The organism is Nitratireductor lacus (assembly GCF_056431025.1).
On record NZ_JBWKMB010000027.1, the window covers coordinates 1 to 50,942 of the forward strand.

The following is a 50,942-nucleotide window of genomic DNA, read 5'->3' on the forward strand; positions in this document are numbered from 1 at the left end:
AACTTCGACTTCTTCATGGAATTCTCCTTCTCCCATGGCAGGGATCATAATTGGAAAATTCCAGTTCAGAACGGTCCGAAATCCGGGTGGCACGTCAAGTGAGTTTGGCGTAAAAAAAAATACCGTTACAACCGCCGAATGGACTGACGGTATTCGGCAAAGCGCCCGAGTTCAAGCCTTCGGTATACCGTCAGACATACCGACAAAGCGGATTTTATGCTCAAATTGGCAAAGGCTGGCCAAAATTGGGCCAGGCTGGAAAATCTATCAATTTCAATAAATTAGGGCCGGCGGAAGTTTCCTCACGCCAGCCCCGATTGGAAAATGGCTATTCCCACTCGATTATCAACAAAAGAAATTAATCGTTTAAAAACAATTAATTATAATATCAACCTCGTACGATGCCATGAGAAATACCACATGCCACTCAATGACACGCAGGGAACCTCTTTCACCTCGTTAAGTCACGCATTGTCTCCCACTAGACCCTATAAGAAGTGCTGGAGCAGCTCAAAGCAACCGCGTTCCGATGCTTGCGCAAGCTTGAGACCGCCTGCATCTCGATGCGCTCCAGCCGGAGCCGGATATCATTCCGATCCCGCTTGATGGGGCAACGCGCCCAGCCTCAATTGGGCCTCGGTGATCTCCACCCGCACGGGAACTCCTAGAAGCCGCTCAGCTTCCTTCTGGTGTTCCATCACATCGCCTTCGACTGGCAGGCTGGTTAGAACCACCTCGCCGGTTCGTTCGTCCGCATGCGTACCCTGTAGGCCAGGAAAGAGGCCGGCCAGCTCAGCGGAGTTGTCTGTCAACGCCTGGCGCAGCTCGGCCTGGGTGTAGGGCACGCCGGTAATGAAGTTCACCACCAGGGTTTCTCCGCACACATCGTCGAAAACCTGCGATTCAACCGGGTCCACGCTGGTCAGCCGCACAACAATACGGTGTTCTGGGGTGTTGTCCCGATAGATGCCGGCGAGGTGCTCTCGGTGTGTGGTGCGCAGTTCCTCGATCAGGCCATCCGTGGCGAGCTGCACCCGGAGACGATCCCGCTCGGCCTCGGTGTCACCGTCCAGAAAATCGGCGCTGCAATCGAATGCCTGCCGGGCCTCGGCATGGGCCTCGATGGCCAGCGTTGAGAGAAGGGCGGTAAAAATAACGACGATTCTGCTTTTCATCATGTCTCCTCATCGGCAATGTATTGGCCAGAATTTTGACACCAAGGGCCCTTCTTTTGAGTGTTGTTGCCACATCCAGTTCGCCACGGCCAGGCTTCGGCCCGGTCCTCGTCGCTCTGGGGGCCATGCTGTGGGGCACGGTCGGCATCGCGTCCAAAACGCTCTACGGCATCGAGGACGTGCCGCCGCTGGTGGTTGGGTTCTTCCGCCTGGCTCTGGCCGTGCCGCTGCTGGCCGCCTGGTGCTGGTGGCGGCTCGGGCCGGCCACCTTCCATTTTCCCGGCCGCGATCTGTTCCGCATCGCCACCCTGGGTGTGGCCATGGCGCTCTACCAGGTGTTCTATTTCCAGGCCGTCGCCCTGATTGGCGTGGCCTTGGCCACCCTCATCACCATTTGCTCGGCCCCGGTCTTGGTCGGCGCGGCCGCCGTGATCCTCCTGGACGAGCCGGTGACACGCCGGATCGTGACGGCGTTGCTGATCGGTCTGGTAGGGGCGGGCCTCTTGGTGGGCGTGCCGTCGGACGCCGGCGACCCGGTCGGCGTGCTGCTGGCCCTGGGGTCGGCGCTCTCCTATGCGGTGTTCGTGCTGTGCAGCCGGTCCCTGGCACACCATGACCCTGGCAAGATCATCGTCGTGGGGTTCGGGGCGGGGGCTTTGTTCCTAGCTCCGTTCGCTCTCACTGCCGATGTCCAGTTCGGTACCTGGTCGGTGTCGGCATGGGCGGCGCTGCTGTATGTGGGCCTGGTGCCCACTGCCCTGGCGTACCTGCTGTATTTTCGAGGGATGCGGGACACGCCGGCAACGCCGGCCAGCATCCTGGCCCTGGCGGAACCGCTGACGGCCACCGTGCTGGCCTTCGTGCTGTTCGATGAACGTTTGAGCCTGCCGGCGATTATCGGGGCGGCGCTGCTCATGCTGACGATGGTTATCCTGCTGCGGGGATCTAGGCCGGGGAAGGGGACGCCAGAGGGGAATTGAAAAGGGCGGCTCTTGGCCGCCCTGGGTGTTACTGCTTTTCACGCTTCTCGCGCCTCCGAAGCCCTGCAAGGCGCTCTGCTTGAGATTGCCCCCACTTCCCGGCAGAAAAAAAATAGCGATCTCTGAAAGCGTCCAGACGCTCCCGCAGGCGTTCCATCTGAGGTCCGTAGCCTTTCGCGTCAAGCATTTGACCCAAGGCCCAGAACGCAAAAATTATGCAACACACCAAAGCCAGCACTAGCATCCATTCCGAGATGGTTTGCGGGGGAATGTTGAAGTCCATAACAACTCCTGGGTGATTAGTTTCGCAGTGCCCGCCGAATCTCGGCGCGGGCCTGTAGAAAATCCTCGCGGGTCGCGAGGCCCGTTTCGGCCTGGTAGAACAGGACCATGAACATGTTAGCCGTTGCCTCGGCCAGCGGCCCCAGCTCGCGGGCCGCGGCCTGGTCCAGCCAGTCGATGGTGTTCAGCCCCGCGGCCGCGTGCTGAATTGCTTGTGAAACATCGGTAGTATATTGCGTTGCCATGTCGATCACCTCTCGCACAGGTGGTCAATGGAAGTGCCGGCCGTGCACACCTGCCGCCGGCCGGCGCGTTTTCAGGTCCTAGAACCCTTCCTCACAAACTGAGCGACTTCGGATTTTGTATCGACGCTGGCGTCCGTGTTTTGCATCATGTCCATCGCCGCTTCTGCAAAGCCGGACTGTTCTTCCTGCATTCGCGTACCACTGCCCACTCCTCCCGTAAGGCTATTGCCATCAAACCTGGGCGCGTCGTTGGCTCCCATAGCATTATCGACCTTCGCCGCCAGGCCTTCGGGACTTCCTGGTGTTGGAATTGGAGCCTGCTTTGTTTTGCCCGTTGCTAAGTTCGCCATGGTGTCAGCACCGAACCGGGTCATCTTAGCCGCTGCACCTGCAATGCCTCCCTGAACGCCGCCGAGAGGGCGAGCAAGCAGATCGCTGCCAGCGTTGATGTTCTGACCTGCCATAGAGGCGGCGGCCACGATCTTTCCGGCACCGGCCGTGGCAAGGCTTCCGACAGTCATTGCAGCAGCACCCGCCGTGGTGGCCGCACCGAACATGGCGCCGGCACCAAAGCTGCCCGCAGCACCCACACTGCCAACGGCGCTGCCCGTGACAATGCCGGCGAGCATTGGGGGAATCTTGTTCACGAGGAACAGCAACATCACCCCAACCACTAGAATCACACTCAGATCGTGTTTCGACAAACCATCACTGATCTGCGCGTAATAGCCGTCGATAAAATCCTTGCCGATGGCGACGATAAGTACCATCCCCATTAACTGCGCCGCGATCCCGAGGATCGCGCGGTAGTAACCGATGGCCAGCTCGGAGGTCCAACGGCTGCCCCCCATACCCAAGAAGAACACTCCGCCATAGAGCAAAACCCAAGCGGACACCTGAACAATCAGCAGATTCACCGCGATAATGGCCATGATAATCAGCATCACGAGACCAAGAACTTGCATGATGAGCGAATCCGCCCAGCCACCCAATCCAATCCCCCTGACCGATTCGCGCGCCTTCTCATCCAGCTCGAAGCCCATATCCAGGATGGCGGAAGGGCCGAGTTTGGTGGACCCGAGACCTCCCGCCTCCCCGGCAAGCTGTTTCAACGAATCCACAATGGTGCCGGCGATGTTGTAGCCGGAAACCGCATTGGACAGGAAAAACCAAAAAATGCCGATGAACATGGTAAAGCGGAAGAACTCGGCGAAGAACTCGCCAATATCGGCCTTCCGCAAAATCATGGTTCCGGCAGTCCAGACTAAAGAGATCGTCGCTAGGGACCAAAATAGCCGGGTTGCCGCACTGACGATGGTGCTGCTCCATTGCGAGGACGCACTTTCGAACCGGCTCAGTGCATCATCCATGACGTTGGCACCTTGAACGTCAGCAAGCGCCGGTTCGGCAACGAGCAGGATCACCGCGAGAGTCAATAACCCTTTCCAAACGTTGGATTTCATCAGTTCCACCACTTAGCGATTAATATTTGGATGGAGCGCTTGGCTTGAAACCAGGCCTGTTCAAAGCCTCGATCCTCTTGATCGTTTCGCACTCGTCGAGGAACGCGATCCGATCCGCTTCCCGGCTCATTTGGTCCAAAGCCTTCTGGATGTAATCGTCCGCGCAGGTGCTTGCTGTCGCCTCTACCTTGGAGTCGCCGCAGCCGGCCAAGCCGACCGCGATGACCAGTGCCGCGATGAAACGCATCGTTTTCATACGCCCTCCTCAATATTTTGACGGAGCACTGGGCTTAAACCCGGGCTCGTTTAGTGACTCGATTATCGCGTCCGTCCTGGCTTTCTCGTTGGCCTCATCCTGCATTTTGGCGGTGACGGCCGCTTGTTGCGCTACCAGCGCCGTGCGCATCTGAAGGAGCTGATAGGCTTGTTGGCCTGCGAGCTGATTGGCGTAGCCGATGGCTTCCATCTGACCGCGCGCGCCCTTCGCGGCGCCCTGAAGCCGTTTGAGCTGCCGGGCGTCATCCTTTAGGTCTTCGAGCTGACCGGCGGCAATTTCCGCGCTAGCTTTGTTGGCCTCGGTGCGCGCTTCTGATGCCACCGCCTTCGCCTCGTCCAGCTTGGCGCGTTCCGCAGCAGTGCAGTTGCCGCCGTTGAAGCACGGACTGTTCCGGTAGAAATCCAGGTCCTGGAATTTCTCAAGGTAGCTATCCAGGCTGCCGAACTGGTTTTGCAGTTGGCTGAGCCGGTCGGTGGCGGCCAGCAGGCCGTCGATGGTGCCCTGGGCCTGGTCCCAAATCTGCTGGGCCGGGGCGAGCGAGTTTTGCAGTTGGTTTTCATACTGCTGCAACTGCGTCTGGTACTGCTCGATCTGCTTGAGCGTCTGAGACGCGCTCTCGATCGCGGTCATGATGTTTTGCGTCAGGTTGGTGCCGTCCATTACAGGGATGCCGGCATGAGCTGGCGAAAACGGAATGGCGACCAAGCTCAGAACGGCGGCCGCACTGATGGCGATGATGGTTTTACGCATCGTCGGATTCCTCCGGTTTGATTGAATTTTTAGCGGCTAAATTGGCCGGGCCAGGAACGGGCTGGCTTAGCAGGTTGCCAGCCAGGAGATCAGCGACAGCCTCGGTCGGGTAATAGAATTTGCGCCCGACTTTAACGCGTCGTGCATGAAGAACTTTGGCCCACTCTTCCACACGAATTGATAACGCCGCCTTGACCGTGGCAGGGCGCCTGTTCAGAACTTCGCCTAATTCGTCCGAGTCAAGCGTGGGGCCATATTTCTCCAGAAGAAACTCAAGTGTTCGGCTCACAAAAAAGCACCTCGTAGAAATGAATCACAAGGTGAATATTGCCGAAACTTCTGCCATTATTTAGTGTATGTTTTGGGATTTTTTTCTACACCATATAGAACCAGATATTATTTAGCTAAACACTTATGAAAAACCGCACTGAACTCGCACGGGAAATCACCCAATCAGTAGCCCTTTTGTATGAATTAGCACGACGGGTAGCGATTCCAGAAAAGCCGGAAACGGCTTATAGCTGCTACCATTTTTCCAGCGTTTACGATGGCTATTCGCAGGAGGCCACGCAAACGAACACAACAAAAAAATGGCACCCGTTTTTCCGGGGTGATCGACCGCTAACAAAGCGGGCGTTGGATATGCTGGAATCGGTTCCAATGTGGGCGGATGCACGACAGGTCTACCACAGCGGCCCCGCTGGCCTCTGGCGGGCGCTGTGGGGCGATATGTGCGATCAAGTTGCCTGTGTTCGGACTCATCCGAACTGCACTCCTAAAACCTCCTTGCACGATGCATGCCGTTTAGTTGAAATGTCAGTGCTGTGTGCCGGGAAAGGGGAGATCAGCCTCGTCGACCTTGTGCGGTCCGTGGCGCTCTACCGGTTGCGCTTGGAGATTGAACCAGCGGCTCGAATCGATGGCATCGGTTTGAACATGGCCGGTTGCGCATGGAGCCTGATACAAAGCTGTCTCGACGAAAGCGCCGTTTTGGGTGAGCTGGATGCACTCAGGGTCAAGGAACCGATCCACCGGGAGCTAGCCGCTCTTGAAACAACGCGGGCGGCCACCACCCCTCGATTAGCCCTTTGATTGAGGATGTCGTAGCTGGGGGTAAACAGAATCCATCGGAGTGTAGCTGGCAATCAATCAACAACATGCCACGCCGTGGCCGCGCTGAACGAGGTCGTTGATGAAGATGGCTTTTTCTCCACCTGATGAACGACAGGCACAGCATGACAATCATTCCCGTTGCGGGGAACGATACCAGTTGAGCGCCAGTCCATCTCGACAAGTAGGTGCTAGCAACCTAAGCACTGGTCAACCATTGGGCCTTGGCCGCTCCGCCACGCTGTGCGTAGTCCAATCCATAAACCATCAGGTCGGCGAGGTGCGCATCCACAGCCCCCCTCGATATACCCGGTTGCACACCAAAGATTTCAAACACCAGTCCCGTTGGCGGGGTGTTTTCAAGCGCCTGTTTCAGGATGTCGAGATTTCCTCGAATAAACTGCGACGGATTACGGTGACGACCTGGGTTGATCCGATGCTCAACGTGCTGAACAAGCACTGTAGCATCGCAATAGGCGATGGATTTCAACATTTGCCCCGACACTTCATAGACATCGCCTACGCGCCCACCTGAAGGTGCGCCACCTGCGCCTTTGCAGTGGTAAAGCCTGACCACGAGGGAGCCGTCCGGATTTTGTACAACTGCTATATAGTCGGCCGCCTCTCCGCTACGGTGGTCATAAACTAGCACAATAAGGTCAGCCAGTTCACACAGATGCTTCTCCAACCACCCATGAACACTGAGCCTTCCATCTGGTTGGTTAGGCCCGAATTCCAGGTCAATCTTGCAGTTATCCCAGGCAAGAACTTCGGCATCGCCATCACGAAGCTGCGTGACGACATTGGCTGCTGCGGCAGTAAGATTGACACCTATGAATGACGACTTGTCCGCTGCGTAAAAGACCGGAGGATGGTAGGATAGCCATGATGCCAGGTCCGTCCATTCATCATATCCTGAGACGATCTCTATGTCGTTTGCCCCGACCTTTGTGAACAAAGCTCCGCCCCCAAGGTCGAAGCAAAAGCTACTGCTGAAAGTATCGGAGACGACATCGAAGGCCATGGCCGAACGCGCTGCGTTTACCTGGAAATTGGCGAGATCGAGGTCGGTGATAATCCCATAGGTCCAAGGAGCTTCAAGTCCGGCCCGCCACCGGACGCGTAGCGCCAGGCGATAAGCTTGCTTGTGCCAGCCGGCGGCGATGATATGTTCCGGAATTTGGCGCAAGGTGCGCGCGTGCTGAATGATGTCGAGTTGCGATGCCGAAATCCCGCCGCCACCACCAAGTCTTCCGTTCAGCACAGTAATCCACTCGATGTATTCGGCGACCGTAAGACGTTGGTTAGACCAGATGCGCGAACTGCTGCTGGCACCTATCGTCTCACGTACCTCATCACCACCCACGCCGCTTCCGAAAAAGTGGCCCTGCGAATAGGCGCGGGCATCTCCAGTTGTAATTGCGCGCTCCGCCGCCGGACCTGTCATAACACGGTAAGACTCAGCCTGGGAATTCACTGCCGTGTTCCTCAAGCCGACATTGTAGAACCTAAGGCTGTTAAGCCCACTCAAGGCACGGCGCGTGCGCTCGTAGCTGATCGGTCTATGCTGATCAGGCAGCGACGCCTGTATGAGATCCTGATAGATGCGAGCGGTACGACGGGTCGAGCCGATATAGCACAAGTGCGATGCTTGATTGTAAGCCAGTAGAAATGCATCATGCCGCACGTTCAACAGCACATCGGAAGTCGCCCAGTTGGGTGGCGATGTGTCTACGGTCAGAAGCAACGTCACCAGCCCGTCTTCTGATGTCCACTGCTTAGCCACCCTCAAGTTGCGGCCAATAATGGCTCCAAATTGTGAGAAATCCGGCTGAGCTTGGCACTCGAATATTTGAGCGTGCGCGTAGAGCTCCAGTAAGAGAGGAGTCACGGAATCGTAGTCAGAGTCGGCCTGCTTGCTTATTTTGAGGAAATCCAGGACCTGACGGTCAGCTTCCGCCTCCGCAATCTGTGCACGCGCAACCTCGTCTATCATCTCTGCGATGTCGACGCCTTCCTTGAACAGCTTGACCGAAGCGTCTTTAAGTCGTGAGAGCGGTGCAACGAGCGTTGCATCGCCAGTCGCGGCATCGTTCGTACGTGCGAAGCGGCCAATGAACTGCAAAGTAGGGACTAGGGAGCGGTGCGGAGCGTGCAGCGCCGCGATCTTCAGCTTGGGGAAGTCATAGCCCTCACCGAACATGTCGACGCAGACGACACCATCGATCTCACCCGCGAGCAGTTCAGCTTCAGCCTTGTCCTGGGTGCGCTTCGATGCATGACTGTTGATAGTTCTCACACGTGCCCCCGCCTCTTCGTAGAGCCCTACCAGCTGCCGCGCTGACGCTATCGTCGCGGCACGGGCAAAAATGCGATGATCATAGCCGTTTGCTTGGTCAGCGCGCAGCCGCGCGACTGCCGTTCGCGCAACTGACCGGTCAATTTCGTCATCATCGTTGGCATTCCGCACTGGTGCCGGCGTGAACGTGACGCGCCCGAAAGCAGATTCTTTCGCAGCTTTTGAAACCGGATACCAATAGGCCATTCTGCCTGGGATTACCTTTCTATCCCGACGGAAGGGTGTAGCGGTCAAGAATACAAACTTTGCTCTGGGGTAATGTGCGAGGAAAGCTACCCATGTTTCTGCAGGGGCATGATGTGCCTCATCGAAGATGATCAGGTCAAAAAGGTTCTTTGCAGCCTCTGGCGCAACAACCGGAGAGAAACTCTGCGGTGTCGAGATAACGACGTCTTGTTCTTCAATTTTTGACCATGCCAAGGCGTCGGCGGGGGCACCCTTTTGACCGAGCACTGCGGGGTCAGGAGTAGTGGCGGCGATGACGCCGAGACGACGAAGGACAGAGAGCTCCTTAAAATGGCTAGTCGTTTGCTGCCGCAAAGCGTCAGATGGCTCTACGACCAGCATCCGACGAGCCCGCAACAAAAAGGGTAGGGCCATTAAGAGCGCCGTCTTCCCATAACCTGTCGGTAGGGACAGTATCGCTGGCTCATCATAAACCGAAAAATGCGCTAGCACGGAGTGCAATGCGCCCAATTGACCTGGACGAAAGCCCGTATTTGGCGCACCGATCAGATTTAATGCAAGATCATTGTCAGTAAAGTATGTCATATTGCCCCCCCTCCTTGACTGGACAAGATTCCGATACAATTCTCAAGTGCCGACAACCAGGTATCGTTTATGCTGTCGAGACAACCTTAGAGCAGCAAGGTTTTTCATTTAGGCTTGAGCTTGCTATCCAAGGAATTGATCGAAAATTTCAGCGACATCTTCCCGACGAAACGCCCACCATCGTGATCCAGACAGCCGAAATCAGCCGATCAACTCATGCCTCCACAGGAGAATCTCAGTGCAGCGATGGGTCGGTTTAAGCCATCTGGCCCGCTTCAGAACTTTACACTCTCTTCGGCTACCCTTGCAGAGCCCGGCTTTCTACAACACTGACCGCATCTAGGGACAACATGAGTTTCCGGCCGACCGCTCCTGTGTGCGCTTCGGCATCTCAAAAGATGCTTCGCTATTACTGGCACCACTCCGCAATTTTAGCCGCTAAAAAGGTTACTACTCAGCCCTCGGCCGAACCACGCCCATCATCACCTCGCCAAGCTCGTCTTGCGTTTCTTCAATCTTCGAGAGGAGGGCGTAGATCGTCCCTTCACCAAACCGGGCAGCCCGGATGTCATCTGTGAGCCACAGCTTGAGCAAGCCGCCGAGCCGCCCAAGGTCGCCATTGATGCGGGCCATCTCGCGGACGTGCTCGTAGTCCACGATGCCGGTGATTTTGTATCCCATACCGACCGTCAGCAGGAACGAAGACAGGCTCATTCCGGCCGCAGCAGCATTCTGCTCAATCGCAACCCGCTCGTTGGGCAGACAGTAGACCTTGATAGGCGTGCTGCCTTTTCTCGTGGGCTTTTCGTCGTCCATCATCAGCTGTCCTCATCTGATATGCCGGCGGTAGCCGGCCAGCCTCGCAGAGCAGGATTCTCGTTGAGCACCCCTGGTGCGAATAAGGGAAAGTGAAGATGGAACGCCCGCTTGCGGGTGGGCCTACTTCACCTATCCTGCCCGGCTTTCGCCGTTGAAAACTCCAAGGAAAGTCTATGCTAGAATCTCGGTAATTTCTTGCATCCCACTTGTAAAAACGGTGGCGCCCCAAGGGGCGCTAGGACCCGTGACAAATGCAGGTATTTCCCTGAGTTTTCATTGCCTAATACAGGCAAAAACAGAGAAATCCCAACTGGCAGATGATCGCCTTTCCTGGAGCGACTCCATGAAGTATTAGAGGCTGGAAGATGGTTTGCGGCCTATCCGGCCCTCATCTGTCACAACACGCCAAGATCGACACAAAAAAGCGAAAATCCGGAGCAGATCGGCGCATTTTCGCGGCTTATTTGACACTTGAAGGGCAGAATGGACGTTCTGATTGTTCTCTTTCTGGTTTTCGTGGCGGCGCCGTTCGCGCTGCTGATGTGGATGCCCGGCTGGAAGTCGTTCACGGTCGCGGCCGTGGTGATGCTCGGCTTGGTGGCCTGGTTCTGGATCAGCTTCGCCTTGATGCCGTCTCGAAGCGGATTCGGTATGGCCATGGTCAATATCCTTCGTCACGCCACGGTCGTGTCGGTCCTGGCCGGCATCGGGATCAAGGCCGCCCTACTTCGGAGAAAAGGAGGAAGTGCATGAGAATCCTGCCGCCTGCCCTGCTGCTGATCTTCGTTGTTGTCATGGTGATGTTGCGCCTGGTCGCACCTGGGCCGCTGTTGGTGCCTGCCCCCTCCCACTGGCTTGGCTTGGTGCCAATGGTGGGTGGCGCGGTGATGGCCATGGCCGGCTCTCGGCACTTCAGCCGCGTGGGTACCAACATTCGTACCTTCGATGATCCCGATAAACTGGTGACAGACGGCCTGTTTCGGTGGAGCCGCAATCCCATGTATCTGGGCTTTGCCCTGTTCCTAGTCGGCTTGGCGGTATTGCTGCAGAGCCTGGTTGCGTTCGTCCTGGCCGCCGTGTTCATTGCGATCACCGATCGGTGGTACATCCGCTTCGAGGAAGAGGCGATGCGGCGGAAGTTCGGGGCCGCCTACGCGGAATACGCGCACCAGACACGCCGTTGGCTGTAACCGGAGGTGCGGCACGTGACACTCAACATCGACAACGCCATCAAGCTGATCGGGCATTCGTCGGATCACCCCGGTCTGGACACGCTACTGAACGATGCCGGCATCGAGAAGCGGCCGGAGGACGACGACGACTTTACCTTGAGGCAGATCGAGGCGGGCAACGGGGCCGTGGTGCTCCAGTTCACCGCAGTTTACCAGGACAGCTATGGGCCACCCCGGAGTGAGGGGCCGCTGATCCTGGAAGACGTGACGGTTCAGAATCGGCGTTTTGAACAGGGGGTCGGGCCATTCACGGGCACCCTCCCCCTGGGACTCCGGCTGGACATGACGCAATCCGAGATTATTGAGCGGTTGGGCGAGCCGACATCAAGCATGGAATTCCTCGGCGGGTTCTTCCTGACCTATGACGGGCTGTTTCCGGAGCTGACGGTGAATATCCGGTTGGACCTGGCTACCCGGATCATGCATTTCGTCCGCTTCATGCCGGTGGAACTACAGGAGGCTTGACGATGGCGGCCATCATCGGATTCGGAGCAGGGTATCTGGTTCCCCTTGGCGTTTTGATCTGGGCAATCGCGCGGACCGTATTGACCAGGCCGAGGGCGCGCTATGCCTATTTAGTGGCGATCGTCGGGATGGTACTGCTCCTTCTGTTGCTGCTCGGGTTTGCCGGCGGCGGTGGATTGGTGGGATTGTTCGGCTTGGCCGCGACCATCATCGGCCTTGGCTTGGGTGGCTTGTGGGACCGGGCCGGCGCCCGGGTGGTAAGCTGGGGGTTTGTTCTATTGGTTGGAATGGTCGCTCTTGGCGGCATTGTCGCCTGAGTTGCCGGAGCGGTCCGGCCGCAATGCGGTCGCTCGCCGTTTGGCAAAATGAGTTTCTACTTGATCATGCGGAATGGCAGGGCGCGGATCGTCTAGCGCCTCCTGGACCTTGGAGCGAAACCAAGCGTCGTGTGTCAGTTTCTCAGCCATCGCCCTGCCCCAAGATTCGCAACGCAACACGCAGGCCGGCCGAGGCAGCCATGCTCACCAGCTCGTCGAGTTGAAAGCGGTCGATTTGATCGCGCAGCAGCTCGCGACCGCGAGGCAGTGTCACCCCGAATTGCCGGGCGGTTTCAGCCTCCGTCCAGCCCTTGCGGGCGGCATGGTCCTTTAGGGCCGCAACGAGCCGGCCGGCGTGCTGTTGCACTGCGGTGTCCATCACGAAGCGCCGCCCTCCCTGTTGAGCCTGTCCGCCAGTCGCGTCATGAGGTCCATGCGCTCATGCAGGATCGCCACGACCAACGCAGGTGCGCTCTCACGCGGCAGGCAAAAGACGTAATGATGTTCACAGCGCCCCATTCGCAGCGCCGGATAGAGTTCGCTCATATCCTTGAAAGAACCCCGGCCGGTCGCGAGGCTGGCAATCCCTTCCTCCAGCTTGGCGATATAGCGACGTACCTGCGCCGCGCCCCATTCCTTGCGCGTGTAACGGATGATGCCGCGCACATCGGCTTCTGCCTCCGCAGTGAGGACGAAAGCCGTCAAGCGCGGTCCCCGGCAAGTTCTTCATTCAGAATTTCGTTAATGCTCTTCGTGGACACCTTCCCCGCAAGCCCATCGTTGATGCGGTTTCCCAGCAGGGTTTTCAGTTCCTGCCATGCCTGGTCGGCATCAGCGTCGCCGGGGAACAAGCGTTCGAGGGCGTATTGCTTGATGGTCTTACCCTGCAAGGCGGCCAGCGCCTTCAGGCTTTGGTGCTGCTGGTCCGTTATATCGATTGTCAGGCGGCTCATTAGATAAGCTCCGTAGAATTACACAAACCCACATTAGCACATATGTAGGCGCTCGGTCACCTCCCTGCCGGCACCGTCGCAAAACTCCTACTTTGTGCAACATGGCTGGAAGCACCTGTTTCCTTAGCGTTCATACGTTGCAAAAGTTAGTCGCAATAGGTCTATAATCTGCGACGCAATTTGCAACATGATTGTGACGCCATGAGAGACAAACGCGACCCTGGCACGCTTGACCTAGAAACCAGCCGCTTGCTGATCGGCTATGCCAGGGTATCAACCGATGACCAGGATTTGAGAAATCAGCGCGACGAGCTGCAAGCGGCCGGCTGTTTGCGCATCTTTGCAGAGAAGATCACTGGCACCCATGCGAAGCGGCCGGAGTTGGCCCGGATGCTCGATCATCTGCGCGCGGGCGACGTGGTGATGGTCACGCGCCTGGACAGGTTGGCCCGGAGCACCCGCGATTTGCTGGATATAGCCGAGCAGTTGCAGGCCAAGGGCGCGGGCCTTCGCAGCCTGGCCGAACCGTGGGCGGACACAACCAGCCCCGCCGGCCGCATGGTGTTGACCGTGTTTGCCGGCATTGCCGAGTTCGAGCGGAGCTTGATCGTTGACCGCACCCGGCGTGGCCGTGAGGCGGCGCGAAAGCGCGGTGTGCAATTCGGCCGCCGCCCTGCCCTCACGCCCGGCCAGGTTAAACATGCCCGTGAATTGCTGTCCAATGGCCGCACGGCGAACGAAACGGCCGAACTGCTAGGCGTGCACCGGGCAACGCTTTATCGCGCCCTGCGCAGCCAGGAGATGAGCCAGAGGGCCGCAACCAAACACGGTGCTTTCCACGAGGACACCTTGACCGAAAGCGCCGCCCTAGCGGCAGCAGGACAGGAGCACGACCAGTGACGGAGAGCAGCGAACCCCGCGTGCGCGAGCTGACGTCGGCCGAGATCGAAGCGCTACGCAAGGAGATGCATGAGGCTATCGAGTGGGCGCAGGCCGAACTGGCCCGCCAGAGGCGGCATATGGAAAACAAAGTAGTGAAAGCCTGACGCTTGTGTCAAAACAGAAAGCCAAATGCAGTGCGGCACACCACCTTTTGAAATATTGTTTTCAATTTAGTTTTGAAAATTTGAATTAATTCCATCTCGGCCTATTTCTAATGAGTGCAGCGGGGGGTCAAATGAAAAACTATTTCAACGATAGTCCAATCGAAAGCAGTGACGACGACCAATACGGTGTTGCTCCGTTTGCCACTGCACTGGCAAAAAGCATCTTGAATATTGAAGAGCCGATCGGCACCACAATTGCCTTAAATGGACCGTGGGGCTCTGGGAAAAGTAGCGCGGTCAATCTGATACGATCAGCGCTGAACGATGCCAATGATCCTCGACTTGTTGTCGCCGAGTTCAAGTGTTGGTGGTACAGAGGCGAGGAGGCACTGGCCCTCGCATTCCTTCAAAACCTTAACGCCGTGTTGGGCTCAACGCTCAAAAACAAGGTCAAAGATCTAGTTCCGAGGCTGGGGCGTGGGATCTTGCAGGCAGGCCCCATAATCGGGCCAGCAATCGCTCTCACTCCAGCGGGACCGTTGGCCGGGTTGATCGGCGGCGCGTTCGATTTCGCAAAGCGTTTCTTTCCTGGGGGGGACACCTTAGAAACAACCTTTCAAAAGCTGGCCGAAGTGCTAGCTGAACAAGATCGGCGGTTTCTCGTCGTTATTGATGATTTGGATCGGTTGAGTCCGGACGAGGCCCTCGCAATTTTTCGACTGATCAAGTCGGTGGGTCGGTTACCCAACGTGATGTACCTTGTAGTGTTTGACAGGCAACTCGCCGAGAAGGCGGTTAGCGAGAGCTACCCGTCGGAAGGCCCTCACTTTCTCGAAAAGATCATACAAGCAGGATTTGAGCTTCCGGCCCCACTTCCTACGGACCTCAACAATGCCGTGCTGGCATCGATTTCCGAGATTTGTGGATCGCCCGACGAGGACCAGATCGTTCGCTTCATGAATGTCTTTTACGACGTCATTGCGCCGTTCGTCACTTCTCCTCGTCACGTAAGCCGCCTCCAAAATGCTATGAGCGTGACGTGGCCCGCAATTGCCGGCGATGTAAACTCGGCCGACTTTGTGGCTCTGGAAACTCTCAGACTTTATGAACCAGGTCTCTTCTCAGCTATAAAATCAAACAAGCAATTAGTATGCGGTACGCAAGGTCAGGGCGATGTAAACGGAAACGACCAAAGCCGATTTGATGTCTTCCTTAGGGTTGTGCCGGAAGATCGGCATGAGCTCGCAAGAACGGCTCTTCAGCGGCTTTTCCCTCGGCTAGAAAATATAGGCTACACCGGCGAATGGGTAAGCGAGTGGAGTTCAGAACGCCGAGTCTGCGTCGAAGCGCATTTCGATACCTACTTTCGTCTTTCCCTCAGTGATGAGGTTTTGTCGGCGGCACAAATTGATGAAATCATCGATAAGGCTGAGGATCAGAACTTCATACAGTCAGCGTTTAGAGAGGCATCCAAAGTTGAACGCCGGACAGGGCAGTCAATGGTCCCAGTGTATCTCGACGAACTTACGACGAATGGGAGGCGGGTCGAAAAGGCAAAGGTTGAGCCCCTACTGAGTGCCCTGTTTGAAATCCATGACGAAATTGATCAGCAAAAGGATGACGAAAGAGGCTTCATGGCGATGGTGAACACGAGCCTTCGTTACCATTGGCTCATAAGGCGTCTTACGCGAGATCGTTTTACGATCCAAGAGCGAACGGAAGTCTACTTGGAGGCAACCAAAAATGCGGCACTGGGGTGGCTCGTGGATTTTGTCTCTTCTGCCAGAGGGGATTACCAGGAACGTGAAGGCCGGCAGCCCACAAGGGAGGAAGATTGCCTCACAACGGAAGCCGCCTTGCCCGAGCTTTCAGATCGTGCATTGAACGCAATTCGTTCTGCAGCCGGTGAAGGAACGCTCCTAGGTCATCCAGATTTGCTTTACATCCTTCATCGGTGGGTGGATTTTCTGGACAATGACCCATCTGAAGTTCGAGCTTGGACGGATGCGTTGCTAGCCGAGCCCAAGGGCCTAGTCACGCTCGCGCAAGCGATGACAGGGGAGTCGTGGTCCATGGGCATGGGTGGCTTCGGTTCACTCGGTGATCGTGTGTCGAAGCGTTCCGTTACCGCACAAATCAGGGATGACACGGACATTATTGACACCACGTCTTTTCATGAAGCGCTTGAAGCTGTTCAAGACAATGAGGCGCTTAACGATGAAGAGAGAGAAATTGTACGTGTTTTTCTTGAAGCATGGGATCGTCAAAGACGTGGAGGTGACGATTAATTTTCACCACGAACCACTTGCACGGAATAACTTCTCTGTCCGTCTAATGGAGACATTCATTCAAATCGCCGCAAAGTCCGCCCTCCAGTCTTTACAGACCTTCGCACATCGCGCAGCCAACGACTGCTTTCAGGAACGGCTTGAGAGCCAACGAACGTCCGAAATGGAGCCACGTTGCTAGCCAGAGTGCGGTCTTGGCCTGAATGTAGTGGTCAGCCGAAACCTGTCTGCCCTCTTTCCACCCCGACCAAGACCTTCCCACGGCCTACACTATACTTGTCTTCTGAGCGCTGCACTTCTCTGCTGAAATTGGCCGCTTGGCTCTGTAATTCTCAATAACGGATTCCATAGCGCCCGTTTTCCTCCAAACTTCGCCAGAGGATTTTAGCCGCTAAAATTTGGGCTTCAGCTTTCTGGCAATGACCACGGCCACGTCGAGGGCTGACACCATCTTCCTCCTGGCGTTCAACCATCGGCCTATGGCCGATCGATGAAGCCCGACAGGGCCTTATCGACCAATGTGCAAGCGCCCGCCTCAAGCGGGCGGTTACACCGCCTGGATATCCTAAAATATCCTGGACATCCTGCCAAAACCGCAAAAATTCGGGCCGCTGTGAGTTGTCGCCGGGCCGGTGTGAGATGCCATCGGGCCGCTGTGAGTCGCTACCGGGCCGCTGTGAGACGTTTCACCCGGTTTTCGGTATCTATCTCAATGCCCATCTCGCGCAAACGCTCGGCATCCTCCTTGAGCCTGTAGCGACAATTGCACATCATCTTGCTGCTGGCAGCAGCGCCGCATACAGCACGAATCAATGTATCCAGATACCATCCGCCGGCCGGATCATGTTTGTGTGTGAGCACATGCCGGGCGACCGCTTGGCTGATCCCATGCTGCAACCTGGCTATGGGTGCAGGCGGGTAGTACAGGGACAAGTCCCTTTCCAGCAGCATCACCAGGGCGACGCCCAGCCGGACGCGCCACAAATGACGCACGCCGCCAGTGAGTGGGTCGTGGCGTGTCATAGGTGATGGGATAACGTGGTCGATCAGGCCACCGATGATGCAGTCACCACTCCTCTCCAGTTCTGGCGTCACGATCTCTACTGTGGCGGCTCGCAGGTCGATCAGCAGCTTCTTGATGCGGCCGTGGCTGTACTGATGATCCGATAGCGTCCGGCGCAGATTTGCCGGGTCAACTAGCAGTTCGACGCCACCGTCTGAGATTTCGCGGCGCCGTTCGGCCACGTACAGCATGGACTCCACGATATCGGCGTGACGCTGGCCAAGCCTGCCCGTTACTCGGCATCGACCAAATCCGGTTTCCATCCACTGTCCCATACGTTCTTGTGGACGCTGGCTAGGCTGATAGATCATCACTCGGGCCTGCAATGCCGTGCTGGTCGGGGCGACCTGGTTACCAGTTATCATTGCCGCCCCTCGCTACGGATTTCAGCTTGTTAGGCGACTGGCGTTTCTGCCGCTCAAGTACGGCCGGCTTGAGGACGCCGCCTTCGTGTCGCCTGAACCAACATTCCTGGAAAGGCGCACCGTAGTTTGCTTTGCTGACACCATAGCGAACGAAGTACCCACGCTGGCTTCCATCAACGCCCCACTCCTCGGCCTCGGCCTGCGTCATGCCGGACAGATACGATTGCCACCGGATATTGTCGACCAGTACGGATGACCCACGACTGGCCTGCTGTTGGTCGCCGCCTCCCATCATGCTCGCGCCCTTGTTGGCATGGTGCAAAAACACGATAGAGCAGCCAGTATCGGCAGCTATGGCCTCCATGCGGCCAACGACTTGCGCCATAGGCCCGCTGGCGTTCTCCTCCTCGATGTGGAAGCGGCGTAAGGTATCCAAGACCATCAGACGACGACCCTCAGCGACCCGCCTGAGAGCATCGAACCAGTCAAGGGCCATGAGGTTGGGGCATTTGCCAATCAGCGGTTCAATCAGCAGGCCATTAGCCACGGCTTGCCGCTGCTCAGCTGTGAGGTGTGCGCCAAGGGCATGCAATCGGTGATAGATAGCGATGGGAGGGTCTTCAGCAGGTAGGTAGACCACCGGGCCGGTGGGCAGCTCGCCGACTTCCAGCAGATCAGCGCCGCCCGCAATCTGTGCAGCCAATTGCAGGGCAAGCATGGATTTACCGGCCCCGCCGGGCGATACAAGCGCGCCTACAGTGCCCACAACCATATTGGGTAAAACGTAATCAAGCGGCGGCGGCAATTCAGTGAAGGCCGCCATAAGGTCAAGGGCCATGCTAGCCCCTCACGTCGCCGGGTCGAGTAGCTTGGACACCCGACGACTTACGCGCCTCAATCCATTCCTCGACCTCTGACAAATCCCACGCGATGTTCCTACTGGTGAGAGCAATACGGCGAGGGAATTCCCCCCGCTGTTCCAAGTTATAAATCGTTCGCGCCGAGAGCGGGATCATCTTCAGGAGTTTCTTCCTGTTGATTAACGTCTTGCTTTGCGTTGCTTGCATGTCCTGGTCTCCAATTACTAACGAATGCCTTATGATGCCCAGTAATGCCTCTTGATTAAGCTTATTAATTGTATAAAATAGTTGACATGAAAAATGAGCCAACCATCGTTATCTGGGAAGGCTGTGACCCGTCCGTCTCAAAAGCCATCCGGCAATTTGAGGAGCGCTGGCGGCCATACTCTGTGTCCTCGCGGCGCTACCCCATCATGCGATTGATACAGGAAGTGATTGATCCGGCCGTGGCCGCTTACATGGCGACCCTTCCAGAAAGCTATAGGGGCTATGTTCCTGGTGCTGGTCCAGGAGTGGGTTGCAGCGCTATCATTCGATTGGTGGGGCTTGAGGCGAGCGTTCGTATGCAGCGCCAGTTGCTACGCCAGTTCATCAAGACGGAGGACAGGCAGACCCCTAGAGACCAGAGTTTTGTCGCTACTCTGGAATCTTTAATCGGATTGGTTTGGGATTGCGCGTGCAAGCGCCCTAGAAGGTCAGCCCTCACAAAGGGTGTCAACCTAAACGCGCAACGCAAACATGGATTCTGCGAGCTATGCGGAGACCTGACGGAGTTCGCAGCCTTTATGGCGACGGTGACTGAAGAGCAGGTCAATAGTGTAGAGCTGGAAGATCATAAAAAACTCGAACTCAGTCACCAATACTGCACTCGGCATAGACCTAAACTGGCAAATGGCGAGTGGAACCCAGCATATAGGCAAGCAAAACATTCCCTCGCGCAATTCGATCTCGAACTTGCCAGGCTCAGCCGTCAATGCGCGAAGCGATCTGCGCCGCAGGCAGCGTCCGGCGACTCGCTGATAGATAGCTATTTCTATCACTACTTGCTGGACCGAACCGTACAGCCGGCGGATAAAGCGGAGTTGCGCCATCAAGCGCGCTTGATGGTGGACTCAAAGCTGTCAGACCGTAAAAAGCAGATGCTGATGCTCCAGTGCTCTGGATTCAATCAGTCAGAGATTGCGCGGAGGCTAGGCATTCGACGCCAAGCCGTATCGAAGGCGCTAGCGTCAATCCCCGAAATATTCCATTTGAAGAAGCGAAAGCGCCAAGGATAATTTTAGCGGCTAAAAAAATCAGCGGGCGTTTCCCGCAGTCCATTCGTCAATCATGTCCGCCCAGTCCTGCAACATCGCCGCCCGCTGCTCACGGTACTCAGCCTTGTTGTATACGGCCCTCACTCCCCTTTGCTCGTGCGCCAGGCACTTCTCAATCCAGTCGGTGTTATATCCAGCCTCATGCAGCAACGTGCTGGCTGTACGCCGCAAGTCGTGCGGCCCAAACTTGGCAAGTGACTTCCCATCTTTCTGCGCCGCTTTGTATGTCAGCGTTAGCACTTGGTTGATTGTGGCACTACTCATCGGCACGTCCGAGTCGTACCGCGAGGGCAGAATAAACTCAGAACCACCAGCAAAGGTTTTTAGCGCAATGAAAATATCTAGCGCCTGCCTGGACAGAAATACCAGGTGCGGATTGCGCCGCTTCATCCGCTCCTTCGGAATCGTCCAAAGCGCCTCACTGAAGTTGATCTCGCTCCAGGTCGCGTTGGTCAGTTCGCTTTTGCGTACCATCGTCAGAAGCAGCAGTTTGGCTGCCGCCCGATTTGTAGGGCTTGTACCAACCCTCTCCATGTACTGGTACATCAGCCCAATTTCTTCTGGCGTTAACGCTCGATCACGGGGCTCGAACCTCGCAATACTCGTTGGCCGCACCAGTTCCGCAGGATTCTCGACCTTCTGGCCACGCTCAGTTGCCCAGCGAAAAACCTGCAGCACGATTTCACGCACATGAACGGCGGTAGCCGGTGCGCCCCGTTCAACGATGGCATCAGTCAGTGCTCGCAAGTCCTCGTGGGTAATCTCTGTCAGCTTCCAAGTACCGAATTTTGGCTTCAGGTCGCGCTCGTAAACGGAACGGCGCATGTCGCGGGTTGAGTCCGCCATCTGATAGCCGCGCAACCATTTTTCAGCCCAAGCGCCAAAGGTCTCGGCGTCTTTGACCCGTGCCTTATCACGAGCCTTTTCCTTGGCGGGCGACTTGCCTGCCGCCACCATCTTCTTCGCTTCGTGAAGTCGCTCACGAGCTTCGGCCAGCGTGATACCACCAACGCCATAGCGGCCAAAGGTGATGGTCTCCTGCCGTCCGTTGATAGCGTAGTTGTAGCGGAATGAGATGGAACCGGCAGGTGTCACGGCCACATAGAGGCCATCTCGGTCATTCACCTTGTAGAGCTTGTCCCTGGGCTTGAGGTTGCGCAGCTTGGTATCGGTCAACACGAGTCTCGTCCTTCATCGGCCCTGATACCATACTGAAAATACAGGCGAAAATTGATAAATTAACCTTTGAAAACAATAGGTTAATAAAATCTGATACCATGAACATCAACGGTAGCGTTGCATGGTATCGGGCACCTGACATGGCATCGCTGATTGATAGTACCAACATTGATGCCACGAAAAAACCTTGCTTGGAACCCCCAGCAGTTGCCAGACAGTGCCAGACAGAAATACAAAAAAGCCCGCACTTACGCGGGCTTAGGTGTTTCTTCGTGCCAATTGGTGCCTGCCTATGCCGGACGCGGGATCATTCCCACTCGATCGTGCCGGGTGGCTTGGACGTTACGTCGTAGACAACGCGGTTGATGCCCTTCACCTCGTTGATGATGCGGGTCGCAGCACGGCCGAGGAACTCCATGTCGTAGTGGTAGAAATCAGCCGTCATGCCGTCGACGGACGTCACCGCCCGCAGCGCGCAGACGAATTCATAGGTGCGCCCGTCGCCCATCACCCCCACCGTCTGCACCGGCAGGAGAACCGCAAAGGCCTGCCAGATCGCATCGTAGAGGCCGGCCTTGCGGATCTCGTCGAGATAGATCGCATCGGCGGAACGCAGGATTTCCAACTTCTCGCGCGTCACGCCGCCGGGGCAGCGGATGGCGAGACCCGGTCCGGGGAAAGGGTGGCGACCGATGAAGCTTTCGGGCAGGCCAAGCTCCCTGCCGAGCACGCGTACCTCGTCCTTGAAGAGCTCGCGCAGCGGCTCGACCAGGCTCATGTTCATGCGTTCAGGCAGGCCGCCCACATTGTGGTGCGACTTGATGGTAACGGAGGGGCCGCCGGTGAAGGAGACACTCTCGATGACATCGGGATAGAGGGTGCCCTGCACCAGGAAATCGGCGCCGCCGAGCTTTTTCGCCTCCTCCTCGAACACTTCGATGAACAGGCGACCGATGGTCTTGCGTTTCTTTTCCGGGTCGCTTTCGCCTTCCAGCGCGCCGATGAAGCGGTCGGAGGCATCCACCAGGATCAGCGGCAGATTGTAGTGCTCGCGGAACATGGCGACCACTTCGGACGCCTCGTTCTTCCGCATCAGCCCGTGGTCGACCAGAATACAAGTGAGCTGATCGCCAACGGCCTCGTGCGTCAAAAGTGCCGCCACGGAAGAATCGACACCACCCGAAAGCGCGCAGATCACCTTGCCGTCGCCGACCTGTTTGCGGATGGCTTCAATCGCCTGCTCGCGATAGGCCGCCATCGTCCAGTCGCCCGAAAGACCGGCGATCTTGTGCACGAAATTGGAAAGGAGCTTTGCACCGTCGGGCGTGTGGACCACTTCGGGGTGGAACTGAACGCCGTAATATTTGCGCTCCTCATCGGCGATGGCTGCAAAGGGCGCGCCCGTCGACGTGCCGACAACGCGGAAGCCGGGCGGAATGGCCGTCACCCGGTCACCATGGCTCATCCAAACCTGATGGCGGGTGCCTTTCGCCCAGACGCCCTCAAACAGCGGGCAGTCATTCTCGATCTCGAGGAAGGCACGGCCAAACTCGCGGTGGTCGGACCCTTCGACCTTGCCGCCGAGCTGGGCGCACATGGTCTGCTCGCCATAGCAGATACCAAGCACGGGAAGACCGGAATCGAAGATCACCTGCGGCGCACGAGGACTGCCGATATCGACGGTGGATGCCGGGCTGCCGGAAAGGATGACCGCTTTTGGCGCGAGGCGCTTAAACGCCTCCTCGGCCGACTGGAACGGAGCGATTTCGCAATAGACTCCGGCCTCGCGCACCCGCCGCGCAATGAGCTGCGTGACCTGGCTGCCGAAATCAACGATGAGAACTGTGTCGGGATTGGATATCGTCATGGCGAGCCTTTAGAGAAAGATGCGTTTCGGTGCAAGCGGCGAGGCCGCTTTTTGACTACAGGAAGCCATCGGCAATGGCCTGTTCGAGGCGGTCCACCGCTTCGGCAAGCTTTTCGTCGATGACATGCAGATATTCGGTCCAGTCGTTCACGCGCTGCAGTTCCGCCGCTCCGTCGGAGATACCGCGCAGCGCCACCAGATCGAGGCCGAAGCGCTGGCAAGCGCGCAGCGCCGCGAATGTCTCCATATCCACCATGTCGGCGTTGATGCCGTCATAGGCGGCACCGGAAACGATGTTGCCGCCGGTCGACAGTGCCGCCCCGGGAATGCCCGGAATGCGATGCGGCAGCGGCATGATCGCCGGATGATCGAGAAAAGGCGTCACACCTTTTTCAAAGCCAAGCGGCGAAGCGTCCATGTCGCGGTAGGAGACCGAAGTCGCCTGATAGACTTCCGTCTGTTGCAGACTGCGGCTTCCGGCGGATCCGAGAGAAACGAGCAGATCCGGCAGATGGCCTTCGGCATCGAGAAGTGCCAGTTCCGCACCAAGGACCACCCCCGCCTCCACCGGACCGACACCCGTCATCAGCGGCGTGAATCGCTTTTTCAGATGCGGTCCGTATTCGGCATCCGCCGCCATGACGAAGAGAACGTGTTTTCCGGCGAGCATCGCCGGCTCCACCGGTGCCCGCGTCATCCCTCGATTCCCTCGCGTCCGATGATGGTCATCATGGTTCCGGTCATGGTGGCGATCAGTTTGGCGTCCCCCTCCGACGAATAGGCATAGGCCTGCCCGTCAGCAACGATGATGGTGCGGCCGGGCTTGGTGACGGTGCCGCGAAACAGGAAGCGCTCGCCGCGCCCCGGTGCAAGCAGGTTGACCTTGAATTCGATGGTCAGCACCGCCGCGTCCTCGGGCATCATGGAAAAGGCCGCATAGCCGCAGGCAGAATCGAGCGCGGTGGAGATCACGCCCGCATGGAGAAACCCGTGCTGCTGGGTCAACGTCTCCGTGTAGGGCATCTCGATCTCGACAATGCCCGGCGTCACCAGCGTCAGCTCGGCGCCAATGGTCTGCATCATTTTCTGACGGGCGAAGCTGGCGCGAACGCGGGCTTCGACATCAATGGGGTTTGCTGCCTTGCTCATTGTCTCGCCACGCCTGCCTCAGACGCGCTCCAGTGCGGCAAAATGGAAGCCGTCAGTCGCCGTACGGCCGGGTGAAAGGGCGATGCCCGTGGTTCTGTCAATTCTCGCCTTCGCAGCCCTTCCGGAAAAGTGCCTTTCCCACAGCGCCTCATGGTCCACTGCGCGGAAATCCGGATTGGCTTCGAGGAAGGCCCGCACCTGATCGTCGTTTTCCTCTGCAAACACCGAGCAGGTGATATAGGCAAGCCGTCCACCAGAACGCACAAAGCGCGCGGCGCGCCGGAGAATCTCGGCCTGCTCCGCCTGCCGCTGCTCGAGCTGTTTTTCACCGAGCCGCCATTTGGCATCCGGTCTGCGCCGCCAGGTGCCTGCTCCCGTGCATGGCGCGTCGACAACGACCAGATCGAGCCGCCCTTCATGCGCGGCGAGCGCTTCCTGATCGGCCACCGCCTGCACATTACGGCAGCCCGCGCGCTTCAGGCGCTCGAAAATGGGCGCAAGCCGCTGTTTCTCAGCGTCGAAAGCCTGAATCTGGCCGGTGTTCTCCATGGCCGCCGACATGGCGAGCGACTTGCCGCCAGCGCCAGCACAATAGTCGAGCACCTGCATGCCCGCCGCGGCTTCGGTGAGAGCGGCAACGATCTGCGAGCCCTCGTCCTGAACCTCGAACCAGCCCTTTTGAAAGGCGGGCTCTGCCTGCACATTGGGATGCCGCCCCTGCCCTTCGATCGGGCCGATGCGCAGACCCTGCGGCGCAAGTTCACTCTCGTGAACGCCGGCGCGCGCCAGCGCCTTGGCCACCTTTTCGCGCGTGGCTTTCAGCGTGTTGACCCGCATGTCGAGCGGCGGGCGCTCCGCAAGGGCCGCAGCCTCCGCCACCCAGTCGTCACCCCAGGCGCGCCTGAGAAGCGGCTCGCACCATTCAGGGCATTCCGCGCGCACGCCGTCAGGCGCCTCGCCCAGAGGGTGTGTCGCGATGCGGTCTGCTTCCTCCCCTGAAATCAATGGCGGTGCAAAATTGTCTTCCGCCAGCGCTCCGTTCAACGCTTCCGGCTCATATCCCGCCTCGATCATCAAGGCTCCAAAGGCCAGCGCACGCGGGCTTTCCTCCTGAAACATCCAGGTCGCCGAGCGCTTGCGGCGTAGCGCATCATAGACGAGGTTGCCAATGGCAGCGCGATCCTTGGAGCCGGCGAAACGATGGGACAGGCCCCAGTCTCTCAGCGCTTCCGCAGCCGGGCGATACCGCCGGTCAATGTCTTCCAGAATTTCAATGGCCGCAGCCAGCCGTCCGCCAAGTCGCATATGACACCTTTGCCGGTTACCCGAATGGCGCACAGCTAGCCGGAAGCAGGCTTTTAGACAAGCAAAACGGGCGTGGATCGCTCCACGCCCGCACTTTATCAAAGCCTTTTCAGCCTTGCCTATTCGGCAGCGCGCTGTGGCGTCTTGCCGGTCACGGGCACGGCGTTGGCCTCATAGCCATGCGCTTCCTTCAGCGCCCTGCGCACGCCATTGCCGTAGTCCGGGTGGATCTTGTCGAAATGCGCGAGCTGGCGTTCGATGATTTCACCGGGCACGCCACCCATCGCGGCGGCAATGTTGGAGAACAGCCGGTTCTTTTCTCCCTCGTCAAAGAGGTTGAACAGCGCGCGGGGCTGGCTGTAATCGTCATTGCCGACGCGGTGATTGTAGCGGTCCGCATCGCCCGAGATTTTCAGCGGCGGCTCCTTGGCAGCCGGGTTCTCGACCGGACCGCCAAAGGAGTTGGGCTCATAAAATGCGTCGGGATTGCCCGTCTTGATGCCTCCGAACGTGTTCATCTCGCCATCGCGATGATAGTGGTGAACCGGGCATTTCGGCTGGTTGACCGGGATCGTCTCGTAATGCGTGCCGAGCCTGTAGCGGTGTGCGTCCGCATAGGAAAAGATGCGCGCCTGAAGCATCTTGTCGGGCGAATGACTGATCCCCGGCACGATGTTGGACGGCGAAAACGCGGCATTCTCGATCTCGGTGAAGTAGTTGTCCGGGTTGCGGTTCAGCTCCATCACGCCGATGTCGATCGGCGGATATTCCGCATGCGGCCACACCTTGGTCAGATCAAACGGGTTGTAGGAGGTTTTCTCCGCATCCGCCTCGGGCATGATCTGAACCTGCACCTTCCACCTCGGAAAGTCGCCATCCTCGATCGCGCCGTAGAGCGCTTCCTGATAGCTCTCGCGGGTCTTGCCCACCACCTGCTCGGCCTCCGCATTGGTGTGGTGTTTATGGCCTTGCATGGTCTTGAAATGAAATTTCACCCAGAAGCGCTCGCCCTTGTCGTTCCACAGCGAATAGGTGTGGGAGCCGTAGCCGTTCATAAACATGGGCGCAGTCGGCAGGCCGCGATCCGACATCAGGATCGTCACCTGATGAAGGCTTTCCGGCGAGAGCGACCAGAAGTCCCACATGGCCGTCGGTGAGCGCATATTGGTGCGCGGGTGGCGCTTCTGGGTGTGGATGAAGTCCGGAAATTTGAGCGGATCGCGTACGAAAAAGACGGGTGTGTTGTTGCCCACCAGATCCCAGTTGCCGTCCTCGGTGTAGAATTTCAGCGCAAAGCCGCGCACGTCGCGCTCGGCATCGGCCGCGCCCTGCTCGCCGGCAACGGTGGAGAATCGTGCAAGCATCGGCGTTTCCGCGCCCGGCTGAAGTGCCTTGGCGATGGTGTATTTCGAAATGTCGCCGGTGATCTTCAGCACGCCATGCGCGCCCCAGCCCTTGGCGTGAACCACACGCTCGGGGATGCGTTCACGGTTCTGGTGAGCAAGCTTCTCGATGAGCTGGTAATCCTGAAGAAGAACCGGTCCCCGCTCACCCGCGGTCACGGAATTCTGGTTGTCGCTGACGGGGGCGCCAGCAGACGTGGTCATCGTGCGTTTGTCTGCCATGAAAGAAACTCCCTTGCTTGCTCTCCGGTTTTGCCCGGCTGCCGGTCTCACCTGCGGCGTGGCTTGGAACGGTTCTAAGGTATCGACGCCGCTCGATAAATTCCAATTGTCTTTAATATTTGATGCGATAATCTAGGCTTATGATACGCCTTACCATCAGACAGATGCAGTATTTCGAGCGTCTTGCCGAAACGCTCCATTTCGGACGCGCCGCCATGAGCTGCGGCGTCACGCAGCCGGCGCTTTCGGCACAGATTTCTGAAATGGAATCCCAGCTTGGCTTCAGGCTGTTCGAGCGGGGCAGCGGTGCCGTGCGGCTCACGGCCGAAGCGCAGGCCATGCTGCCGCGCGTGGCACGCATCCTCTCCGAGATTCGCGATCTGGAGGGCGAAGCCAGACGGGAGCGCAAGGCGCTTGAGGGTCGCTTCCGGCTTGGCGTCATTCCTACAATCGCGCCTTATCTGCTTCCCGAGCTTCTTCCGCTCCTGAAACAGAGATTTCCGCAATTGCGGCTTGAGGTGCGCGAGGCTGTTACAGCCGCTCTGGCTGAAGACACTGCGTCCGGTCGTCTTGACGCCATGATCGCGGCCGAACCCGTTGACGACAGCCGGCTTGTGCCGGACCTCCTCTTTGAAGACCCGTTCTACCTTGCGGTGCCGACCGCCGACGCTGCGCGGATCGCCCCGCCCGTGGCGCAGGAGAGCATGGCGCTGGAACGGCTGATGCTTCTCGAAGACGGGCATTGCATGCGGGGCCAGGCGCTCGAGATCTGCGGGCGGGTCAAACCGGTGACGATGGAGACCTTTGGCGCAACGAGCCTGACGACGCTTTTGCACATGGTGTCGCATGGGATGGGTGTTACCCTCATTCCGCGGATGGCGCGCGCCTCGGCGAATCTTCTTCCGTCCGTCAGCGTGCTGCCGTTTCTCGACCCCAGCCCTTCCCGCAGCATATGCCTCGCGGGCCGCAAGTCCAACCCGCGAAAAGACGATTTCGCGGCTTTGCGCGAGACCGTTCTTCAGGCGCACGAGGCTCTGCTCGCACGCGCATAATCTTCAGCCCGCGTTCCAGAGCGTCAGCGCAAGCAGCACCCACATGGCGCCCAGAGCGAAAAACCCAAGCGTGAACATCGGCTGACGAAAGCGTATCCGGTTCGAGGTGACGTGCACCCAGGCGTGTGCATAGCGCGACAGCGCGAATGCCCAGGCCAGTCCGACAGCAATCGGCCCGGCCCCGCCCGTTGCAAACAGTGCCAGGCATGCCGCGTGGAAAAGCACCGGCAATTCAAACTGATTGGCGAGATTGTTGCGCACAAACAGGCTTTCGGCCGGCTCGTCACGGTTCTCCCTGAATTGAGAAACGCGTGCACTGCCCGTTTCCACAGCCTTTTTTCGGCGCATCGCGATCAGCACATACACGGCATAAACGAGCGCGACATGGGCGATCATCGGCCAGAAGATTGCGTGTTGGGACATACCCCTCCCCTCCCGGTTTCCAGGCTTCCAACGCTGATTCCTGATTTTACCATCAGCATTGAAACGCCGACTTTTGGCAAGGGTGGCGCTATCGCAAGGACAAAACCATGAAAGCTTACGTCGCCGAGTGTTTTGGAACGTTCTGCCTGGTCTTCCTGGGATGTGCCAGCGTCACGGCAGGCGGGTTCGGAAACCTCCTGCCACTGGGAGGTCTCGGCATTGCCGTTTCATTCGGCGTTGCGGTGGTTGCCATGGCCTATGCCGTAGGCCCCGTCTCCGGCGCGCACCTCAACCCTGCCGTAACCGCCGGCGTTTTCCTGGCCGGTCGCATGCCTCTCAAAGACGTGGTGCCGTATATGGTCGCGCAGATCGCCGGAGCCGTGACCGCTGCCGCAGCACTGTGGGGCATGGCAAAGGGCTCTGATGCCGTCGCTCCCATATCCCGTGCGGCCAATGGCTGGGATGGCGCGGGGCTTTCCCCCATGCCCACCGCCTTCGCACTCGAGGCGCTGGGAACTTTCATATTCGTGACCGTCATCCTCGGCGTAACCGCAAAGAAGCATCGGACCCCGCTGTCCGGCATGGTGATCGGCCTCACGCTGATCGCAATTCATCTGTGCCTGATCCCCGTCACCGGCACCTCGGTCAATCCCGCACGGTCCATTGGCCCCGCGCTTTTCTCTGGCGCACGCGAAATGAACCAGCTCTGGCTCTTCATCGCCGCCCCCTTTGTCGGTGCGGCCGTTGCCGGCATCGTTGCCAGGACGACCCTGATGGAACGAACCTGACGCCATGAAAAAGGGCCTTGCGGCCCTTTCTCGGAAAGCAGAAACTGGAGGATGCCCTCAGGCGCCCCCGGGGTAGTTCGGGCTCTCGCGCGTGATCGTCACGTCATGCGCGTGGCTTTCACGAAGACCGGCGCCCGAAATACGGACAAAGGTCGCCCGTTCGCGGAATTCTCCAAGATTTGCCGCACCCACATAGCCCATGGCCGCTTTCAGACCACCGGTGAGCTGATGAAGGACACCGCCGGCTGGGCCCTTGTAAGGCACCTGCCCTTCAATGCCCTCGGGGACCAGCTTCAGCGTGTCACGCACTTCGGCCTGGAAATAGCGGTCGGCCGAACCGCGCGCCATCGCGCCGACCGAGCCCATGCCGCGATAGGCTTTGAAGGAGCGCCCCTGATGCAGGTAAACCTCGCCCGGGCTCTCATCGGTGCCCGCGAGGAGCGAACCGACCATCACCGCCGATGCACCGGCTGCCAGTGCCTTTGCCAGATCGCCTGAGAACTTGATCCCGCCGTCGGCGATCAGCGAAATACCTTCCCTGTCGGCGACCTCAACCGCGGACATGATGGCCGAGAGCTGAGGCACGCCGACACCGGCGACAATGCGCGTGGTGCAGATGGAGCCGGGCCCGATGCCGATCTTGACGCCATCAGCGCCCGCATCGATCAGCGCCTTGGTACCGTCCGCAGTTGCTACATTGCCTGCGATGATACGCACGGTGTTTGAAAGTTTCTTGGCCCGTGCCACTGCGTCGAGCACACGCTGCGAATGGCCATGGGCGGTATCGATCACCAGAAGGTCCACACCGGCATCGATCAGGCGTTCGGCACGCTCGAAACCGTCATCGCCAACACTCGTTGCCGCCGCTGCGCGAAGCCGCCCCTGCGCGTCCTTGCTCGCATGTGGATTGAGCTGCGACTTCTCGATGTCCTTGACCGTGATCAGGCCGACGCAGTTGCCCGCATCATCAACAACCAGAAGCTTCTCGATACGGTGGTGATGCAGAAGCCGCTTGGCCTCGTCCTGCGCCACGCCTTCCTTCACCGTTACGAGGTTCTGATGTGTCATCAACTCGCGTACAGGCTGCGCGGGATCCGAGGCAAAACGCACGTCGCGATTGGTCAGAATGCCGGCCAGCCGCCCGGTCGCATGCCCTCCTGCACCACCATTCTCCACCACAGGAATGCCGGAGATGCCGTGTGCGCGCATCAGGGCCTGCGCTTCGGCCAGTGTCGCGTCAGGGCCAATGGTGATCGGGTTCACCACCATGCCGGATTCAAACTTCTTGACCTGGCGCACCTCTTCGGCCTGCTCGACCGGTGTCAGGTTGCGGTGGATAACACCGATACCGCCTGCCTGAGCCATGGCGATTGCGAGGCGCGATTCCGTCACCGTGTCCATCGCGGCGGACAGGATCGGGATGTTCAGGTCGATATCGCCGGCAATGCGCGTGCGCACATCCGTCTGACCGGGCATCACCTCGGAGTGGCCGGGCTGCAGGAGCACGTCGTCGAAGGTGAGCGCCTGGGCGCCGGTTGCTGTCTCGATGATTTTTGCCATGGCCGACCCTTTGGAATGAGAGGACGCGCGACCCCGCCACGAAATGGCACGGCCCCGCTTATGTGATTCCCTTTCAGGATTGGCGCTGGCTGGTACCACGTCAGCGCCGGCTTGAAAAGGTGGTGCTTTTTCAATGCGTGAGAATTGTTTCGTCCACACGACATGACAGCACCAACACAGCCGCACCTCTGCCACAGGACAGGCGCACGACCCCGTGCTATAGCCCGCGTGCTGATCCGGACTGCCCATCCTCCCCCCCCGCATCTTCACCCGGCAGACCGGCACAGGAACAGAATGTCTTGAACCGCACACTGCCGCTCATACTCGCCGTCGCGCTCTTCATGGAGCAGATGGACTCAACCGTCATCGCCACGTCGCTGCCGGCCATCGCCGCCGATATCGGCACAAGTCCGGTGACGCTGAAGCTCGCCCTGACGAGCTATCTCGTGTCGCTGGCCATCTTCATTCCGATCAGCGGCTTCATGGCTGACCGCTTCGGCGCCAAGCGGGTTTTCCGCATTGCGATCGCGGTCTTCGTGATCGGTTCCATCGCCTGTGCCTTTTCCAATTCGCTGGGTGCGTTCGTGCTTTCGCGTTTTCTACAGGGCATGGGCGGCGCAATGATGACCCCGGTCGGCCGCCTTGTTCTCGTGCGTGCCGTGCCGCGCGAGCAGCTCGTGAAAGCAATGGCCTGGCTGACAGTCCCCGCTCTGATCGGTCCAATTGCCGGCCCACCGCTCGGCGGCTTCGTCACCACCTATTTTTCCTGGCACTGGATCTTTCTGATCAATGTGCCGATCGGTCTTCTGGGCATTGTCATCTCCGGCCATGTCCTGCCCGATTTCGCAAGGGAAGAAACCGGGCGACTGGACCTTTCCGGCTTCCTGCTTTGCAGTATCGGCGCATCGGGACTGGTGTTTGGCCTCTCGGTCATCAGCCTGCCGGCCCTGCCGCCCGCCATCGGCCTTGTCACGGTGGTGATCGGTGTCATGGCGGCAGCGCTTTACGTTCGCCACGCCCTGCGCACCCCGCGTCCCATTCTCAATCTCGGCCTTTTCGCCAACCGTACCTTCCGGGCGGCCATCATCGGCGGCTCGCTGTTCCGCATCGGCGTCGGCGCCGTGCCGTTTCTGCTGCCGCTCATGTTTCAGGTGGTGTTCGGTCTCACCCCGTTTCAGTCGGGTCTTCTGACCTTCGCATCGGCATTCGGTGCCATCGCCATGAAATTCATTGCCACCACCGCGCTGCGCCTCGGCGGGTTCCGGGTTGTTCTGGTCACCGCGTCGGTGCTTGGCGGCGCGAGCATCGCCGTCAATGCGCTCTTCACCCCTGCGACACCGCACTGGGTGATCATCACAGTGCTGGTCGGGTCCGGCCTTCTGCGCTCCCTGTTCTTCACATCGGCCAACGCTCTGGTCTTCGCCGAGCTTGGCGACCGGGAGGCAAGCCAGGCCTCCACCATTTCAGCAGCAGCCCAGCAGGTCAGCATCGCGCTTGGTGTCGCTGTCGGGGGAGGAATCCTGGAAGCGTCCGCCTTCATTACCGGAACGGAGCTGGGCATCGACGCATTCGTCAACGCATTCCTGATCGTCGCCGCGCTTTCGGCGCTGGCGGCCGTGCCATTTCTCACCCTGCCGCCAGAAGCCGGAAGCCGGGTTTCCGGTCACAGCAGGCGCCGCGGCGGGGTCACAGAGCCGGCTCCGGCGGGCGAGTAGCTGGTCCGCGCCTGCCCTCACCCGTCGTTTTCGGGATCGGCTTCGGAGCGGCCCTTGAACCCCTTGGCCAGAAGATAGAGCTCGACCGATTCGGCCCGCGACGCCTGGGGCTTCACGTGGTGGACGGATTTGAAATTGGGCTTCAGCTGATCGAGCAATCCGGTTTCGGCGCCGCCCTGAAAGGTCTTGGCCAGGAAGTGCCCGCCAGGTTTCAGCACGGACAGCGCGAAATCCGCCGCCGTCTCGCATAGATGCATCGTGCGCAGATGGTCGGTCTGGCGATGCCCCGTGGTCGGCGCCGCCATGTCGGAGATGACGAGATCCGGCGCTTCACCAAGCGTCTCGAGCAGGCGCTCCGGCGCATCATCGTCCAGAAAGTCCATCTCCAGCACGATCGCGCCGGGCACCGCATCCATGCCCAGATAATCGATGCCCACCACGAGCGGCTTTTCTGGCGTCGACCCGACACGCTCGGCAGCGACCTGACACCAGCCTCCCGGGGCTGCGCCCAGGTCGATCACCCGTGCCCCCGGAAAGAGCAATTTGTGGCGGTCGTCGATTTCCGTCAGCTTGTAGGCCGCGCGCGAGCGCATGCCCTCGGCCTGCGCTCGATGCACATAGGGGTCGTTCAGATGCCGTTCGAGCCAGCGGCGCGACGAATTCTTCAGGCCGCGCTTCTTCTTGACGCGTGTTTTGAGCGCGCGTGCACCGCCGCCCGCCTTGGCCGGTTTCTTGCTCATCCGCCCAACCTCATTTGCCTCGTCCCGTCTGCCGCCGGCGTCGCCAGGCTCCATCAGCGGCCATCATTTCGTTCAACATGCCTTCGCGCAGGCCGCGGTCGGCCACCCTTAACCGCTCCGAGGGCCAGCGCCGGCGGATCGCCTCCAGGATGGCACAGCCGCCGAGCACAAGGTCGGCGCGATCCGCGCCAATGCAGGGATTGGCCTTGCGCTGTTCAAAATCCCACGAGAGCAGCGTGTCGATCATGCGATCGACATTGTTCCGCTCCATCCACAGCCCGTCGACCTGCCGGCGATCATAGCGCGCCAGTCCCAGGTGAACGCCGGCAAGCGTCGTGACCGTTCCAGAGGTTCCGATAAGGTGAAACCGTCCCCCGGCGGCGATCTTTGAAAGCCGCCCGCCATCGTCAAACCGGTCGAGCATTTCGCCCACCGCATCGACCATGGCGGAGAATGTTTCGCGCGTTACATGGTGGCCGCCAAAGCGCTCGGCGAGCGACACCACGCCCACGGGAAGCGACGTCCACGCGACGATGTGATCGGCAAGCCGCGGTGTGCGGTGCCGCGAAATGTCCACGAGGGCGATTTCGGACGATCCGCCGCCAATGTCGAACAGCACCACCCCTTCCGTGCCGCGTTCCACCAGCGTGCTGCAGCCGGCAACCGCCAGCCGGGCCTCGGTCTGCCGGTCGATGATCTCCAGAGTCAGCCCGGTCTCGTGCTTCACGCGTTCGATGAAGGCTTCACCGTTTTCGGCCGAGCGGCAGGCTTCCGTTGCGATCAGCCGCATGCGCCGGGGCTTCCGGTGCCCGAGCTTTTCCGCGCAGATGCCAAGCGCGTTGACGGCCCGGTCCATCGCCGCTTCGCTAAGACGGCCTTCAAGGCTGAGCCCTTCTCCGAGGCGCACGATCCGCGAAAAGGCGTCCACCACGCGAAAGTGCCCGGGCCGCGTCGGCACGGCCACCAGAAGCCGGCAATTGTTGGTGCCAAGATCGAGCGCGGCATAGGACGTGCGCTGGCCTTCCTGCGCCGATTCGCGCCGCCTTGCCGGCTGCGGCCGGTTGGGCTTCCCGGTCTCCGGCTGAGGCGGGGCCTCCTGCTGGGCGGCGGCCTCTCCGACTGCACCGCGCACGAAGGCGCGGCGCCTGCGCCGCTTTCTGCGCTTTCGCTTCGGGGGCTCCCCATCCGGGCGCGAAGAACCATCCGCATGGGCCGCTTCGCCCTGCGCACGCGCCTGCGAGGCGCCGTCGTCAGGCGGTTCTCCAGAGGATGCGTCTTTCGCCGGGCCCTCTACCACACCGGGGGGGCGCGCCCCCCCGTTCCGGCGCGATTTCTTTCGCCTGGGCGAAACAGCCGCCTCACCCGTACGGGCAGGCTGTCCGGCCGACCGATCGTCGAAGCCGGGGGAAGAGCCCCCATCCGACGCGGCATCCCGGACGACCTCTCTTACCGGCGAGACCTCGCCGTGGTCGTGGTTTTCCACCGCTATTCCTTCGCCGCCGCGCAAGCCCTTTTGGGCGCAGCAGGCAGCTCATATCGTTTAGTTGGCGGCAGAGTATCAGCCATAGCAGGTTTCACCAAGAGCGGTGTTGGCCGGAAACGCAATGATCTCTGCACAGCCGGAAATTTTGTCTTTGTCAGAATTGAATCCGCATCCGCCCTTGACTATAAAACTCATATCGCTAAATAGCGTGGCGAAAGCGGCCAGCGCCGCCTGCTGGGGAATAGGTTAACGGTAGACCCACGGACTCTGACTCCGTTAGTCCTGGTTCGAATCCAGGTTCCCCAGCCAAAAATTTCCCTACATTCGCAGTTATCGCATTCTCGCGCAGAAGCCAGCGACTGCATTCCATTTCCGGGATTGGGCGATCTTCAGCCTAGTGCTCCATGACGAAATGATCGGGCGCCACCTCGATCATCCGTCGTTCAGGCTTCTCCCAGTCGAGCGAACGCACCGGGCTCTTCAACTCATCGGCAATCAGACCACGCCGCCGGCCCCGCGTGGCCGGATCGGGGACCGGCACGGCATCAATGAGCTTTCGCGTATAGGGGTGGCGCGGGTTCGACAGAACCGCATCCCGCGGGCCGATTTCAACGATCTCGCCGAGAAGCATGACAGCTATACGGTGGCTGACACGCTCCACGACGGCGATGTCATGACTGATGAAGAGATAGGCGAGGCCGAGTTCGCGCTGCAGATCGAGCATCAGATTGACCACCTGCGCCTTGATGGAGGCGTCGAGCGCGGAGACCGATTCGTCGGCAACGATCAGGCTGGGTTCCAGCGCAAGGCTGCGGGCGATGCAGACGCGCTGGCGCTGCCCGCCCGAGAACTCGTGCGGAAATCGCAGCGCATGCTCACTGGTGAGCCCGACCAGTTCCAACAGATGGGCAACCTTGTCCTGCGCCTCCATGGGATTGCCAAGACCGTGCACCCGGATCGGTTCGGCGATAGCGGACCCCACCGTCTGGCGCGGATTGAGCGATCCATAGGGGTCCTGAAAGATCATCTGCATGCGCCGGCGCGCAGCACGCAGGCCAGCCGCATCGGCATCCATAAGGTTTTCCCCCTCGAACGAAACGCGGCCAGCGACCGGCTCGACCAGCCGTAGAATGGAGCGGCCGGTGGTGGACTTCCCACAGCCGGATTCGCCCACCAGCGCCAGGGTTTCGCCGGCGCGGACCGAAAAAGAAACGTCCTCCACGGCGTGCACCTGCCCCCTGACGCCGCCGAGCAGACCACCTCGCACGGCAAACCGCGTCGTCAGCCCCTCAACGTCGAGAATGGGCGTACCGCGTCGATCCGGCTCATCGTCCGGTTCGGGGCCCGGGCCGGACACATCCATTGCCGGAAAGCGGCGCGGCGTCTGCGTGCTGGAGAGCGCTCCCAGTTTGGGCACCGCGCCCAGCAACATCTTCGTATAGCCCTCCTTCGGCGCGGTGAAGAGCTCCGTGGCGGGCGCTTCCTCAACCTTGTCGCCCTTCAGCATCACGACCACGCGATCGGCGATCTCGGCAACCACGCCCATGTCGTGCGTGATAAACATCACCGACATGCCAATCTCGTTCTGAAGCTCCCGGATGAGTTCGAGGATCTGGGCCTGGATGGTCACGTCGAGTGCCGTCGTCGGTTCGTCGGCGATCAGCAGCTTGGGCTGGCAGGCGAGCGCCATGGCGATCATCACGCGCTGGCGCATCCCGCCGGAGAAGCTGTGTGGATGCTCACCCGCGCGTCGTTTGCCGTCGGGTATGCGCACGAGCTCGAAGAGCCGCTGCACCTCCGCTTCAGCCTGAGCGGCATCCATGTCGCGATGGCGGCGCAGCGCTTCGGCCACCTGGAAGCCGACCGTGAGCACAGGGTTCAGGCTCGTCATGGGTTCCTGGAAGATCATCCCGATCTCACCGCCGCGCACATCGCGCATAGCCTCTTCATCGAGCGTGAGAAGCTCCCGGCCATCCAGTTTGATCGAGCCCTCGATACGCCCCATGCCCTGCTGGATGAGCCGCATGATCGACAAAGCCGTGACCGACTTGCCTGAACCGGATTCGCCGACAACGGCAACGGTCTCGCCCCGGCTGATGTCGAAGCTCAGATCGCGCACCACGGGCAGCCAATTGCCGTCGACGCGAAAGGAGGTGGTGAGCCCCTTAATGGAGAGGATGGGCGTGGTCATTCTTCACCCCGCAATCTTGGATCGATGGCGTCGCGCAACCCATCACCGAGCAGGTTCAGGGCGAAGACGACGATAAGGATGGCGATGGACGGGAAGAGGGCCAGCCAGAAACTGTCCAGAATGTTCTCGAACCCCTCACGGATCATGCCGCCCCAGGTGGCGGTCGGCGGCGCAACACCCAGTCCGATGAACGCCAGCGATGCCTCCACGCGAATAGCCGTGGCGAGCCAGAGCGATCCCATGACGAGAATTTCCGGCGCGATGTTCGGCAGGATGTGGCCGAACATCAGCCGCGTGTCGGAATAGCCCAGCGCCTGACCCGCCTCGATGAACTCGCGGTTTTTGACGGCAATCGTGGGGGCGCGCGCGATACGCGCAAAGGGTGGGATGGCCGTCAGCGCGATGGCGATAACCAGATTGGCGATGGACGGCCCGAGCATTGCAACGACGATGAGGCCGAGGATCAGAGACGGGAAGGCCAGAAGCACATCCATGATCTGCATGATGATGATGTCGGTTCGCCCGCCGTAATAACCGGCGACCATGCCGATCAACGTGCCAAGAACCATGGCCGAGCCGATGGCGAGCAGGCCGATGGCGAGCGAGATACGCGCGCCCCACAGAATGCGCGACAGCGTATCCCGCCCATAATAGTCCGTGCCGAACCAGTGCTCGGCGGATGGTGGCTTGAGGCGGAAGAGAATGTTCTGGTCGAGGGGATCGTAGGGCGCAATCCACGGCGCCAGTATGGCCAGCGCAGCGACAATCAGAAAAACGCCGAGCCCCACCCAGGAGGTCTTGTTGGCGTTAAACGCCTTCAAAAGGCCGCTGCCGGTGGCGACGAGTCCCATGCGCAGATAGGCGGCGCGGGAGAGGGAAGCTGCGGTCGACTGGGTCATGAATATTTGATCCTCGGGTCGATCAGGCCGTAGGTTAAGTCGGTCAGGAGATTCACCAAAACGACGATCAGCGTGTAGATCACCATCATGCCCTGCAGCATGGTGTAGTCGCGCTGATTGAGCGCACCGATGATCAGCTTTCCAAGGCCGGGGCGGTTGAAGACGATTTCAGTGAGCACCGAATTGCCGATCAGGATACCGAGATAGAGCCCCACAACCGTAACCACCGGGATCATGGCGTTGCGCAGGCAATGCCGCCAGATGATGGTGGCAAAGGCCAGTCCCTTGGCGTAGGCCGTGCGCACGTAGTCCTGATTGAGCACTTCCAGCATGGCTGAACGCGCCACGCGGGTGATGTAGGCCGCCATGATGAGGCCGAGATTGATCGCCGGAAGCGCCAGGTCGCGGAGGCGTTCACCCAGTGTCGTGCCCTGCCCGGAGCTGATCACCGGGAACCATCGGAACTGGATGGCGAAGACCAGAAGCAGAAGAACCGCGGAGACGAAGGCCGGGAAGGACAGCCCGAGCAGCGATGCCATGCGGGTGATGTAATCCGGCAGTTTGTTGCGCCTGACTGCAGACCAGACACCGAGCGGGACCCCCACCACCGCACCCAGAATGAGCGAAACGATTGTCAGTTCGAGTGTTGCGGGGAGAACCTTCAGGATTTCCTGGATGACCGGGCGCCCGGAAACCATGGAGACACCCCAGTCTCCAACGATGACCCCGCCCAGAAACTGGACATACTGAATGTAGAGCGGCTGATCGAGGCCGAGCCGGGCACGAAGAGCAACCAGCGCTTCCTGGCTGGCCTGGTCACCGAGGATCGCCATTGCCGGATCGCCCGGCAGAATGCGGACTATGAAAAAGACGATGGTCAAAACGGCAAAGAGCGTGATGACCGCGAAGCCAAGCCGTTTCAGGACGAATGCTGTCATGGCACCTGTCGGCGCACCGATGTCGAACCGGCGGCGCTCCGCCCCCCATCAGCCGACGGGGGGCGGGACCGCTGAAGAGACCGGCGCGGTTCCGACCCCTATTCAGTAAAATGGGCGGCTTCGGTCACCGGCGGGCTCAGATTGAGCGAGCCGTTTACCTCCACACCGAGATCGAGCGTATCCTTCCAGGCCCAGAGCTGCAGGCTTTGCACGATCGGAACTGCGCAGACCTCATCCATGATCTTGCGCTGTGCCTCGGCCCACAGTTCAATCTGCCTGTCGGCATCCGTTTCGACACGCGCTGCAGTGATCTCATCATCGGCCACCGCACAATGCGAGAAATTGGTCACTGCCGTTGGTGTGCCGACAATGGCGTCGGAATGGAAGAACTGCGACAGATAGGTGTCGGCCACCGGAAAACGCGCTGCCGCGTAGTGGGTCACCTGACTGAGGTCCTTGCGGATCTGCTCATGAAAGGTGGCGTGCTCCACCGTCTCGATTTCAAGATTGATGTCTGCTTCGCGCAGCAAGGCCTGAATGGCTTCCATCGTCGTGATCATGCCCGGCAGCGTGGTGTGGATCGCCTTGATGGTCACGCCATCGGGATGACCGGCCTCGGCGAGCAGGGCTTTCGCCTTGTCGATGGAGTATTCATAGGATGGCACATCGTCGGTAAAGCCGAGATACCCCTCGGGCACCGGCGAGATCGCCGCAAGCGTCACATCCGGCCCCTTGAACTGCACCATCGCATCGCGATTGATGGCATGCGCCACGGCTCGACGCACGCGCACATCATCAAGCGGCGGCATCGTCATGTTGAGGTGAATGACCGACATTTCACCGGGCTTCATCACCGCAACCTTCGTACCGGGTATTTTCGAGATGCGCTCAACCCATGTCTGGTCCTGCTTCCCGTAGATCATGTCGATCTCGCCCGACTGGAACGCCAGGTCGCGCGAGGCATCAGACGGGATATAGCGGTAGTAGATTTCCTTGATCTTGGGCTCACCCCGGAAATATTCGGGATTGGCCACCAGCTTCACATATTGCTGCGGCTGGTATTCCTCGAACATGAAGGGTCCGGTGCCGATCGGTGTGCGCTCAAAATCGGCGCCCAGCGCCTCGACCGCGTCCTTACAGACGATGTTGCCGCCATGATAGGGCACGAGCATGCCTAGAAGGCTGGGAACCGGGGTCTTGAGCTTGATGGTGACCTCATGGTCGCCGGTCGCCTCGACGCTGTCAAAGGCACTGTAGTCCTTGGCGAAAGCCGAAATATCGGAATTCGCCGAGCGGTTGAGCGAGTAGACCACATCCTCGGCGTCGAGCGGACCGTAGTCGCCGTGACACTCAACGTCCTCGCGCAGTTTGAAGGTCCAGGTCAGCCCGTCATCCGATGCTGTCCAGCTCTCGGCAATGTCAGGCTCGATATCGGCTGGGCTTGCCTCACCGGGCTTGATGCGCACCAGACCGTTGAACATCCAGTGCAGAAGTCCCTTGTCCGGCGTGGACGTGGCCACATGCGGGTCGAGCTTGCCGGCATCGGCACTCCCCATGCCGATGTTCAGCGTCTCGCCCGCAGCGAGCGCACTGCCTGCCATCAGCAGGCTTATTAATGTTGTCGCGATTGTTCTTTTCATTGGTTCCACCTCTTCGCGTTTCGATCTGTCGTGACGTGCTCCCTAAAGCGTGTCTTCGAGCCGGCAGTTCACCAGCATTTCAGCCATCGCCGCCGTGTTCGGGAGGGCGATGGCAGTTGCAGCGAGCTCGGCGAGGTCGCCGGGCTCGATCATCTCCTCGCGCGCCACCTTGGTGACGCCGGCGGTGAGATCGGTTGCGACGAAGCTGGGGCAGAGTGCGGTGGCGCGAACGCCATGCTTCCACCCGATGCGGCGTGTGCCGTGCGTCAGCGCCATCATGGCATGCTTCGTCATGTTGTAGGCGATGTTTTCATTGCGGACCCGCTTTCCCGAAAGCGAGACCACATTGACAATGCGCCCGCTTCCAGACGCCTTGAGATGCGGCAGGCAGGCGCGGGTAAGAAAGAGAGGCCCCTTAACATTGATGGTCCAGAGCGCATCGAGATCGGTTTCCTCGCCTTCTTCGATTGAAAACGTGTTGGAGGTGCCTGCGTTGTTGACCAGCGCGTCGAGGCGGCCGAACTTGCCGAGCGTGGCAGCAACCCAGTCGTCATGTGTCCGGCGATCGCTTGCTTCGTAGTGCGCGCAAAGCAGTCGGTCGCCCGCAAGATCGGCAAACGTCGCCTCCAGTGATGCTGCATCCCGAGCACCCGCGCTGACCGCATATCCCCTGGCGTACAGGGTCTCGACCAGCGCCCGGCCGATCCCCCGGTTCGCACCCGACACCATCACGACGCGCCCTTTTGGATCAAGCACCTTTACCTCCAATGATGCATTTCCCGGTCATTCGCGCCTCCCCCAATTCATCCCTAAAGCCATCCCCCTAAAATCATCCATGCAATGTCAGCGCGGCCTGCTGCTCCGGCTTGCTCTTCAAGAAGCGCTCGAAACGGAAGGCGGAAACATCCAGCTTTGGCGGCATTGCCATGACGAGTTGAGCCGCCAGTGCGCCGGTTGTCGGCCCGATGCCGAAACCATGACCTGAAAAGCCCGCGGCAATCACAAGATTGTCCACGCCTGGAACATAATCGATGACCGGCAGAGCGTCGGGCGTCAGATCGAGCACACCGCCCCAGACATTTTCGATCTCGGCCTCCGCAAACCCCGGCAGAACGTGCGAGACTCTGGCGATCGTCTCCATGATCCTGCCCATGGATGTGCGGGCAACCGGCCCGCCATCCGTTTCATCGAGTGCGCCCCGCCAAATCTCCGCACCACTGGTGGCACGCAGATGCCCGGTGACCTCCTGGCGCACGGCCATATCCGCATTCGCCACGCCCAGCACCGGCGCAAGCATGGGGGGAAGAGGCGCACTGCGCAGAACCGTGACAAGGGGCCGGCGCAGCGGGATGGCCAATCCCAGCGGTTCAAGAAGCGTGTTTGTGAGGATGCCAGGCGCTGCCAAAATGGTGCCGGCGGAAATCGTCCTTGTTCCTGTGACGGCGCCAGTCGCGCGCGCGCCATTCACCTGCAGATGACGCACGCCTTCCCCAGTGGAAATCTTTGCCCCCTGACGCTCAGCCAGGCGCAGATAGGCATTTACCGTGGCAACGGGATCGGCATGACCGTCCGTCGGACACCAAGAGGCGGCCAGAACAGCCTGAGAGAGGGCGGGCACAAATTTACGCACCGCTCCACCATCGGCCAGAAAGGAAATGTCGAGCCCAGCCGCCTTCTGGTCCTCGACCAGCGCCTTCACCGTCTCCATTTCAGCCTCGGTGCGCGCAAGACGCAGGTTGCCCTCCTGTCGATAGGAAGTCCTTGCCTCAAGTCGACGGTCGAGTTCCTGCCAGCGCTTTACGGCGTCACGCGCCAGCGGCAATTCGGCAGGATGGCGGCCCGACTGACGCACGCCGGCCAGCGTCCAACCCGATGCCATGGCCGCCGGTCCGTATCGATCGACCACCTCCACTTTTGCGCCCATCTCGGTGAGCTCGAGCGCCGCCACAGCACCTGTTATTCCCGCCCCGATGATCAGAACGTCAGGCGCGCTCATGCGGCGGCCCTCCTCGAAAACCGGGAAAGCGCAAAGGGTGCCGGGTCGACCAGAGGCACTTCCCCGGCCGTCATCTGCGCGGCCAGCAGTCCAACCCCCGGCCCAATGCCGAAACCATGACCGGACAGCCCGGTTGCGATCAGCAGCCCCTGCCAGCCCGAAGGCGTGTCGACGACCGGGATTTCGTCGGGCATGACGTCGATCATACCGCCCCATGTTTCGGCAGGTCGGGCATCGGCAAGCTGCGGATGTAACCCCCTCGCCGCCTCCATCACGCTTGCCAGAAGGCGAGGATCGGGCTTTGGGTCGAGAACACGCGCCCGCTCGAACGGCGTTTCATCGTCGGCGTTCCAGCGAGCGGCCCCCAGCGGGCCAAAGAAATCGCGTCCGGCCTTGATCGTCATGATCCGCCAGCGATCACGCAGGACCGGGAGAAAAGCGCCAAAATGGCGAAAGGCGGCGGGGATAAGCTGAAACTCGGCCGCACCGCTGCGAGCGATCGTATAGCCGCCATCCAGACGCCTGCGCACGGAAGCCCGCGTGGCGCCAAGGCCGCCGGGCACGATTTCCGGCGCCGGCGTGGTCCGCAACACCGAAGACTTGACGGCGAGTTGAGGAAAATTCAGGCCGAGATTCTCCAGAAATGTGCGCGACCAGACACCGCCCGCCAGGATCGCCGCCCTGCAGGAGATCTCGCCATGTTCGGTCACAACCCCGGTGACCGAGCCATTCGCCCGTTCGACAAGCCGGACCGCGCAGTTCTCGATGATGGTAACACCGAGTTTCGCCGCATGGCGGGCCATGGCCGGAACGGCGAGCCAGGGCTCCGCCGTGGCATCCGAAGGGGTGTGTATTGCGCCGGCGAAACGGCGGTCGCTTCGCCCCAGCATTCTGTCGGTCTGGGATGCGGAGAGGAGAACGGTGTCGAGCTGAAACGGCTTTGCCGCCTCCTGCCAGGCTTCATGAGGCGCAAACTCCGCCTCGTTTTCAGCCAGATATGTGGTGCCACGAACGCCATAGCCGATATCCGTACCAAGCTGCGGCGCGAGCCGCGCCCAGAGACGCGCACTTTCGATCATGAGCGGCAACTCGCGCAGATCGCGGCCCGTCTTGCGAATCCAGCCCCAGTTTCGGGAGGACTGTTCGCCGGCAATCCGGCCCTTTTCGCAAAGTACCGTCGGGATTCCGCGCTCTGCCAGATATATCGCCGCCGTCACCCCCACAATGCCACCGCCAATGATGACCACATCGGTCTGGCGGGGAAAGGAAGACGGGACAGCCTCGTCCTTGGCCTTGGTTCCGTTCACGTTCATGCCCCTCACATGAGCCGGATGGATTTATCCTGTCAGTGAACGGCTGGAGGGGCTATAAGGCAAATAAGGTTTCATTCCATCCCTATCAGGAAATCTTATAGCAGAATGCTCAGTCAGAGATCCCTGGAAGCTTTTCGGGAAGTCATGCGGACCGGCAGCGTGTCGGGCGCGGCGGAAGAGTTGCTAGTCTCCCAGCCCGCCGTCAGCCGCCTGATCCGGGAGCTGGAAGAGCGGCTCGGCCTGCGCCTGTTCACACGCCATGGCGGGCGCATCGTCGCAACGCCGGCAGCGCATGAATTCTGGCTGGAGGTGGAGCGCAGCTTTACCGGACTGAAGCATATCGAGCGCGCCGCGGAGCAGATCAAACGCGGACAGCGCGCGACGTTGAGCATAGCAGCGGCACCGGCTTTCGCCCAGGCCGCATTGCCGCAGGCGGTGGCCGAACTGCTCGTGTCGCGCCCGGAATTCAGGGCCGAGTTCTTTTCCATGACGACATTGCCCGTGGTGCGCCAGGTGGCGCTCAGGCAATGTCAGATCGGGTTCGGCATTCCGACGCAGCACAAGTCCGAAATCGATGTGGTCAGGACCGGAACGCTCCCCTATCGCTTCATCGCGCCCGCTGGACATTTCCTGGGGCAAAAGCCGGCAGTTGATATAGAGGATCTTTCTGGTCTCGACTTTGTGGGTTTTGTCGATTCAACCATGACAGGCCGAAATTTCGACCGCCGTTTCGCGCGAATGCGCAAGCCCCCGGTTGTGAAGATGCGCAGCTATCTGTCAATCGTCATCGCGGCCTTGGTCCGGCGTGGTCTGGGGGTTGGTCTGGTTGATCCGTTCACCGCAGAAGAGCATGAGCGCGCGGGCGGCATCGTCCGGCCGCTCATCGCCGACGAACGCTTCGAATACTCCGTCATCAAGCCGCTCGGCGAAAAGTTAAGCCCGGAATGCGAGGCGCTGGTGGAAATTTTCGAGCGGCTGGCCGAAGCTCATCGCCACTAGATCGTGCAGGAAAATATTTCCTACGACTTAATTACATTCGTAAAAAAATAATTTAATTATAAATAATTATTAAAATTTAAAAAATTAATACTTAAATTCAATATATTATTGACTGCTTATGTAAGCCACCTTAAAGAGAATTTGAAGAGTATATCTTCTTCAATGAAATTTCCAATAATTGTAATATATATCCAAGAGAATTTTATGACCCTTTCCGAAAATCGAAGCAGTGCATCACATGTCGTAGCAGTTTCTGTGAAGCGTTTGGCAAAAGGCGTGAAACCCAGCCTTACACGCCCGGAGTGCACTGACAGCCAGCCCATCTGAGCAGCCCGGCAGGGAGGGCCGGTTTTGCCCCTTCCTGCCGCGCGAATTCAAAGGCTCATGTCGACCAAGGATGCACGGATGCACCAAAGCACGCTCGCTACAGAAGCTCCTTCATTTTCGCTGGACAGGGAATTTGTTCGCGAGTTTTGCCATGACGTTCTGGAGGTTGACGGCCAGTTGCAGTCCCTCGGGGATACAAAGAATGCCGGAGTTCTCGAACATTTGAGTTGCCAGTTCAGATCGAGATTTTCCGACACAGTGGTGGATATCGAGACGCAGATCGCGCACAAGGCGTGCGGTATAGCAGTCGTTGATGTGCCTTCAGTCTATGAAGACGTCACCGACGATGCGATTGCTGGCGCACTCGTCTCAATCGCCGCTACCTCCGCGCTCATCAAGCCGTCGAAAGATATCGAAAATCTCACCCCTTTCACGATGTTCAGCGCCTCTTGCGAAAGCAGCAGAGCACTCAGGAAAGCCGGCCTGCCAGACATTTCACCAACCGATATTCTCGATTTCCACTCAGACGGGCTCATCTGCGGCAAGTCGCTCGGTGTGCCCCGCTATATCGCGATCTACAACACCTTCATCAACTATCGGAAATGCGGTTTCTTCTATTGGGTTCCGACCTCCTCCATCGAAGCACTGCCAGAACACCTTGCTAGGATCGGCCTTGATGACGACTTCACATTCGAACTGACGCCGGCTGTGTACGGCGAGACCGGTTCCAAAATCGATAGAATTGTTGAACGCAGGGTCAGAACCGCAATTTTCAGGAAAGACGTTGATGGAAGTATCGTCACGTTCATGAACGGAAAGTTCACGGGAAAAGATGGAGCAGATGCCGATTTCACCTGGCCACTGAAGGCATTTCAGAACTCAATTGCCAAAAATCCATTCAGATATGCCGTGGAGCAGAGGTCGCGCCGGTTGATCATTTTGAACAATTCCAGCGGGTTCCACGCACGGGATATATTTGAGGATCCTGTCGAGGGGCACGAAGAAACCCGCAACTACCTAAGAAGTGTTTCGGCCGAAGCGTTCCATACGGGACACCTCCTGTAGATTGCGTTGCCGCTTCACTCGCCGGTCAGGACACGCTCGGCAAAAGCAAACCGGCGTTGGCGGAGTAATCGACTTGACAGATCAGGCGCCTGCGACCCTGCCTGCCCGGCATCTCCGTAATCGAGCGACGATCGAGTTTGCCGTCATGGCATTCTCTCTGGCTTCCTTTACAACCATTGGCCTCAGCCTCGTTGTCACCTCATGGATCGCGGCAGTCGAGGGATCGGTGTTCCTGGTCGGGCAGCTGTTTTTCGCCAGCAGCACCACCGCGCTCGTTTTCTCCATTTATGCCGGCGTGGTCACCGACCGGAAAAACCGGCTTTTGATCATCCGGCAGGGGCAGTCTCTGAGGATTCTGGGGGTCTGCGCGCTGGTCGTCGCTACACTGGGCACGTCAGCCGCCCCCTGGCTGTTTGCCTATGCGGTTCTCTTTTCGCTGGGGACGGTCCTCAATGCCGGCGCGCTGGATGGCATTGTCCAGCTGGCGGTCGATGAACAACAGCGTATGAAGCTCGCTATCCGCGTCTCGATTTGCCGTCAGCTTGGCATTCTATGCGGGACGGGCCTTGGGGGCGTCTCGCTCCACCACCTTCCGGCGGTCTGGCCGGTGCTGTTGATGGCAGTGCTGATGATGGTTCAGTTCGTCATAATCAGTCTCTTCTTCGCTGACTACCAGAACGCGCCTTCAAAGCCGCCAGGGCACGTCATCTCTGCATGGAAGGGAGGGCTGAGGGCTATCCTCGGGCAGCCCCGGCTCGCCTTCACCATCCTGACCATAGGGCTGCTTTTTTCTGCGTCCCAGATGGCAAATGTCCTCGTTCCGGGTTTTGTCAGGGACAGCCTGCAACAGGGCAGCGATGTTTATGGCCTTCTGGAGATGGCTTGGGCGGCCGGAGGCGGAGCGGCCCTGGCGACTGCGGCGGTGCGGACCAGATTGTCCGGCGCCCATCGCCGGGAGCTTGTGATTCTCATCATGGCCGGGGTCGCCATGGTGGCTTTCGCCAGCTCGAGAAGCCTCCCATTGCTGGTCGCAATCTATGCGATCCTCGGCGGAATGTTCGCGTGGGGAAGAGCCATATGTGACGGTCGAATACTGATTCTGGCGAAAAACGAGGAAATCGGCCGTGTGCGGGCAGCCACCTCGATGGTGGTCAGCCTGCTGGGCATGGCAATCTACGTATCGCCCACAATCATCGGCAGCGAAGATGCAATCCTCTACTATGTCTCATGGGGTGTGGTGCTATCGGTCGCCGGCGCCGTGATGCTGGGCCTCTGTGCCCGGGCAGGATGGAATTAAAAGCCCATGCCCGCCGCAACCCGCAGAATTGCGCACGATTGCATCACGAACGTGGCATCACGCGTCATGGCGTGATACCGATGCCAGCTTCATCCTCGAAACCTGCAAGGGAGGGTTGCGGTGGCGGCTGATCTTTGGACACAGTATCTGCCAGGTCTGGCCCTGGTGCTTTCGATTTTCACCATCGGCGTTGCAAGCCCCGGCCCTGCAACCCTCATGATCATGGGGACGGCGATGTCACGGGGGCGCCCGTCGGCTGTGGCTCTGTCGCTCGGCGTCGTGACTGGCTCAATGTTCTGGGGATGCTTTGCCGCATTCGGTTTTGTCGCCGCCATAAAGGCATCCGCGGAACTCTTTACCGCCATGAAGCTGGCCGGCGGCGGCTACCTCCTTTACCTGGCGCTCAAATCCTGGCGCTCGGCCATGGCTATAGAAAAGCCGCAACAGGTTCAGGCGATACAGCCGGTCAGCATCCGCCGATGCTTCGTCCAGGGCCTGCTGATACATCTCACCAATCCAAAGGCACCGCTGGTCTGGCTGGCGACACTTTCTGTCGGCATGGGAAACACCGCTCCCCTGCCGCTCCTGATGCTGACCGTGCTGCTTTGCGCCTTCATGGCGATGATCGTCTTTGTCGGCTACGCATTTCTGTTTTCGACAATGGCTGCATCGAGGTTTTACATGTCGTTCCGTCGTCCTTTCGATGCCGTTCTGGGTTTCCTGTTCGGTGCAGCAGCCATCAAGATACTGACTGCCAAGGCCGCTTGAAATTGCTGAACGGCGGTGGTTATCGGGCTGGGCTGCGTTGGCCAATGCCCAACGCAACGTGTCTGCCTTGTGTTCAGCCGCTGTCCCGGTGTCCTGCCGCCGACCTGATTGTCCACCCTCAGATTGGGCGGCCCCCAGTGAACGTCAAAGCAAAATCCCTTACCAGATCACCCGATGTTTCCGCCAAGAGACTCATTGCGGGAAATCATTGGTATCAAAACGCGGCAACGTCAGCGGGCAATCAGAATCAAGGTTCGCTGTCGCTACACGTGTTGTGAAGCCAAGAGTGCAGCGCCGTTTTTGCAGTACAGTCAGAAGTTCTTCATTCCATCCGCCGAAAGGGTAGCACATTACCCAAAATTTATCGACAGGGGATCCAATGTCGCGCAAGAAATCTAAAGAGAGATCCACTTCTCTCTCCTGTGTTTCGCGTGAAACTTCATTCAACCAATAGTGAGAGAAACCGTGCGATCCGAAATACATCCCGCATGAGTTCATTAGCTTAGCTTGGTCACGCGATATGTACAACTCGGAAGCGAATGCGGCTTCGTCGTTTGTGACAAACCGTGCAAATAATTCCTTGGAAATGGAGCGTCGCAGCTTTTCTGGCAATGCTGTTTGCAACATACGCTTTACGTATATTGTCTCAGCATCATCAAAGCGGTTGGGGTGCTCCCAGCGGGCCCTATAGTTTTCCACTGTATCCAATTGCATCTCACGCTGGTTCTCACGAACCCGTTCATCAACGTATCTGGACAGTTTTGCGGGATCGTCACAGCTAGCAAGAACAAAGTGGACGCGGTTCACATCAAGCAGTCGCGCGTCCCGAACAGGTTCTACCGGCGGGAAAAATGCTCCCTGAATTCCGCGATCAAAAAGAAGCGGAAACACAAGGTCGTAGTGCTCGGCGTATCCATCATCAAACGTCAGTAGAGCAGCGTTTTCAGGCAGTTCTTCGTTTTCTCTTGCTGCGTCCACAACATCCTGGATACGCACAAGGGTGAAGTTCTCTGCCAGGTAGTTCAACTGCCGCACGAAACCCGAATATTCCAACCCCTTGATTTTTGGATATCTACTGCGTTGAAATTCTCGCACGTAATGGTACATGACAACCGTGAGCACACGCGGCATTTTCGACCTCATACAGGCACATTCGAGACGCTACTCTTAGTGCAGAAGAAACCCCGGTGCCAACTCCGGAGCAATCGAGTAAGCCTCCCTTCACAACAATTGCCGCACCAGGGGATCATGAAGTTCCGGAAACGGGCAGACAGCTGCAACACCATGAGTGAAGACGAAATCTCTACAAGTCACCTCTGTAACAATTACCGACACCTGCTCATGGCAATGGCGGATATTGCGCTGACGGGTCAGAAAGCACTCCTGATCTATCTGGAGGATGACCTGCCCCTGCATGACGAACTGCGCCAGCGCCTGTTGTCTGCTTGCCCCGAGGCAGAGTTTCTCTTTACGACCGATGCCGATGAGATCGCGGCCTTCTCGCAACTGCCCCGATGGTTTCCGCCGATTGTGCGGCGCAATTTGAGGTTCGGCGGCCCGTTGGGACTGGTCACACCACACTCTTACGGAACACTGGCACTTCGCGGTCGGCATTTTGAAAGGGGTTATGTGTACCACTCTGGTTTTCACACCGCGAAATCGCTGGTGTCTCATTGTGATGAGATCGTGTTGAGAGAAGGCGGAACGCACAATTACGTGACCCATACAATACCTTGGGCGAAAGCGCTTCTGCGTGGATTTGCAGGCCGTCGGCCACGTTATAGAGTCTGGGGCGACGAACCCTGGATTGATCGCATACAGGTCGCCCTGCCTGAAGAACTTCCTCAATCGGTCCGAGCTAAGGCAAGCAGGATCGAGATGACAGAACTACTGACTTCCCTGCCTGAAAATCGATCTCGAGCTTTGGCCCGGGCATTCTTAGAAACTCCTCCACCGAGCCTGCGAGATGCGGATCAGAATGCTCTTCTTCTAACCCAACCCCTTGATCAGGCGGGTATCTGTTCGTTCTCACAGCAAAAACAATTCTATGAACTGGTCATTCAGATGCTGCATGACAAAGGGTATCGTGTATTCCACAAGCCGCATCCACGAGAAACGCCCTGCCCATTGCCCAACACGGAAGCAGTTCCAGCCCAGTTTCCGATAGAGGCATGGCCCTTTGCCGGAGGAAAACCATTTGACCTTGCGGTCACGGCCTTTTCGTCGGCGTTAAAGCGAAGTGATCTCGGCTTCGCAAAAATCGGATTGCAATTGATCCCGGTCGAGGCATTTAAAGCTTCGGAATTTTCTGGTTGGCCGCCCAGAGTCACAAGCACGTTCGACAAGCTCAACATGACGGGCCGACCTACTACAACAGAATCCGGAGACCCAGAGCTGGCTCCGCAAAATCGGACAGTGGTGTAAGTGGATTTTCTGCCTGACGGCAGCGAGGATTGTCGCTGCGAATCAGGAGTTGATATGACGAAG

General features: G+C 59.0%; 51 protein-coding genes, 1 tRNA gene and 2 pseudogenes. 20 read left to right on the forward strand and 34 right to left on the reverse strand.

What is annotated here, in order from left to right:
• The coding region (locus tag AC07E3_RS18745) for a hypothetical protein (protein ID WP_478363985.1) at positions 1–280 on the forward strand (280 nt) is incomplete at its 5' end.
• A 307-nt stretch (positions 281–587) separates the two neighbouring features.
• Here the strand turns inward: AC07E3_RS18745 and AC07E3_RS18750 are convergent.
• A complete protein-coding gene (locus AC07E3_RS18750; protein WP_478363987.1) occupies positions 588–1,178 on the reverse strand; it encodes a hypothetical protein in 591 nt (196 codons plus the stop codon).
• A gap of 53 nt (positions 1,179–1,231) precedes the next feature.
• On the opposite strand from AC07E3_RS18750, the gene AC07E3_RS18755 reads away from it, so the two are divergent.
• Positions 1,232–2,155, forward strand: coding sequence for a DMT family transporter (locus tag AC07E3_RS18755; RefSeq protein WP_478363989.1), 924 nt, complete (start codon positions 1,232–1,234; stop codon positions 2,153–2,155).
• A gap of 28 nt (positions 2,156–2,183) precedes the next feature.
• Here the strand turns inward: AC07E3_RS18755 and AC07E3_RS18760 are convergent, their stop codons facing one another.
• The 6 genes from AC07E3_RS18760 to AC07E3_RS18785 form a co-directional block, all read right to left on the reverse strand.
• Positions 2,184–2,438 (reverse strand): hypothetical protein, encoded by a 255-nt coding sequence (locus tag AC07E3_RS18760; protein ID WP_217677733.1) that lies wholly within the window; start codon positions 2,436–2,438, stop codon positions 2,184–2,186.
• 16 nt (positions 2,439–2,454) lie between these two features.
• Positions 2,455–2,682, reverse strand: coding sequence for a type I toxin-antitoxin system ptaRNA1 family toxin (locus AC07E3_RS18765; protein WP_217677732.1), 228 nt, complete (start codon positions 2,680–2,682; stop codon positions 2,455–2,457).
• A 71-nt stretch (positions 2,683–2,753) separates the two neighbouring features.
• Positions 2,754–4,145, reverse strand: a complete 1,392-nt coding sequence (gene trbL / locus AC07E3_RS18770) for a P-type conjugative transfer protein TrbL (protein WP_478363992.1) — start codon at positions 4,143–4,145, stop codon at positions 2,754–2,756.
• Positions 4,146–4,164: 19 nt separating this feature from the next.
• Complete coding sequence (gene trbK / locus AC07E3_RS18775; protein WP_217677730.1) at positions 4,165–4,401, reverse strand: entry exclusion lipoprotein TrbK; 237 nt, start codon at positions 4,399–4,401, stop codon at positions 4,165–4,167.
• 9 nt (positions 4,402–4,410) lie between these two features.
• On the reverse strand, positions 4,411–5,172 hold the full coding sequence (gene trbJ, locus AC07E3_RS18780) for a P-type conjugative transfer protein TrbJ (protein ID WP_478363994.1): 762 nt from the start codon (positions 5,170–5,172) through the stop codon (positions 4,411–4,413).
• A complete protein-coding gene (locus tag AC07E3_RS18785) occupies positions 5,165–5,461 on the reverse strand; it encodes a hypothetical protein (RefSeq protein WP_217677728.1) in 297 nt (98 codons plus the stop codon). Before AC07E3_RS18785 ends, trbJ begins: the two co-directional genes overlap by 8 nt.
• 125 nt (positions 5,462–5,586) lie before the next feature.
• On the opposite strand from AC07E3_RS18785, the gene AC07E3_RS18790 reads away from it, so the two are divergent.
• Positions 5,587–6,264, forward strand: a complete 678-nt coding sequence (locus AC07E3_RS18790; RefSeq protein ID WP_478363996.1) for a hypothetical protein — start codon at positions 5,587–5,589, stop codon at positions 6,262–6,264.
• Positions 6,265–6,481: 217 nt separating this feature from the next.
• Here the strand turns inward: AC07E3_RS18790 and AC07E3_RS18795 are convergent, their stop codons facing one another.
• Together AC07E3_RS18795 and traJ are read right to left on the reverse strand one after the other, a co-directional pair.
• A complete protein-coding gene (locus AC07E3_RS18795) occupies positions 6,482–9,412 on the reverse strand; it encodes a DEAD/DEAH box helicase (RefSeq protein WP_478363998.1) in 2,931 nt (976 codons plus the stop codon).
• Positions 9,413–9,862: 450 nt separating this feature from the next.
• The gene (gene traJ, locus AC07E3_RS18800; protein ID WP_478364000.1) at positions 9,863–10,231 is read right to left on the reverse strand and encodes a conjugal transfer transcriptional regulator TraJ; all 369 of its coding nucleotides are present in this window, start codon (positions 10,229–10,231) and stop codon (positions 9,863–9,865) included.
• Between the two features lie 483 nt (positions 10,232–10,714).
• Here traJ and AC07E3_RS18805 point away from each other — a divergent pair, with 483 nt between their 5' ends.
• From AC07E3_RS18805 to AC07E3_RS18820, 4 genes are read left to right on the forward strand one after another with little or no spacing between them, the layout of a single operon-like run.
• Complete coding sequence (locus tag AC07E3_RS18805) at positions 10,715–10,984, forward strand: hypothetical protein (protein WP_478364002.1); 270 nt, start codon at positions 10,715–10,717, stop codon at positions 10,982–10,984.
• On the forward strand, positions 10,981–11,421 hold the full coding sequence (locus tag AC07E3_RS18810) for a methyltransferase family protein (protein WP_478364004.1): 441 nt from the start codon (positions 10,981–10,983) through the stop codon (positions 11,419–11,421). Before AC07E3_RS18805 ends, AC07E3_RS18810 begins: the two co-directional genes overlap by 4 nt.
• 15 nt (positions 11,422–11,436) lie before the next feature.
• Positions 11,437–11,928 carry a hypothetical protein gene (locus tag AC07E3_RS18815; protein ID WP_478364006.1) on the forward strand — a complete coding sequence of 164 codons (492 nt, stop codon included), beginning with the start codon at positions 11,437–11,439 and terminating at the stop codon, positions 11,926–11,928.
• A 2-nt stretch (positions 11,929–11,930) separates the two neighbouring features.
• Positions 11,931–12,245, forward strand: a complete 315-nt coding sequence (locus AC07E3_RS18820; RefSeq protein WP_217677721.1) for a hypothetical protein — start codon at positions 11,931–11,933, stop codon at positions 12,243–12,245.
• On the opposite strand, the pseudogene relB reads toward AC07E3_RS18820, so the two are convergent.
• The 4 genes and pseudogenes from relB to AC07E3_RS18840 all read right to left on the reverse strand — a co-directional run.
• Positions 12,204–12,377 (reverse strand): annotated as a pseudogene (relB, locus tag AC07E3_RS18825) (type II toxin-antitoxin system RelB family antitoxin); the annotation flags it as partial. The gene AC07E3_RS18820 and the pseudogene relB sit on opposite strands and share 42 nt — an antisense overlap.
• Positions 12,378–12,387: 10 nt before the next feature.
• Positions 12,388–12,624, reverse strand: a complete 237-nt coding sequence (locus AC07E3_RS18830) for an XRE family transcriptional regulator (protein WP_478364049.1) — start codon at positions 12,622–12,624, stop codon at positions 12,388–12,390.
• Entirely contained in the window at positions 12,624–12,950 is a 327-nt protein-coding gene (locus AC07E3_RS18835) for a type II toxin-antitoxin system RelE/ParE family toxin (RefSeq protein ID WP_217677720.1), read from the reverse strand. The genes AC07E3_RS18830 and AC07E3_RS18835 overlap by 1 nt, the downstream gene beginning before the upstream one ends.
• Positions 12,947–13,198, reverse strand: a complete 252-nt coding sequence (locus AC07E3_RS18840; RefSeq protein WP_217677719.1) for an antitoxin — start codon at positions 13,196–13,198, stop codon at positions 12,947–12,949. The genes AC07E3_RS18835 and AC07E3_RS18840 overlap by 4 nt, the downstream gene beginning before the upstream one ends.
• A 201-nt stretch (positions 13,199–13,399) precedes the next feature.
• On the opposite strand from AC07E3_RS18840, the gene AC07E3_RS18845 reads away from it, so the two are divergent.
• The 3 genes from AC07E3_RS18845 (at position 13,400) to AC07E3_RS18855 (ending at position 16,532) form a co-directional block, all read left to right on the forward strand.
• The gene (locus AC07E3_RS18845; RefSeq protein ID WP_254799468.1) at positions 13,400–14,098 is read left to right on the forward strand and encodes a recombinase family protein; all 699 of its coding nucleotides are present in this window, start codon (positions 13,400–13,402) and stop codon (positions 14,096–14,098) included.
• Complete coding sequence (locus AC07E3_RS18850; RefSeq protein WP_217677718.1) at positions 14,095–14,244, forward strand: hypothetical protein; 150 nt, start codon at positions 14,095–14,097, stop codon at positions 14,242–14,244. Before AC07E3_RS18845 ends, AC07E3_RS18850 begins: the two co-directional genes overlap by 4 nt.
• A 131-nt stretch (positions 14,245–14,375) precedes the next feature.
• Positions 14,376–16,532, forward strand: coding sequence for a KAP family P-loop NTPase fold protein (locus AC07E3_RS18855; RefSeq protein ID WP_478364010.1), 2,157 nt, complete (start codon positions 14,376–14,378; stop codon positions 16,530–16,532).
• A gap of 663 nt (positions 16,533–17,195) precedes the next feature.
• On the opposite strand, the gene AC07E3_RS18860 is transcribed toward AC07E3_RS18855, so the two are convergent.
• The 3 genes from AC07E3_RS18860 to AC07E3_RS18870 are packed head-to-tail and all read right to left on the reverse strand — an operon-like array spanning position 17,196 to position 19,027.
• On the reverse strand, positions 17,196–17,909 hold the full coding sequence (locus tag AC07E3_RS18860) for a hypothetical protein (RefSeq protein ID WP_478364012.1): 714 nt from the start codon (positions 17,907–17,909) through the stop codon (positions 17,196–17,198).
• Between the two features lie 37 nt (positions 17,910–17,946).
• Positions 17,947–18,798, reverse strand: coding sequence for a helicase RepA family protein (locus AC07E3_RS18865; RefSeq protein WP_217677715.1), 852 nt, complete (start codon positions 18,796–18,798; stop codon positions 17,947–17,949).
• Position 18,799: 1 nt separating this feature from the next.
• A complete protein-coding gene (locus AC07E3_RS18870; protein WP_217677714.1) occupies positions 18,800–19,027 on the reverse strand; it encodes a helix-turn-helix transcriptional regulator in 228 nt (75 codons plus the stop codon).
• A gap of 86 nt (positions 19,028–19,113) precedes the next feature.
• Between AC07E3_RS18870 and AC07E3_RS18875 the strand changes: the two genes are divergently transcribed.
• On the forward strand, positions 19,114–20,097 hold the full coding sequence (locus tag AC07E3_RS18875) for a LuxR family transcriptional regulator (protein ID WP_478364015.1): 984 nt from the start codon (positions 19,114–19,116) through the stop codon (positions 20,095–20,097).
• Positions 20,098–20,115: 18 nt separating this feature from the next.
• Here the strand turns inward: AC07E3_RS18875 and AC07E3_RS18880 are convergent, their stop codons facing one another.
• The 6 genes from AC07E3_RS18880 to katA all read right to left on the reverse strand — a co-directional run bounded on the left by AC07E3_RS18880 (position 20,116) and on the right by katA (position 27,261).
• Positions 20,116–21,315 (reverse strand): tyrosine-type recombinase/integrase, encoded by a 1,200-nt coding sequence (locus AC07E3_RS18880; RefSeq protein ID WP_217677713.1) that lies wholly within the window; start codon positions 21,313–21,315, stop codon positions 20,116–20,118.
• Positions 21,316–21,622: 307 nt separating this feature from the next.
• Positions 21,623–23,182, reverse strand: a complete 1,560-nt coding sequence (gene guaA / locus AC07E3_RS18885; protein WP_478364017.1) for a glutamine-hydrolyzing GMP synthase — start codon at positions 23,180–23,182, stop codon at positions 21,623–21,625.
• 55 nt (positions 23,183–23,237) lie between these two features.
• Positions 23,238–23,879 carry a 5'-methylthioadenosine/S-adenosylhomocysteine nucleosidase gene (locus AC07E3_RS18890; RefSeq protein ID WP_478364019.1) on the reverse strand — a complete coding sequence of 214 codons (642 nt, stop codon included), beginning with the start codon at positions 23,877–23,879 and terminating at the stop codon, positions 23,238–23,240.
• A complete protein-coding gene (locus AC07E3_RS18895; protein WP_478364021.1) occupies positions 23,876–24,331 on the reverse strand; it encodes a PaaI family thioesterase in 456 nt (151 codons plus the stop codon). Before AC07E3_RS18895 ends, AC07E3_RS18890 begins: the two co-directional genes overlap by 4 nt.
• 18 nt (positions 24,332–24,349) lie before the next feature.
• Positions 24,350–25,636 carry an RsmB/NOP family class I SAM-dependent RNA methyltransferase gene (locus AC07E3_RS18900; RefSeq protein ID WP_478364023.1) on the reverse strand — a complete coding sequence of 429 codons (1,287 nt, stop codon included), beginning with the start codon at positions 25,634–25,636 and terminating at the stop codon, positions 24,350–24,352.
• A gap of 119 nt (positions 25,637–25,755) precedes the next feature.
• Positions 25,756–27,261, reverse strand: a complete 1,506-nt coding sequence (katA, locus tag AC07E3_RS18905) for a catalase KatA (protein ID WP_478364025.1) — start codon at positions 27,259–27,261, stop codon at positions 25,756–25,758.
• A gap of 140 nt (positions 27,262–27,401) precedes the next feature.
• Between katA and AC07E3_RS18910 the strand changes: the two genes are divergently transcribed.
• Positions 27,402–28,313 carry a hydrogen peroxide-inducible genes activator gene (locus AC07E3_RS18910; RefSeq protein WP_336066399.1) on the forward strand — a complete coding sequence of 304 codons (912 nt, stop codon included), beginning with the start codon at positions 27,402–27,404 and terminating at the stop codon, positions 28,311–28,313.
• Positions 28,314–28,316: 3 nt separating this feature from the next.
• Here AC07E3_RS18910 and AC07E3_RS18915 read toward each other — a convergent pair whose 3' ends face one another.
• Positions 28,317–28,736: an MAPEG family protein gene (locus AC07E3_RS18915; RefSeq protein WP_336066401.1), complete on the reverse strand. Its 420-nt coding sequence runs from the start codon at positions 28,734–28,736 to the stop codon at positions 28,317–28,319.
• Positions 28,737–28,840: 104 nt separating this feature from the next.
• Between AC07E3_RS18915 and AC07E3_RS18920 the strand changes: the two are divergent.
• Positions 28,841–29,524, forward strand: a pseudogene (locus AC07E3_RS18920) (MIP/aquaporin family protein); the annotation flags it as partial.
• 57 nt (positions 29,525–29,581) lie between these two features.
• Here the strand turns inward: AC07E3_RS18920 and guaB are convergent.
• A complete protein-coding gene (gene guaB, locus AC07E3_RS18925; RefSeq protein WP_478364027.1) occupies positions 29,582–31,084 on the reverse strand; it encodes an IMP dehydrogenase in 1,503 nt (500 codons plus the stop codon).
• 299 nt (positions 31,085–31,383) lie between these two features.
• Between guaB and AC07E3_RS18930 the strand changes: the two genes are divergently transcribed.
• A complete protein-coding gene (locus tag AC07E3_RS18930; RefSeq protein ID WP_478364029.1) occupies positions 31,384–32,799 on the forward strand; it encodes a DHA2 family efflux MFS transporter permease subunit in 1,416 nt (471 codons plus the stop codon).
• A gap of 17 nt (positions 32,800–32,816) precedes the next feature.
• Here the strand turns inward: AC07E3_RS18930 and AC07E3_RS18935 are convergent, their stop codons facing one another.
• Together AC07E3_RS18935 and AC07E3_RS18940 are read right to left on the reverse strand one after the other, a co-directional pair.
• Positions 32,817–33,539, reverse strand: coding sequence for an RlmE family RNA methyltransferase (locus AC07E3_RS18935; RefSeq protein WP_478364031.1), 723 nt, complete (start codon positions 33,537–33,539; stop codon positions 32,817–32,819).
• Positions 33,540–33,549: 10 nt separating this feature from the next.
• Complete coding sequence (locus tag AC07E3_RS18940) at positions 33,550–35,022, reverse strand: Ppx/GppA phosphatase family protein (RefSeq protein WP_478364033.1); 1,473 nt, start codon at positions 35,020–35,022, stop codon at positions 33,550–33,552.
• 235 nt (positions 35,023–35,257) lie between these two features.
• Here AC07E3_RS18940 and AC07E3_RS18945 point away from each other — a divergent pair.
• Positions 35,258–35,331 (forward strand) — tRNA-Gln (locus AC07E3_RS18945).
• 85 nt (positions 35,332–35,416) lie between these two features.
• Here AC07E3_RS18945 and AC07E3_RS18950 read toward each other — a convergent pair.
• The 7 genes from AC07E3_RS18950 to AC07E3_RS18980 all read right to left on the reverse strand — a co-directional run bounded on the left by AC07E3_RS18950 (position 35,417) and on the right by AC07E3_RS18980 (position 43,999).
• A complete protein-coding gene (locus AC07E3_RS18950; protein ID WP_478364035.1) occupies positions 35,417–37,213 on the reverse strand; it encodes an ABC transporter ATP-binding protein in 1,797 nt (598 codons plus the stop codon).
• Positions 37,210–38,064, reverse strand: coding sequence for an ABC transporter permease (locus AC07E3_RS18955; protein WP_478364051.1), 855 nt, complete (start codon positions 38,062–38,064; stop codon positions 37,210–37,212). Before AC07E3_RS18955 ends, AC07E3_RS18950 begins: the two co-directional genes overlap by 4 nt.
• Before the next feature lie 44 nt (positions 38,065–38,108).
• Complete coding sequence (locus tag AC07E3_RS18960) at positions 38,109–39,050, reverse strand: ABC transporter permease (protein ID WP_478364037.1); 942 nt, start codon at positions 39,048–39,050, stop codon at positions 38,109–38,111.
• Positions 39,051–39,148: 98 nt separating this feature from the next.
• Positions 39,149–40,690, reverse strand: a complete 1,542-nt coding sequence (locus AC07E3_RS18965) for an ABC transporter substrate-binding protein (RefSeq protein WP_336066463.1) — start codon at positions 40,688–40,690, stop codon at positions 39,149–39,151.
• Positions 40,691–40,732: 42 nt separating this feature from the next.
• Positions 40,733–41,446 carry an SDR family NAD(P)-dependent oxidoreductase gene (locus tag AC07E3_RS18970; protein WP_336066466.1) on the reverse strand — a complete coding sequence of 238 codons (714 nt, stop codon included), beginning with the start codon at positions 41,444–41,446 and terminating at the stop codon, positions 40,733–40,735.
• A gap of 73 nt (positions 41,447–41,519) precedes the next feature.
• Positions 41,520–42,686 carry an NAD(P)/FAD-dependent oxidoreductase gene (locus AC07E3_RS18975; protein WP_478364039.1) on the reverse strand — a complete coding sequence of 389 codons (1,167 nt, stop codon included), beginning with the start codon at positions 42,684–42,686 and terminating at the stop codon, positions 41,520–41,522.
• A complete protein-coding gene (locus AC07E3_RS18980) occupies positions 42,683–43,999 on the reverse strand; it encodes an NAD(P)/FAD-dependent oxidoreductase (RefSeq protein ID WP_065816209.1) in 1,317 nt (438 codons plus the stop codon). The genes AC07E3_RS18975 and AC07E3_RS18980 overlap by 4 nt, the downstream gene beginning before the upstream one ends.
• A 105-nt stretch (positions 44,000–44,104) precedes the next feature.
• Here AC07E3_RS18980 and AC07E3_RS18985 point away from each other — a divergent pair, with 105 nt between their 5' ends.
• From AC07E3_RS18985 to AC07E3_RS19000, 4 genes are all read left to right on the forward strand, one after another.
• Entirely contained in the window at positions 44,105–44,998 is an 894-nt protein-coding gene (locus AC07E3_RS18985; protein ID WP_336066471.1) for a LysR family transcriptional regulator, read from the forward strand.
• A 384-nt stretch (positions 44,999–45,382) separates the two neighbouring features.
• Positions 45,383–46,390, forward strand: coding sequence for a hypothetical protein (locus tag AC07E3_RS18990; RefSeq protein ID WP_223004957.1), 1,008 nt, complete (start codon positions 45,383–45,385; stop codon positions 46,388–46,390).
• A 1-nt stretch (position 46,391) separates the two neighbouring features.
• Positions 46,392–47,687 (forward strand): MFS transporter, encoded by a 1,296-nt coding sequence (locus AC07E3_RS18995; RefSeq protein WP_478364041.1) that lies wholly within the window; start codon positions 46,392–46,394, stop codon positions 47,685–47,687.
• Between the two features lie 120 nt (positions 47,688–47,807).
• Positions 47,808–48,455 (forward strand): LysE family translocator, encoded by a 648-nt coding sequence (locus tag AC07E3_RS19000; protein ID WP_478364043.1) that lies wholly within the window; start codon positions 47,808–47,810, stop codon positions 48,453–48,455.
• Positions 48,456–48,647: 192 nt separating this feature from the next.
• On the opposite strand, the gene AC07E3_RS19005 is transcribed toward AC07E3_RS19000, so the two are convergent.
• Entirely contained in the window at positions 48,648–49,586 is a 939-nt protein-coding gene (locus AC07E3_RS19005; RefSeq protein WP_478364045.1) for a polysaccharide deacetylase family protein, read from the reverse strand.
• Between the two features lie 153 nt (positions 49,587–49,739).
• Here AC07E3_RS19005 and AC07E3_RS19010 point away from each other — a divergent pair, with 153 nt between their 5' ends.
• On the forward strand, positions 49,740–50,879 hold the full coding sequence (locus AC07E3_RS19010; RefSeq protein WP_478364047.1) for a polysialyltransferase family glycosyltransferase: 1,140 nt from the start codon (positions 49,740–49,742) through the stop codon (positions 50,877–50,879).
• The last annotated feature ends 63 nt before the right edge of the window (positions 50,880–50,942 follow it).

Excerpts from the sequence above, each read along its gene's own strand:
- AC07E3_RS18985 (WP_336066471.1), top strand. The coding sequence starts at position 44,105 with ATGCTCAGTCAGAGATCCCTGGAAGCTTTTCGGGAAGTCATGCGGACC.
- AC07E3_RS18915 (WP_336066401.1), bottom strand. The coding sequence starts at position 28,736 with ATGTCCCAACACGCAATCTTCTGGCCGATGATCGCCCATGTCGCGCTC.
- AC07E3_RS18830 (WP_478364049.1), bottom strand. The coding sequence starts at position 12,624 with ATGGACACCGCAGTGCAACAGCACGCCGGCCGGCTCGTTGCGGCCCTA.
- AC07E3_RS18870 (WP_217677714.1), bottom strand. The coding sequence starts at position 19,027 with ATGCAAGCAACGCAAAGCAAGACGTTAATCAACAGGAAGAAACTCCTG.
- AC07E3_RS18750 (WP_478363987.1), bottom strand. The coding sequence starts at position 1,178 with ATGATGAAAAGCAGAATCGTCGTTATTTTTACCGCCCTTCTCTCAACG.
- AC07E3_RS18910 (WP_336066399.1), top strand. The coding sequence starts at position 27,402 with ATGATACGCCTTACCATCAGACAGATGCAGTATTTCGAGCGTCTTGCC.
- trbK (WP_217677730.1), bottom strand. The coding sequence starts at position 4,401 with ATGAAAACGATGCGTTTCATCGCGGCACTGGTCATCGCGGTCGGCTTG.
- AC07E3_RS18855 (WP_478364010.1), top strand. The coding sequence starts at position 14,376 with ATGAAAAACTATTTCAACGATAGTCCAATCGAAAGCAGTGACGACGAC.
- AC07E3_RS18795 (WP_478363998.1), bottom strand. The coding sequence starts at position 9,412 with ATGACATACTTTACTGACAATGATCTTGCATTAAATCTGATCGGTGCG.
- AC07E3_RS18990 (WP_223004957.1), top strand. The coding sequence starts at position 45,383 with ATGTCGACCAAGGATGCACGGATGCACCAAAGCACGCTCGCTACAGAA.
- AC07E3_RS18765 (WP_217677732.1), bottom strand. The coding sequence starts at position 2,682 with ATGGCAACGCAATATACTACCGATGTTTCACAAGCAATTCAGCACGCG.
- AC07E3_RS18875 (WP_478364015.1), top strand. The coding sequence starts at position 19,114 with ATGAAAAATGAGCCAACCATCGTTATCTGGGAAGGCTGTGACCCGTCC.
- AC07E3_RS19010 (WP_478364047.1), top strand. The coding sequence starts at position 49,740 with ATGAGTGAAGACGAAATCTCTACAAGTCACCTCTGTAACAATTACCGA.
- AC07E3_RS18900 (WP_478364023.1), bottom strand. The coding sequence starts at position 25,636 with ATGCGACTTGGCGGACGGCTGGCTGCGGCCATTGAAATTCTGGAAGAC.
- AC07E3_RS18950 (WP_478364035.1), bottom strand. The coding sequence starts at position 37,213 with ATGACCACGCCCATCCTCTCCATTAAGGGGCTCACCACCTCCTTTCGC.
- AC07E3_RS19005 (WP_478364045.1), bottom strand. The coding sequence starts at position 49,586 with ATGCCGCGTGTGCTCACGGTTGTCATGTACCATTACGTGCGAGAATTT.
- AC07E3_RS18865 (WP_217677715.1), bottom strand. The coding sequence starts at position 18,798 with ATGGCCCTTGACCTTATGGCGGCCTTCACTGAATTGCCGCCGCCGCTT.
- guaB (WP_478364027.1), bottom strand. The coding sequence starts at position 31,084 with ATGGCAAAAATCATCGAGACAGCAACCGGCGCCCAGGCGCTCACCTTC.
- AC07E3_RS18845 (WP_254799468.1), top strand. The coding sequence starts at position 13,400 with ATGAGAGACAAACGCGACCCTGGCACGCTTGACCTAGAAACCAGCCGC.
- guaA (WP_478364017.1), bottom strand. The coding sequence starts at position 23,182 with ATGACGATATCCAATCCCGACACAGTTCTCATCGTTGATTTCGGCAGC.
- AC07E3_RS18980 (WP_065816209.1), bottom strand. The coding sequence starts at position 43,999 with ATGAACGTGAACGGAACCAAGGCCAAGGACGAGGCTGTCCCGTCTTCC.
- AC07E3_RS18760 (WP_217677733.1), bottom strand. The coding sequence starts at position 2,438 with ATGGACTTCAACATTCCCCCGCAAACCATCTCGGAATGGATGCTAGTG.
- AC07E3_RS18960 (WP_478364037.1), bottom strand. The coding sequence starts at position 39,050 with ATGACAGCATTCGTCCTGAAACGGCTTGGCTTCGCGGTCATCACGCTC.
- AC07E3_RS18890 (WP_478364019.1), bottom strand. The coding sequence starts at position 23,879 with ATGACGCGGGCACCGGTGGAGCCGGCGATGCTCGCCGGAAAACACGTT.
- traJ (WP_478364000.1), bottom strand. The coding sequence starts at position 10,231 with ATGATGGACGACGAAAAGCCCACGAGAAAAGGCAGCACGCCTATCAAG.
- AC07E3_RS18810 (WP_478364004.1), top strand. The coding sequence starts at position 10,981 with ATGAGAATCCTGCCGCCTGCCCTGCTGCTGATCTTCGTTGTTGTCATG.
- trbL (WP_478363992.1), bottom strand. The coding sequence starts at position 4,145 with ATGAAATCCAACGTTTGGAAAGGGTTATTGACTCTCGCGGTGATCCTG.
- AC07E3_RS18935 (WP_478364031.1), bottom strand. The coding sequence starts at position 33,539 with ATGAGCAAGAAACCGGCCAAGGCGGGCGGCGGTGCACGCGCGCTCAAA.
- AC07E3_RS18965 (WP_336066463.1), bottom strand. The coding sequence starts at position 40,690 with ATGAAAAGAACAATCGCGACAACATTAATAAGCCTGCTGATGGCAGGC.
- AC07E3_RS18895 (WP_478364021.1), bottom strand. The coding sequence starts at position 24,331 with ATGAGCAAGGCAGCAAACCCCATTGATGTCGAAGCCCGCGTTCGCGCC.
- AC07E3_RS18840 (WP_217677719.1), bottom strand. The coding sequence starts at position 13,198 with ATGAGCCGCCTGACAATCGATATAACGGACCAGCAGCACCAAAGCCTG.
- AC07E3_RS18820 (WP_217677721.1), top strand. The coding sequence starts at position 11,931 with ATGGCGGCCATCATCGGATTCGGAGCAGGGTATCTGGTTCCCCTTGGC.
- AC07E3_RS18805 (WP_478364002.1), top strand. The coding sequence starts at position 10,715 with ATGGACGTTCTGATTGTTCTCTTTCTGGTTTTCGTGGCGGCGCCGTTC.
- AC07E3_RS18975 (WP_478364039.1), bottom strand. The coding sequence starts at position 42,686 with ATGAGCGCGCCTGACGTTCTGATCATCGGGGCGGGAATAACAGGTGCT.
- AC07E3_RS18790 (WP_478363996.1), top strand. The coding sequence starts at position 5,587 with ATGAAAAACCGCACTGAACTCGCACGGGAAATCACCCAATCAGTAGCC.
- AC07E3_RS18955 (WP_478364051.1), bottom strand. The coding sequence starts at position 38,064 with ATGGGACTCGTCGCCACCGGCAGCGGCCTTTTGAAGGCGTTTAACGCC.
- trbJ (WP_478363994.1), bottom strand. The coding sequence starts at position 5,172 with ATGCGTAAAACCATCATCGCCATCAGTGCGGCCGCCGTTCTGAGCTTG.
- katA (WP_478364025.1), bottom strand. The coding sequence starts at position 27,261 with ATGGCAGACAAACGCACGATGACCACGTCTGCTGGCGCCCCCGTCAGC.